Annotated in this window: 50 protein-coding genes and 1 riboswitch (1 of these 51 running past the window's edge); of the genes, 23 read left to right on the forward strand and 27 right to left on the reverse strand. The window is 72.4% G+C overall.

Translation table 11 applies throughout. The features are described from left to right. The first annotated feature begins 3 nt into the window (after positions 1-3). Complete coding sequence (locus CP975_RS05080) at positions 4-1,125, forward strand: aromatic ring-hydroxylating oxygenase subunit alpha (protein WP_055529218.1); 1,122 nt, start codon at positions 4-6, stop codon at positions 1,123-1,125. Between the two features lie 9 nt (positions 1,126-1,134). Here CP975_RS05080 and CP975_RS05085 read toward each other — a convergent pair whose 3' ends face one another. From CP975_RS05085 to CP975_RS05100, 4 genes are all read right to left on the reverse strand, one after another. Next, entirely contained in the window at positions 1,135-5,754 is a 4,620-nt protein-coding gene (locus CP975_RS05085; RefSeq protein ID WP_055529220.1) for a coiled-coil domain-containing protein, read from the reverse strand. Between the two features lie 66 nt (positions 5,755-5,820). Further along, a complete protein-coding gene (locus CP975_RS05090) occupies positions 5,821-6,714 on the reverse strand; it encodes a hypothetical protein (protein ID WP_150476614.1) in 894 nt (297 codons plus the stop codon). Between the two features lie 151 nt (positions 6,715-6,865). Continuing rightward, the gene (locus CP975_RS05095) at positions 6,866-8,392 is read right to left on the reverse strand and encodes a hypothetical protein (protein ID WP_055528033.1); all 1,527 of its coding nucleotides are present in this window, start codon (positions 8,390-8,392) and stop codon (positions 6,866-6,868) included. A gap of 104 nt (positions 8,393-8,496) precedes the next feature. Beyond that, positions 8,497-9,207 (reverse strand): GntR family transcriptional regulator, encoded by a 711-nt coding sequence (locus CP975_RS05100; RefSeq protein ID WP_055528031.1) that lies wholly within the window; start codon positions 9,205-9,207, stop codon positions 8,497-8,499. A 195-nt stretch (positions 9,208-9,402) separates the two neighbouring features. On the opposite strand from CP975_RS05100, the gene CP975_RS05105 reads away from it, so the two are divergent. The 5 genes from CP975_RS05105 to CP975_RS05125 all read left to right on the forward strand — a co-directional run bounded on the left by CP975_RS05105 (position 9,403) and on the right by CP975_RS05125 (position 13,918). Next, positions 9,403-10,704 (forward strand): MFS transporter, encoded by a 1,302-nt coding sequence (locus tag CP975_RS05105; protein WP_055528029.1) that lies wholly within the window; start codon positions 9,403-9,405, stop codon positions 10,702-10,704. 26 nt (positions 10,705-10,730) lie between these two features. After that, positions 10,731-11,534 carry a putative hydro-lyase gene (locus CP975_RS05110; protein ID WP_055528027.1) on the forward strand — a complete coding sequence of 268 codons (804 nt, stop codon included), beginning with the start codon at positions 10,731-10,733 and terminating at the stop codon, positions 11,532-11,534. Between the two features lie 94 nt (positions 11,535-11,628). Next, the gene (locus tag CP975_RS05115; RefSeq protein WP_055528035.1) at positions 11,629-12,393 is read left to right on the forward strand and encodes a LamB/YcsF family protein; all 765 of its coding nucleotides are present in this window, start codon (positions 11,629-11,631) and stop codon (positions 12,391-12,393) included. After that, on the forward strand, positions 12,390-13,052 hold the full coding sequence (locus CP975_RS05120; RefSeq protein WP_055528018.1) for a 5-oxoprolinase subunit B family protein: 663 nt from the start codon (positions 12,390-12,392) through the stop codon (positions 13,050-13,052). Before CP975_RS05115 ends, CP975_RS05120 begins: the two co-directional genes overlap by 4 nt. After that, positions 13,049-13,918: a 5-oxoprolinase subunit C family protein gene (locus tag CP975_RS05125; RefSeq protein WP_150476616.1), complete on the forward strand. Its 870-nt coding sequence runs from the start codon at positions 13,049-13,051 to the stop codon at positions 13,916-13,918. The genes CP975_RS05120 and CP975_RS05125 overlap by 4 nt, the downstream gene beginning before the upstream one ends. Positions 13,919-13,998: 80 nt before the next feature. Here CP975_RS05125 and CP975_RS05130 read toward each other — a convergent pair whose 3' ends face one another. Beyond that, complete coding sequence (locus CP975_RS05130; protein WP_055534271.1) at positions 13,999-15,423, reverse strand: HEAT repeat domain-containing protein; 1,425 nt, start codon at positions 15,421-15,423, stop codon at positions 13,999-14,001. Between the two features lie 300 nt (positions 15,424-15,723). Continuing rightward, positions 15,724-16,116 carry an ankyrin repeat domain-containing protein gene (locus CP975_RS36555; protein WP_055534272.1) on the reverse strand — a complete coding sequence of 131 codons (393 nt, stop codon included), beginning with the start codon at positions 16,114-16,116 and terminating at the stop codon, positions 15,724-15,726. Between the two features lie 275 nt (positions 16,117-16,391). Between CP975_RS36555 and CP975_RS05140 the strand changes: the two genes are divergently transcribed. Continuing rightward, on the forward strand, positions 16,392-16,586 hold the full coding sequence (locus CP975_RS05140; protein ID WP_030789254.1) for a hypothetical protein: 195 nt from the start codon (positions 16,392-16,394) through the stop codon (positions 16,584-16,586). A gap of 36 nt (positions 16,587-16,622) precedes the next feature. Next, positions 16,623-18,242 carry an ATP-binding protein gene (locus CP975_RS05145; RefSeq protein WP_055534273.1) on the forward strand — a complete coding sequence of 540 codons (1,620 nt, stop codon included), beginning with the start codon at positions 16,623-16,625 and terminating at the stop codon, positions 18,240-18,242. Positions 18,243-18,282: 40 nt separating this feature from the next. On the opposite strand, the gene CP975_RS05150 is transcribed toward CP975_RS05145, so the two are convergent. Then, positions 18,283-19,782 (reverse strand): SCO1417 family PLP biosynthesis transcription factor, encoded by a 1,500-nt coding sequence (locus CP975_RS05150; RefSeq protein ID WP_055534275.1) that lies wholly within the window; start codon positions 19,780-19,782, stop codon positions 18,283-18,285. 64 nt (positions 19,783-19,846) lie between these two features. On the opposite strand from CP975_RS05150, the gene yczE reads away from it, so the two are divergent. The 4 genes from yczE (at position 19,847) to CP975_RS05170 (ending at position 23,327) form a co-directional block, all read left to right on the forward strand. Then, complete coding sequence (gene yczE, locus CP975_RS05155; protein ID WP_055534283.1) at positions 19,847-20,539, forward strand: membrane protein YczE; 693 nt, start codon at positions 19,847-19,849, stop codon at positions 20,537-20,539. Then, entirely contained in the window at positions 20,536-21,303 is a 768-nt protein-coding gene (locus CP975_RS05160) for a glycerophosphodiester phosphodiesterase family protein (RefSeq protein ID WP_055534285.1), read from the forward strand. The genes yczE and CP975_RS05160 overlap by 4 nt, the downstream gene beginning before the upstream one ends. Positions 21,304-21,348: 45 nt before the next feature. Then, a complete protein-coding gene (locus CP975_RS05165) occupies positions 21,349-22,695 on the forward strand; it encodes an MFS transporter (protein WP_055534286.1) in 1,347 nt (448 codons plus the stop codon). Positions 22,696-22,952: 257 nt separating this feature from the next. Further along, positions 22,953-23,327 (forward strand): RNA polymerase-binding protein RbpA, encoded by a 375-nt coding sequence (locus CP975_RS05170; protein WP_030360404.1) that lies wholly within the window; start codon positions 22,953-22,955, stop codon positions 23,325-23,327. Positions 23,328-23,437: 110 nt separating this feature from the next. On the opposite strand, the gene fxsA is transcribed toward CP975_RS05170, so the two are convergent. The 4 genes from fxsA to CP975_RS05190 form a co-directional block, all read right to left on the reverse strand. After that, positions 23,438-24,013: an FxsA family membrane protein gene (fxsA, locus tag CP975_RS05175; protein WP_055534294.1), complete on the reverse strand. Its 576-nt coding sequence runs from the start codon at positions 24,011-24,013 to the stop codon at positions 23,438-23,440. A 106-nt stretch (positions 24,014-24,119) separates the two neighbouring features. Further along, positions 24,120-24,911 (reverse strand): polyprenol monophosphomannose synthase, encoded by a 792-nt coding sequence (locus tag CP975_RS05180; RefSeq protein WP_055534296.1) that lies wholly within the window; start codon positions 24,909-24,911, stop codon positions 24,120-24,122. A 491-nt stretch (positions 24,912-25,402) separates the two neighbouring features. Continuing rightward, positions 25,403-27,052: an amidohydrolase gene (locus CP975_RS05185; protein ID WP_055534298.1), complete on the reverse strand. Its 1,650-nt coding sequence runs from the start codon at positions 27,050-27,052 to the stop codon at positions 25,403-25,405. 42 nt (positions 27,053-27,094) lie between these two features. Further along, entirely contained in the window at positions 27,095-27,535 is a 441-nt protein-coding gene (locus CP975_RS05190) for an Lrp/AsnC family transcriptional regulator (protein ID WP_030789227.1), read from the reverse strand. Between the two features lie 211 nt (positions 27,536-27,746). On the opposite strand from CP975_RS05190, the gene CP975_RS05195 reads away from it, so the two are divergent. Beyond that, the gene (locus CP975_RS05195) at positions 27,747-28,175 is read left to right on the forward strand and encodes a hypothetical protein (protein ID WP_055534301.1); all 429 of its coding nucleotides are present in this window, start codon (positions 27,747-27,749) and stop codon (positions 28,173-28,175) included. A gap of 1 nt (position 28,176) precedes the next feature. Here CP975_RS05195 and CP975_RS05200 read toward each other — a convergent pair whose 3' ends face one another. Both CP975_RS05200 and CP975_RS05205 read right to left on the reverse strand, forming a co-directional pair. Then, positions 28,177-29,277 carry a phosphotransferase family protein gene (locus CP975_RS05200; RefSeq protein ID WP_055534307.1) on the reverse strand — a complete coding sequence of 367 codons (1,101 nt, stop codon included), beginning with the start codon at positions 29,275-29,277 and terminating at the stop codon, positions 28,177-28,179. 24 nt (positions 29,278-29,301) lie between these two features. After that, positions 29,302-30,429 (reverse strand): Rv3169 family protein, encoded by a 1,128-nt coding sequence (locus CP975_RS05205; protein WP_150476617.1) that lies wholly within the window; start codon positions 30,427-30,429, stop codon positions 29,302-29,304. Positions 30,430-30,939: 510 nt separating this feature from the next. On the opposite strand from CP975_RS05205, the gene CP975_RS36560 reads away from it, so the two are divergent. Then, positions 30,940-31,212 carry a hypothetical protein gene (locus CP975_RS36560; protein ID WP_425474308.1) on the forward strand — a complete coding sequence of 91 codons (273 nt, stop codon included), beginning with the start codon at positions 30,940-30,942 and terminating at the stop codon, positions 31,210-31,212. Here CP975_RS36560 and CP975_RS05215 read toward each other — a convergent pair. Next, on the reverse strand, positions 31,175-32,347 hold the full coding sequence (locus tag CP975_RS05215; RefSeq protein ID WP_055536464.1) for an acyl-CoA dehydrogenase family protein: 1,173 nt from the start codon (positions 32,345-32,347) through the stop codon (positions 31,175-31,177). The genes CP975_RS36560 and CP975_RS05215 overlap by 38 nt on opposite strands. A gap of 359 nt (positions 32,348-32,706) precedes the next feature. Between CP975_RS05215 and CP975_RS05220 the strand changes: the two genes are divergently transcribed. After that, the gene (locus CP975_RS05220; protein ID WP_055536225.1) at positions 32,707-33,966 is read left to right on the forward strand and encodes a glycoside hydrolase family 18 protein; all 1,260 of its coding nucleotides are present in this window, start codon (positions 32,707-32,709) and stop codon (positions 33,964-33,966) included. Between the two features lie 65 nt (positions 33,967-34,031). On the opposite strand, the gene CP975_RS05225 is transcribed toward CP975_RS05220, so the two are convergent. Then, complete coding sequence (locus CP975_RS05225) at positions 34,032-34,655, reverse strand: TetR/AcrR family transcriptional regulator (protein WP_055536224.1); 624 nt, start codon at positions 34,653-34,655, stop codon at positions 34,032-34,034. A 206-nt stretch (positions 34,656-34,861) separates the two neighbouring features. Between CP975_RS05225 and CP975_RS05230 the strand changes: the two genes are divergently transcribed. From CP975_RS05230 to CP975_RS05240, 3 genes are read left to right on the forward strand one after another with little or no spacing between them, the layout of a single operon-like run. Further along, entirely contained in the window at positions 34,862-35,410 is a 549-nt protein-coding gene (locus CP975_RS05230) for a DUF6230 family protein (protein WP_220450198.1), read from the forward strand. After that, positions 35,401-36,390 (forward strand): DUF6114 domain-containing protein, encoded by a 990-nt coding sequence (locus CP975_RS05235; protein WP_425474227.1) that lies wholly within the window; start codon positions 35,401-35,403, stop codon positions 36,388-36,390. Before CP975_RS05230 ends, CP975_RS05235 begins: the two co-directional genes overlap by 10 nt. A gap of 10 nt (positions 36,391-36,400) precedes the next feature. After that, on the forward strand, positions 36,401-37,348 hold the full coding sequence (locus CP975_RS05240) for a hypothetical protein (protein ID WP_246201405.1): 948 nt from the start codon (positions 36,401-36,403) through the stop codon (positions 37,346-37,348). Here CP975_RS05240 and CP975_RS05245 read toward each other — a convergent pair. Continuing rightward, positions 37,326-37,472, reverse strand: coding sequence for an SCO1431 family membrane protein (locus tag CP975_RS05245; protein ID WP_106977062.1), 147 nt, complete (start codon positions 37,470-37,472; stop codon positions 37,326-37,328). The two genes, CP975_RS05240 and CP975_RS05245, sit on opposite strands and share 23 nt — an antisense overlap. Positions 37,473-37,650: 178 nt before the next feature. Between CP975_RS05245 and CP975_RS05250 the strand changes: the two genes are divergently transcribed. After that, entirely contained in the window at positions 37,651-39,129 is a 1,479-nt protein-coding gene (locus tag CP975_RS05250; protein WP_199783243.1) for a M1 family metallopeptidase, read from the forward strand. Positions 39,130-39,215: 86 nt separating this feature from the next. On the opposite strand, the gene CP975_RS05255 is transcribed toward CP975_RS05250, so the two are convergent. Beyond that, on the reverse strand, positions 39,216-40,571 hold the full coding sequence (locus CP975_RS05255) for a peptidase C39 family protein (RefSeq protein ID WP_246201406.1): 1,356 nt from the start codon (positions 40,569-40,571) through the stop codon (positions 39,216-39,218). Positions 40,572-40,847: 276 nt separating this feature from the next. Between CP975_RS05255 and CP975_RS05260 the strand changes: the two genes are divergently transcribed. Further along, positions 40,848-41,507, forward strand: coding sequence for a uridine kinase family protein (locus CP975_RS05260; protein WP_055536221.1), 660 nt, complete (start codon positions 40,848-40,850; stop codon positions 41,505-41,507). A gap of 446 nt (positions 41,508-41,953) precedes the next feature. After that, entirely contained in the window at positions 41,954-43,873 is a 1,920-nt protein-coding gene (locus CP975_RS05265; protein ID WP_055536220.1) for an AAA family ATPase, read from the forward strand. Positions 43,874-43,913: 40 nt separating this feature from the next. On the opposite strand, the gene CP975_RS05270 is transcribed toward CP975_RS05265, so the two are convergent. The 10 genes from CP975_RS05270 to ribD form a co-directional block, all read right to left on the reverse strand. Then, positions 43,914-45,023, reverse strand: coding sequence for a hemolysin family protein (locus tag CP975_RS05270; RefSeq protein ID WP_055536219.1), 1,110 nt, complete (start codon positions 45,021-45,023; stop codon positions 43,914-43,916). Beyond that, positions 45,020-46,363, reverse strand: coding sequence for a hemolysin family protein (locus CP975_RS05275; RefSeq protein ID WP_055536218.1), 1,344 nt, complete (start codon positions 46,361-46,363; stop codon positions 45,020-45,022). The genes CP975_RS05270 and CP975_RS05275 overlap by 4 nt, the downstream gene beginning before the upstream one ends. A 204-nt stretch (positions 46,364-46,567) precedes the next feature. Further along, the gene (locus CP975_RS05280) at positions 46,568-47,008 is read right to left on the reverse strand and encodes a PH domain-containing protein (protein WP_150476619.1); all 441 of its coding nucleotides are present in this window, start codon (positions 47,006-47,008) and stop codon (positions 46,568-46,570) included. Between the two features lie 21 nt (positions 47,009-47,029). Further along, positions 47,030-47,878, reverse strand: a complete 849-nt coding sequence (gene hisG, locus CP975_RS05285; RefSeq protein ID WP_055526585.1) for an ATP phosphoribosyltransferase — start codon at positions 47,876-47,878, stop codon at positions 47,030-47,032. A 63-nt stretch (positions 47,879-47,941) separates the two neighbouring features. Then, the gene (locus tag CP975_RS05290; protein WP_020117406.1) at positions 47,942-48,214 is read right to left on the reverse strand and encodes a phosphoribosyl-ATP diphosphatase; all 273 of its coding nucleotides are present in this window, start codon (positions 48,212-48,214) and stop codon (positions 47,942-47,944) included. Between the two features lie 35 nt (positions 48,215-48,249). Then, positions 48,250-48,735, reverse strand: coding sequence for a 6,7-dimethyl-8-ribityllumazine synthase (gene ribH / locus CP975_RS05295; RefSeq protein WP_055526588.1), 486 nt, complete (start codon positions 48,733-48,735; stop codon positions 48,250-48,252). Between the two features lie 36 nt (positions 48,736-48,771). Further along, complete coding sequence (locus CP975_RS05300) at positions 48,772-50,115, reverse strand: bifunctional 3,4-dihydroxy-2-butanone-4-phosphate synthase/GTP cyclohydrolase II (RefSeq protein ID WP_150476620.1); 1,344 nt, start codon at positions 50,113-50,115, stop codon at positions 48,772-48,774. Further along, complete coding sequence (locus tag CP975_RS05305) at positions 50,112-50,711, reverse strand: nicotinamide mononucleotide transporter family protein (protein WP_055526686.1); 600 nt, start codon at positions 50,709-50,711, stop codon at positions 50,112-50,114. Before CP975_RS05305 ends, CP975_RS05300 begins: the two co-directional genes overlap by 4 nt. Positions 50,712-50,755: 44 nt before the next feature. Further along, on the reverse strand, positions 50,756-51,382 hold the full coding sequence (locus tag CP975_RS05310; protein ID WP_055526590.1) for a riboflavin synthase: 627 nt from the start codon (positions 51,380-51,382) through the stop codon (positions 50,756-50,758). A gap of 1 nt (position 51,383) precedes the next feature. Further along, a complete protein-coding gene (gene ribD / locus CP975_RS05315; protein WP_055526688.1) occupies positions 51,384-52,478 on the reverse strand; it encodes a bifunctional diaminohydroxyphosphoribosylaminopyrimidine deaminase/5-amino-6-(5-phosphoribosylamino)uracil reductase RibD in 1,095 nt (364 codons plus the stop codon). A 234-nt stretch (positions 52,479-52,712) separates the two neighbouring features. Beyond that, a riboswitch (FMN riboswitch) is annotated at positions 52,713-52,843 on the reverse strand. Between the two features lie 331 nt (positions 52,844-53,174). Between ribD and CP975_RS05320 the strand changes: the two genes are divergently transcribed. After that, positions 53,175-55,445 carry a chitinase C-terminal domain-containing protein gene (locus tag CP975_RS05320; RefSeq protein ID WP_150477796.1) on the forward strand — a complete coding sequence of 757 codons (2,271 nt, stop codon included), beginning with the start codon at positions 53,175-53,177 and terminating at the stop codon, positions 55,443-55,445. A 189-nt stretch (positions 55,446-55,634) separates the two neighbouring features. Next, a protein-coding gene (locus CP975_RS05325) for an SDR family oxidoreductase (protein ID WP_055526595.1) crosses the window boundary here: on the forward strand, positions 55,635-56,176 show its 5' portion. 205 nt of this gene lie beyond the right edge of the window; 542 of the gene's 747 nt are visible here — the first part of the coding sequence; the start codon lies at positions 55,635-55,637; its stop codon lies beyond the right edge, outside the window.

Raw genomic sequence — 56,176 nt, forward strand, 5'->3', positions numbered from 1 at the left:
ACCGTGACGACGACCCCCTTGCCCCCCAGTCTCATCGCCACCCTCCCCGGCCGCTACTACACCGACCCGGAACTCTTCCGGCGGGAACAGGAGCGCGTCTTCGAGGCCCTCTGGTTCTGCGCGGTCCGCAGCGCCGACCTCGACAAGCCGGGCGCCTTCCGCACGGTCCAGGTCGGCCGGGAGAGCGTCCTGGTCACCCGCTCGCGCACCGGGGCGCCGCGCGCCTTCCTCAACGTCTGCCGGCACCGCGGCGCCCGCCTGTGCACCGAGGAGTCCGGGCAGGTCCGCCGCGCCCTCCAATGCCCGTACCACGCCTGGACGTACGACCTCGACGGCAAGCTGATCGCCGCGCCCGACCTGATGAAGATGCCGGACGTCGACCGCTCCGCCTACGGCCTGGTCGAGGTGGCCCTGCGGGAGTGGCTCGGCTACACCTGGGTGTGTCTGGCGGACGAACCGCCCTCCTTCGAAGAGACCGTCATCGGCGCCGCGGCCGAACGTCTGGGTGACGCGGCGTCCATCGAGCGCTACGGCACCGAGCGGCTGGCACTCGGCAAACGCGTCACGTACGACGTACGCGCCAACTGGAAGCTGATCGTCGAGAACTTCATGGAGTGCTACCACTGCGCGACCATTCATCCCGAACTGACCGACGTCCTGCCGGAGTTCGCGGGCGGATTCGCCGCGCAGTACTACGTCGGGCACGGCGCGGCGTTCGGCGAGGAGGTCGGCGGCTTCACGGTCGACGGCAGCGCGGGCTTCGGCCGCCTCCCCGAGGTCGGGGACCACCAGGACCGCCGCTATTACGCGGTCACCGTGAAACCGACCGTGTTCCTCAACCTCGTCCCCGACCACGTGATCCTGCACCGCATGTTCCCGCTGGCCGAGGACCGCACGGTCGTCGAGTGCGACTGGCTGTACGCACCCGACGTCGTCGCGTCCGGCGCCGACCTGTCGAAGTCCGTGGAGCTCTTCCACCGGGTCAACGCCCAGGACTTCGCGGCCTGCGAGCGCACCCAGCCCGCGATGGCGTCACGTGCCTACCGCGAGGGCGGGGTGCTGGTGCCGACCGAGCACCACATCGGGATCTTCCACGAGTGGCTGAGGAGACAACTCGATTCGTAGCAACGCCCCTTACGCCGTGGCGGCCGGGCGCTTGTACATCCGCGTCGCCGTGATCTCCCCGTGCACCGTCTCGCCGTCGGGGTCGTCGGGGTCGCGCTGCGGCAGGCCAGGGCGCAGGTGCTCCTCGACGCTGATGTACTTCAGGCCCGCTCGCAGGTCCGCGTCATTGCGCAAGCGGATGACCAGCGGGAACTCCGCGAGCGCCGTGGTGTCGAACAGGCCGGTCGTGTAGAGCAGCTGCACACCGAGCGCGTCGGAGACGGCCCGCTGGAGCTCCAGGAGGTACGTGGCGTTGGCGCGGCCGATGGGGTTGTCGAGGAAGAGCGTGCCCGCGTGGCGGTGCTTGTCGCGGCCCCGGTCGTTGCTGCGCAGGGCGGCCATCGTGCAGTACAGGGCGATGGCCGCGGTGAGCAGCTGGCCGCCGGAGAAGACGTCGCCCATCTGTCCGACGGGCACCCGCTCGGCGCGCAGCACGGCGTCCGGCTTCAGGATCTCGACGGCGACACCGCGCGGCTCCAGGGCGGCCTGGACACCGCGCAGCAGCAGGGACATGCCGTCGCGCCGCATGTCCGAGTTCTTCTTCACGGCCGCGCGCGTGGCCTCGTCGATGACCTCGCCGAGGCGCTCGACGAGGGTGGCCTGGTCGGGCTCCTCGAAGCGGACCCGCAGGAACTCCTGGCCCGACCACTCCCCGAGCCCCTCGGGCAGGCGGGACAGCCGCTGGGCGGACCTGAGCGTCGCGAGGGCGGACTCGACCAGGCCGCGCAGGCGGTCGACGATGCTGTCGCGGTTGCGCTCCAGCTGCTCCAGCTCGTCGGTCAGCACCCGCAGCCGGGGCGCGAAGGCGTCGGCCCACTTCTTGGCGTGCTCGGGCAGCGCGGAGGCGGGCAGCTCGCGGATCTGCTGGCGAGCGGGGGTGCGGACCTGCTCGTACCGCGTGGAGTTCGCGTGGCGTACGAGGATGTCGCTCGCCTCGCGGACGGCGGACTCCGCCGTCGACAGGTCGGCGGCGCAGCCCCGCAGCGAACGCCGGGTCTCGGCGGCTGCCTGGCGGGCCTCTTCGAGGGTTCCGGGATAGGCCTCGGGGTCCTCCTCGGGCTCCTCGTGGTGTTCGCGCAGGAGGTCCCGCAGGAGGGCGGCCGTCTCGTCGAAGCCGCCCGCGGCGTCCTCCGTGGCGCGGTGGGCCTGGAGCAGCGCGGCGTGGGCCTCCTTGGCACGGCCCAGCGCCTCGGTGTGCGCGGCCAGTTCGCCGGTGGCGGTGCGCAGCAGCGCCTGGGCCTGCTCGGCGTCGGCGGGCACCAGCTCGTCGGGCAGCTCGGTGTGTGCCTCACCGTCCTCGGGGGCGTGCCGCTCGGCCTCGCCACGCAGCCGGCCCAGCTGCTCGCTCGCGGCGGCGGCGCGGGCCTCGATGAGCTGGACCTGCGCCTCCGCGCGTGCGGCGGCGGCCTGGCGGGAGGGGCCGTCGGAACCGTCGGTGCCTTCGAGGAGCAGGGCCGCGCGGGTACGGACCTTGTTGCTGAGGCGGTCGAGCTCGGCGAGGGCGGCGCTCTCGTCGCTCTCCGCGCGGGCCTGTTCGGCCCGCAGGTCGGCGCCGACGCCCACCTTCTCGTAGAGCTGCGATGCCGCGCGGTAGGCCTCGCGGAGGGCGGGCAGCGACGTCTTGGGAGGCTCCGCGTCCTGCGGTACGTCCTCGGGGGCGCCGGCGATCTCGGCGCGCTCGGCGCGCAGCGCGCGGGCGGTGCGGCGGGCGTCGTCGGCGGCGCGCTGGGCGGCGCGGCGGTCCTCGTCGGCAGCACGGGCGCGGTCCAGGCAGGTCTGGGCACGGGCCTCGTACTCGACGGCGTCGTCGGCCAGTTCGCGCAGCTTGGCCTGCCAGCCGGCCCGCTCACGGAGCCGGAAGGCGAGGCCCGCGAGGGCGTCGGCGGCACGGCGGGCGCGCTGCGCGGCCTCTTGGCGCTCGTCCCGCACGCGTGCCGCCTCCGCGGCGGCCTCGTCGGCCTCGGCGCGCGCGGTGCGGGCCTCGGCCAGCTCCGCTTCGGCTTCCTCGGCGAAGGCGCGGGCCTCCCGCGCGGCGGTGGCGAGTTCGGCGAGGCGCCCGCTCGGGCAGCCGGTCCGCCAGGAGGCGAGACGCGCGGCCAGCTCGCGGTCCTTGGCGAGCCGGACGGCGAGCGCGCGGATCTCCTCGTCCCGCTGGGCGGCCCGCGCGCGCAGCGCCTGCCGCTCCTCGTCGGCGGCGTGCTCGTCGTGCATGGCCGGGTTCGGCGGTACGAGAAACACGCCGCTGTCCGTGGCCTGCTCGCCCGGTGTGGGGGCGAGGAGGGCGGCGGCGGTGCCTACGGCGACGGCCGAGCGGGGCAGCAGGGCGGCGTCCGCGAGGGCTTCGCGGGCGCGGGCGTGGGTGTCGGGGTCGGTGATGACCACGCCGTCGACCAGCTCGGGCCTGGCGGCGAGCACGCGCGCGTGGTCGGCGGGGTCGACGGCCTGGGCGAGGTAGCGCCAGCCGGGCAGGGCGGGGATGCCGTGCTCGCCGAGGAACTCGACGGTGGCGAGGACGTCCGGGCCGGGCGGCAGCAGTCCGCCGTCACCCAGTGCCCCGAGGATGCGGGAGTCGTCGGCGGCCGCGGTGCGCAGGTCGAAGAGCTGCCGCTCGGCGGAGGCGACGCCCTCGTCGAGCAGTGCCCGCAGGTCGTCGGCCGAGCGGTCCAACGCCTCTACGGAGAGGGTGTTCTCCGTGAGGGCCTCGGCTCCCTGGCGGGGCTGTGGCACGCCGCTGCCGCCGTTCTTGGCGGGCAGGCTGAGGAGTTCGGCGAGCCGCTCGTCCCCGGCGATGGACTCGGCGGCGCGGCGCTCCGCGTCGTGGGCGGCCTCGGCGGCGGTCGCGGCGTCCGAGGCGCGGGCGGCGGTCAGCTCGGCACGGGCCTCGGCGGCGGCCGTCTCCTTGGCGTGGTCCGCGGCCCGGCGGGCGGCCTCGCGCGCGGTGTCCCACGCGGCGACGGTGGTCTTCTCGGCGTCACTCGCGGCGAGGGCGGCACGGGCGGGGTCGGCGTCGGGGGCGGTGTCGTCGAGCCAGCCCGCGCGGACGGCCTCCGCGGTCTCCTGCTCGACCTCGGTGAGGCGCTGCTTCAGGTGCCCCGCCTCGCTGCGGGCCCGCTGGGCCTCGGTGGCGGCGGCGGTGGCGTCGCGGTGCGCGGTCTCGCCGGTCTCCTGGAGGGCGGCGGAGCGCTCCTCCTCTTCGTTGGCGAGGTTCTCGGCGCCTTCGGCGGCCGTGTGCAGGGCGCGGACGAGGTCGGACGCGGCCTGCGCGCGGGCGGCGAGCGCGGGCGCGGCGTCGCGCTCGGCCTCGCGGATCGCGGCGGCCACGCGCGCGGAGCGGTCGGCTGCCGCGCGGTGGCGCAGCACGGCCTCGGCGGCCTGCCAGGCGGCGTGCAGCGTACGGGCGTCGGCAAGCTCGCGGCGCTGGGCCGCGGCGGCCTTCTCGGCGACGGTGAGCGCCAAGGAGGCGTGGCGGTAGGCCAGTTCGGCGGAGATCAGGGCGCTCTTGCCGCGGGCCTGCTCGGCCTGGGTGACGGTGTGGGCTGCGGCGGTGACCTGCTCGGCCAGCGTGGCGGCGCGGCCCCGCTCCTCTACGGCGCGCGCGGAGAGGCGGCGGGCCAGGGTGCGGGTCCTGCGCTCGGCGGCCGCGTGGACGTCACGCGCGCGTGAGCGGGTCTCGGCGGCGTCGACGATGCGTCCGAGCAGGTCGACGGAGCCCGCGGTGAAGTCCCGCTCGGCCATCAGCTCGGACCGTCGGCCCAGCTTGTTGCCGAAGCCGTGGACGAGGTCGGCGAGGCCGTCCGTGTCGCGCGTGTCGGTGACGGCGCGCAGCAGCAGGTCGGTGAAGTCGGAGTCCTTCTTGACGGCGAAGAGGCCGGCGGCCTCGCCCTCGTCGGCGTTCATCTCCCGCTGGTAGCGGAAGAGTTCGGGGTCGAGGCCGAGGTCGCCGAGGTGTTCGTTCCAGCGGTCGTGGATCTCTTCCCAGTGCACTTCGAGGTGGGGGTACGCCTTGCCGGCCTCGGTCAGTGCGTCGCGGAAGCCCTTCATGGTGCGCCGCCGGCCCTGCGCGCCCGAGGCGCCCTCCGCGGGGGGGCGTACGGCGGTGGACTCGGCGACCGGCAGCGAGTCCAGGCTCATGCCGGGTCCGGGCCGGAAGGAGTACCAGGCCTCGGCGAACTTCCGCGGGTCGTTCGAGACCTGCCGCCCCCGCCACTCGCTGACCTTGCCGGCGACCACGCACTCGCCGGTGAGGGTGTGCTGCCACTCCAGGGCGACGTGCCCGCAGTCGTCGGCGAGCAGGAACTTGCGCAGCACGCCGGAGCTGGCGCCGCCGAGGGTGTTCCGGTGGCCCGGCAGCATCACCGAGAAGATCAGCTTGAGCAGGACGGACTTGCCGCCGCCGTTCTCCAGGAAGAGCACGCCCGCGGGGGCGGGGCGGCGCGGCGGTCCTGTCGGCTCGTCCTCGAAGAACTCCGCCTGGGTGGGCGCGGGGTCGGGCACCTCGGCGCCCACGCCGCGCAGGTCGAGCACGGTGTCGGCGTAGCGCGCACCGGCCGGACCGATGGAGTAGAGGCGGATCCGGGACAGCTCGTACATGGCGGCGGACTCTCGTCGTAAGTCGTGGGGAACGGCGGGGAGGTGGGGGGGGCGGGGTCTGCGGAGTCAGGAGTGGAAGGGCAGCCCCGCGTCGGCGGCCAGCTCCAGGTCGTCGGTGTCTTCGGGGGGCAGCAGCGTCGCCGAGCCGTCCGTGACCGGGACGACGCCGAGTTCGAGGAGTTCGGCCATGGCCGCGCTGCCCGCCATGTCGCGGACCTGGAGCTGGTAGCGCGCGGTGGTGCGGTACGTGCCTCCGGAGTCGTCGCCCGTGCGCTGGAGGAAACCGGAGTCGGTGAGGAAGGCGACGGCCTTGCCGACGATGCCGGTGGTCGAACCGGCGAGGCGGCGGGCGTCCTTGGTGGCTCCGGTCGAGCTGCGCCGCGCCCAGATCCGCCAGGCGGCCTCCAGGCCGGGGGCGTCGGTGGCCGGGTCGGTGTTCTCGCCCTGTTCCTCGGCGCGCTCCTCCAGGCGGTGGCAGGCCTGGCGCACGAAGGCGTCGACGCCGTTGACCGTGACGCGGCCGATGTATCCGTCGTCGGCGAGGTCCTCGGGGCGCGGGAAGGCCATGGCGGCGACGGCGAGGTGGGCGAGGCCGTGCAGGAAGCGGTCGGTGGAGTCGGTCGCGGCGCGGCGGGCGTAGTCGCCCATGCGGACGGCGAAGACGGAGTCCTCGGCGGCGGTCACGGCCATGCCCGCGCGCGGGGACACCTCCAGGACGACGAGTCCGAGTCCGGTGGCGACGGCGTCGGCGAGCCGCGCGAAGGGCGGGTCCTCGCGGTAGCGGCGGAGCAGTTCGCCGTACTCCTGGTCGCGGGCGGGCTGGAGCTTGGGCTGGAGGCCGAAGGAGACGAGCCGAGCGGCGTCGGCGGCGTCCGCCGGGGTGACGGGTGCGGGGGCGGCGGGCGCCGTGACGGGGTCCGGCTCGCCCCACGCGGCGTGCTCTGCGGGGTGGTCGGTCACGGCGTGTGCTCCTTGCGGCGGTGAATCGGTCGTACGGCTCCGGGGGTGCCCGGCGGCGTGGCGTGCGGTCTCGTCGTGGCGTGCGGTCTCGCTGTGATGTGCGGTCTCGTCGTGATGTGCCGGCGCGTCGCGGCGTGCTGTCCCGTGGCCATCAGGCGGCCTCCTTGCGGTCGGCGGCCATGCCGACCGCGTCCAGGAGGGCGGTGCCGACGATGAGGTCGGCGCCGCCGAACTCCTCGTCGTCCAGCTCGGTGCCGTCGTCCACGGCGAAGAGGAGCTTCTCCTCGCCCTGGCGGTAAGCGGTGCCGACCGGCGGGCTGGCCGCGTGGACGGCCAGCAGGATGACCAGGTACGGCAGTTCGCGGTCCCGCAGGCGGGCCTCGGCGAGCAGTCCCGAGAGGCGGCGCGGCGCGTCGGCGGGCAGGTCGAGCAGTTCCATCGCGCTCGCGAGCTGTTCCTCGCTGAAGCGGCTGTCGTCCGGGGTGGCGATCAGGTCCGGCTCGGGCATCTCCGCGCCGAGGTGCTCTCGCTCCATGGGAGGGGTGAGCAGTATGTCGACGAGGTCGCCGACCCGTACGGACACGGGGGTGCGCAGGCCGGTTCCCCGCGCGAAGAAGGCGTCCGTGACGCGGATCGCCTGCTCGGCGGGGAGCGGCAGGACCGGCGCGACGAGCTGGCCGTAGAGGTCGAGTCCCGCGCGCGCGGTGGGCGTCGCGAAGGCCTGCCTGTCCTGCTCGGCGCGGAACAGCGGGCCCGCTTCGAGGAGGCGGGACTGGAGCTGGGTGTGGCGGCGGATGCAGTCCTTGACGATGTCGACCAGCTCGGCGGCGCGGCGCTTCTGCTCGGGGTCCTCGGACTCGTCGCGGGCCTTGCGGATGTTGGTCAGGATGGCGTTCTCGTGGCGGTAGCGGTCGGCGACGTGGTCGAGCGCCTCCGCGATCATGTCGGGGACGGCTTGGAGCCAGTCCACCGCGCGGACGTTGCGCCGGGTCGCGTCGAGGGCTTTGCGCAGCGTTTCCGAGTACTGCACGGTCCGGTAGCGGGCCTGCTCGGCGGCGAGCTGGGCGTCGGCGAGCCTGCCGCGGCTGATCAGCACCTCCAGCTTCACCTCGGCGGCGATCTGGGCGCTGGTGACGTCGGTGTCGAGGGCGCCCACCAGGACGTTCACGGCCTCGTCGGTCGTGCGCAGGTAGACGCTGCCGCCGTACCCGGAGACCTCTTCGAGGAGCTTGAAGTCGTAGTCCCTGCGGACGTACGTCCCGTCGGGCGCGAAGGTGCCGTACACCGCGCGGAACCCGCGGTCGACGCTGCCGACGTTGATCAGGTTCTCCAGGACCCAGCGGGCGACGCGCTCGTGCTCGGCGGCGGGCCGGGCCGGGGCCTGCGCGGCGACGCGCGGGAGCAGCCTGGCGACGATCTGCTCGTGGTCGGCGCCGGTGTCGAAGTCCATGTTGAGCGTGACGAGGTCGATGGCGGACAGGGCCACCTCGGCCATCGCGTACACCGAGTACTCGCCCGCGAGGTTGGCCTTGCGCACGTCGAGGTCGTGCAGCGGGGCCGTGCAGGCCAGGGCGCGCAGGCGGCGCGCCAGGCCCTCGTCGGCGGCCGGGCCCAGAGCGGGCCTCGGCCCCGCGCTGAGCTGGGGCGGAGCGGTGTCCGTGGTGGCAGGCGAAGTCACGGTGCACAGACTAGGTCCTCGGTCTGACAACGGTCGAAACGGCGCAGAAGCGACCGGCCCGGCCGGGACGGGGACTGGCCCGCGCCTGTGCGGCAGCGGCCGGCTCAGCCGTCCGCGCCCACGCGTCGCCGGTACACCTCGACCAGGTTGGCGAGGGAGTCCTCCAGGTAGGCGGCGAGGAGGCGTTCGGCCTGGGCGGCGCGGCCCTCGCGCAGGGTGTCCAGGATCCGCTGGTTGCGTTCGAGGTACGGCTCGTGGAGGCGGCGCGGGTCGGCCACGATGTGGAAGGCCAGGCGCAGTTCGGCGAAGACGCTGCGCATCAGCTCGTCGGTGCGGGCGCTGCCGGCGAGGGCGACGAGTTCCCGGTGGAAGTGGATGTTGGCGGTGGAGACGCCTTTCCAGTCCTTCCCGGCGGCGGCCCGCACGCCGTCCTCGACGGCGCCCGCCACCGCGTCGAGGGCGAACGGCGGCTCGTCGAGTGCGAGGCCGCGCACGACGGCGCACTCCACGAGGCGGCGCGTGCGGTAGATGTCCTCGACGTCCTCGACCGTGAGGACCCGCACGAAGACGCCGCGGTTGAGCTGGTGGACGAGGAGCCGCTCGTGCGTGAGCAGCCGGAAGGCCTCCCGGAGCGTGTTGCGTGAGACCCCGAGCGCCCCGCCGATGCTGTCCTCGGACAGGCGTGTGCCGGGCGGGAAGTAGCCCTCGGCGATGCGGCTCCTGAGGATGTCCGAGACCCTCTCCGCCGTACTGGTGCGCCCGAGAAGCACACGGTCGTCGGCCAGTCCGCTCACTTCAGCCATCCCCTCAGCCATGCCCGGATTCAATCGCAGTCGCAAGAACGAAACAACATGGGTATTGAGGGATCGTTCAACGATCCTCTACCTTGTCGGCACGGCGGTCCCCCACGGCCCCGCACGGCACCGCCCCCGAACCGCCCCGCACCGCTCCAGAACCGCACCGCCCCGCACCGCTCCAGCACCCGACCGTCCCTCTCCTGCGAGGTGCCCATGAGCACGACCCCACCGCCCCCGGCCGCACCGGCCGGCCTACAGCCCGACAAGGGTGAACAGCCCGACGACAGCGGAGCGTTCGGCTGGCTGCGGGCGCTCGGCCCGCGCGGCCGCCGCGCCTTCGCCGGGGCCTTCGGGGGCTACGCCCTCGACTCCTACGACTACTTCACGCTGCCGCTGAGCATGGTGGCCCTCTCCGCGTACTTCGGTCTCAACAGCGGGCAGACCGGCCTCTTCACCACCGTCACCCTGGTCGTCTCCGCTGTGGGCGGCGCCGTCGCGGGCGTGGTCGCCGACCGGATCGGACGCGTCAAGGCGCTGATGATCACGGTGGTCACGTACGCGGTCTTCACCGTCGCCTGCGGCTTCGCGCCCAACTACGAGACGCTGCTGGTCTTCCGCGCCCTCCAGGGCCTCGGCTTCGGCGGGGAGTGGGCGGTCGGCGCGATCCTCGTCGCCGAGTACGCCACCGCCAAGAACCGCGGCCGTACGCTCGGCGCGATCCAGAGCTCCTGGGCCGTGGGCTGGGGCCTCGCCGCGATCGTCTACACCGTGGTGTTCCAGTTCCTGGACGACGATCTCGCCTGGCGCGTGATGTTCTGGACCGGCGCGCTGCCCGCTCTCCTGGTGATCTATGTGCGGCGCAATGTGCACGACGCCCCGGAGGCGGCCGCGGAGCGCCGAAAGAGCGCCTACAAAGGGTCGTTCACGGCCATCTTCAAACCGGGGCTGCTGCGCGTCACCTGCTTCGCGGTGCTCCTGTCCACGGGCGTACAGGGCGGCTACTACACCCTGGCCACCTGGGTGCCGACCTATCTCAAGACCGAGCGCGGCCTGACCGTCGTCAACACCGGCGGCTACCTCATCTTCCTGATCTCCGGCGCCTTCATCGGCTATCTGACCGGTGGCTACCTCACCGACAAGCTCGGCCGGAAGCGGAACATCACGCTCTTCGCGTTCCTCTCCGCGGCCAGCATCCTCGCGTACACGAACATCCCTGAAGGGGCCAACGGCCTTCTCCTCGTGCTCGGTTTCCCGCTGGGCTTCTGCATGTCGGCGATCTTCAGCGGCTTCGGTTCCTTCCTCAGCGAGCTGTACCCGACGGCCGTACGCGGCACGGGCCAGGGCTTCACGTACAACACCGGGCGGGCGGTCGGCGCGGTGTTTCCCACCATGGTCGGCTTCCTCGCCGACAGCTGGGGCGTGGGCGGAGCGCTGATCTTCGGAGCGCTCGGGTACGGCCTCGCCGTCATCGCGCTGTTCGGCCTCCCGGAGACGCGGGGGAGGGAGCTGCTGTGAACGGGCACGCGGGGGAGGCGGCTGCTGTGAACGGGCACGCGCGCGTGGGTGCCCCGGTGATCCGTACCGCCAAGGAGGCCCGTGCGGCGTTCCGGGCGGGCGAGACGGGTCCGACCGCGGGCTGGGCGGCGGGCTTCACCCAGGCCAACCTCATCTCCGTCCCCGCCGACTGGGCGTACGAGATGCTGCTGTTCTGCCAGCGGAACCCGAAGCCCTGTCCGGTGCTCGACGTCACGGACGCGGGCTCCTACGTCACACCGCTGGCCCCGGGCGCCGATCTGCGGACGGATCTGCCGCGCTACCGCGTATGGGAGCACGGGGAGTTGGCGGGCGAGCCCACGGACGTCGTCGACCGCTGGCGGGACGACCTGGTGTCGTTCCTCATCGGGTGCAGCTTCACCTTCGAGTGGGCGCTCGCCGACGCCGGGGTACCGCTGCGCCATATCGAGCAGGGCCGCAACGTCCCGATGTATGTGACCGCGCGCCCCTGCCGCCCGGCCGGGCGGCTGCACGGCCCCATGGTGGTGTCGATGCGGCCGGTCCCGCCCCGTTCTCTCGCCGACGCCATCAGGGAGAGCGCCCTGATGCCGTCGGTGCACGGCAGTCCGGTGCACTGCGGTGAACCCTCGGGGCTCGGCATCGAGGATCTGGGCCGGCCCGACTTCGGCGATCCGGTGGCCGCCGAACCGGACGACATCCCGGTGTTCTGGGCGTGCGGGGTGACGCCGCGGGCCGCGGTGATGGCGTCGAGGCCGCCCTTCGCGATCACGCACGCGCCGGGCCGCATGTTCCTCACCGACGCCCGCGACGAGCAGTACCGCGTGGCGTGACCACCGAGAACCGCGGCGCCACCGGGACCAGAAGTACGTGGCCGCCGAGAAGGACGAGCACCACGTGGCCGCCGAGAAACAGGAGACTCCGCAGATGAGCACCGCCTCCATCGATCTCAACGCCGACCTCGGCGAGGGCTTCGGCCGCTGGCACCTCACCGACGACGAGCAGCTGCTGTCCGTCGTCACCAGCGCCAATGTGGCCTGCGGCTTCCACGCGGGGGACGCGGTCACCATGCGCAGGGTGTGCGACCTGGCCGCCGAGCGCGGGGTGCGGATCGGCGCGCAGGTCTCCTACCGCGACCTGGCGGGCTTCGGGCGGCGCGCGATGGACGTGCCGCCCGAGGAGCTGGCGGCCGAGGTGGCCTACCAGATCGGCGCCCTGGAGGTCTTCGCGCGCGCGGCGGGCACCCGCGTGTCGTACGTGAAGCCGCACGGCGCGCTGTACAACCGGGTCGTCCACGACGAGGGCCAGGCCCGCGCGGTCGTCGAGGGCGTCCTGCTCGCGGGCGCCTCGCTGCCTCTCCTCGGGCTGCCCGGTTCGCGCCTCCTGGAGACGGCGGACGAGGCGGGGCTCCCTGTCGTCACCGAGGCGTTCGCGGACCGCGCCTACAGCGAAGAGGGCACGTTGGTGCCGCGGGGCAGCGAGGGAGCCGTCGTCACGGATGCGGACGCCGTCGTCGAACGGTCCCTCGGGATGGCCCGCTCGGGCGTCGTCACGTCCCGCGGGGGCCGCGAGATCGCGGTCCGCGCGCGGTCGCTGTGCCTGCACGGCGACACGCCGGGGGCGGTGGGGCTGGCCCGGCGGGTCCGGGCCCGCCTGGAGTCGGCGGGCGTGCGCGTGGAGGCCTTCGCGTGAGGGCGCTGCCGATGGGCGAGCGGGCCCTGCTCGTCGAACTCGCCGACGGCATCGAGGCCCAGGCGCTCCACGCGGAGCTGCTGCGCCGCCGCGCGGCGGGGTCGCTGCGGGTACGGGAGATCGTCCCCGCTGCCCGCACCGTGCTCCTGGACGGCCTCGACGAGCCCGCCCGGGTCCGCGCCGAGCTGCCCGGCTGGGAGGTCCTGCCGCTGCCCGAGCGGGCGGGGGCCGTCCTGGAGATCCCGGTCCGGTACGACGGGCCGGACCTGGCGGACGTCGCCGCGCACTGGGGCGTGAGCGTGCCCGAGGTGGCGCGGATCCACGCGGCGGCCGAATTCCGCGTCGCCTTCTGCGGGTTCGCGCCGGGCTTCGGATATCTGACAGGGCTGCCCGAACGCTACGGGGTGCCGCGCCGGGCCACGCCCCGCACCTCCGTCCCCGAGGGCAGTGTCGCCCTGGCGGGCCCGTACACGGGCATCTATCCGCGTACCTCGCCCGGCGGCTGGCAGCTGATCGGCTCGACGGACGCCGTGCTGTGGGACCACGCGCGCGTGCCGGCCGCGCTGCTCTCCCCCGGCGTACGCGTCCGCTTCGTGCCGCACGGTACGCCCGTGAACCCCACGGAGGCCGCGCCGGGCCTCGCACCGGAGGGCCGATGACCGACCGTGCCGTCGCCGTCGTGCGGGCCGGGGCGCTGACGACCGTCCAGGACCTCGGGCGTCCCGGTCACGCCCATCTCGGGGTGCCCCGTTCCGGTGCCCTGGACCAGCCCGCGGCCCGCCTCGTCAACCGGCTGGTCGGCAACGCGCCCGGCGCGGCCGTCCTGGAGACCACCCTCAACGGCTGCGCCGTGCGCCCCCGCCGTCCCGTGACCATCGCGGTCGGCGGAGCCCCCTGCCCGGTGACCGTGGACGGCCGCCCCGCCCCCTGGGGAGCGCCGGTGCGTGTCCCGGCGGGAGCGCTCGTGGACATCGGGGCGGCTGTCTCCGGAGTACGCGGCTACCTCGCCGTCGACGGTGGGGTGGCCGTCGACCCGGTGCTCGGCAGCCGCTCCACCGACCTGCTCTCCGGCCTCGGCCCGCCCCCGCTCGCGGACGGGGCCGTGCTGCCGCTCGGCACCCCGAGCGGCCCGCACGCGCGCGTGGACACCGTCCCGCAGCCCGCCCCGCCCGGGGAGCTGGTGCTGCGGGTGACGCTCGGGCCGCGCGCCGACTGGTTCACGGGGGCGGCGCTGGAGACGCTGACCACGCGCGCGTACCGGGTGTCCTCGGCGAGCAACCGCATCGGTCTGCGTACCGAGGGCCCCGCCCTGGAGCGGGCGCTCACCGGCGAACTGCCCAGCGAGGGAATGGTGCTGGGTGCCGTACAAGTGCCGCCGGACGGCAGGCCGGTCGTCTTCCTCGCCGATCACCCGACCACCGGCGGCTACCCGGTGGTGGCGGTGGTCAGGGAAGCGGACCTGGCCGCGGCGGCCCAGGCACCACCGGGCACGCCGGTGCGCTTCGTCCGGGCGGGCCGCGCGTGACGCTCACCGCGCTCACCCGGCACCGGCTCCGCCTCCCGAGACCGGCTCCCACCGGACTCCGAGCCTCACCCGGCGCCGGGTCACACGGCGGGCGCGTCCGCGTCGGGTCCGATCCTGCTGCGTACCGCCGTCTGCACCTCGTCCTCCTCGGCGGGGTCCGCGGCGAGCCTCCGAAGGCGGTTGACCACGCGGGCGTCGCCGGTCTCGGCGTGCCGTGCGGCGACCCCGCGGGTGGTCTCCTCGCAGTCCCACAGGCACTCGACGGCGAAGCCCGAGGCGAAGGTCGGGTCGGTGGCGGCGAGGGCACGGGCGGCACGGCCGCGCAGGTGGGACGAGGCGGTCTCCCGGTAGACGTGCCGCAGGACGGGGGCCGCGCAGGCGATGCCGAGGCGTCCCGCGCCGTCGACGAGGGTCCACAGCGTCGGCGCGTCGGGCCCCTCGCCGCGGACCGCCTCACGCAGTGCGGCGAGGACGAGCTTGCTGTCCTGGGCGCCGCCCCGGCAGGCGAGCACACGTCCCGCGGCGGCGCCGAGGGCGTCGGGACGGTAGGCCCAGCGCCGGGCCCGCTCGACGGCGGCGACACTGCCCATCCGTTCGAACGCCTCCGTCGCCGCGTCGACCACGACAGCGGAGTGGTCCTCCACCGCGTACTCGATGAGGTCGAAGACGGCGGGGTCGTGGGCGTCGGCGAGATAGCGCAGGGCGGTGGCGCGCGCCCCGTCGGAGCCGTTGCGGGCGGCCTCGACGATCTCGGGCCGGTCCTCGGGGCCCGCGACGGCGCCCAGGCAGCGTGCGGCGGGCACGTGCAGCACGGCGCCGCGTTCAAGGCCCTCCTGCGCCCAGTCGAAGACGGCCTGGACGCTCCATCCGGGGCGGGGTCCCGCGGGACGCATCTGGCGCTGCCAGCGGTCGAAGGAGCCCTGTTCCCGCGCGGCTCGCACGCGGGCGCCGACACCGGCGCGGGGGTCTTCCTCCCACAGCCGCCAGGGCCGTGGTTCGTAGGCGTCGCGGACGGCGGCGGCCAGCTCGGCCTCGCCCTCCGCGTCGGCGGGGAATCTGGCGAGCACGGGGACGGCGAGCGCGCGCAGCCCCGCGTCGTCGTCGCGCAGGGCCAGCTCGTCGAGGGCCCACGCCCAGTTCGCGCCGAACGCCGCGTACCTGCGCAGGAGTTCGAGGGCGTCGTGCCTGCCGTAGGAGGCGAGGTGCCCGAGGACGGCGAGGGCGAGCCCGGTGCGCGAGTCGTCCGTGTCCAGGACGTCCTCGGCATCGAAGAGGTGCCGCTCGATCTCGCCGAGCCCGCCGTGCAGGTCGAGGTAGAGCCGGGCGTAGTACAGCGAGCGGTTCTCCACCTGCCAGTCGTGGCGGGGATCGTTGAGCACACAGAGGTCGAGGGCGGCGAGCGCCTCGGACCGTGGTGCCGTGAGTGCGTGCAGCGTGCCGTCGCCGCGGCCCCGCTGAAGCAGGCCGAGCAGCGTACCGCTGGGCGCTATGACCGGATCGAACATGGGAAACAGCCTCACATCAAGCGTCGACGCAACCGGGAATCACGCATTACCTGGCCGCGCGCCAACACGTCGGGCCGCCCGCCGTCTTTTGCTTGTCGAAGACCATCTTCCTCTGCCTCTCGTCCGTGGCCCCAAGGGATCCCGGACGGAGGTCCGGGGGCGGGCCGCTCACGGCCCACGCGGTGCGGCAAGACCTGCCCCACCGTCGCGTCCGTGAATCACGTCGTCATGATGACCCGGCGGTGACACCCGCCGCGACCACATTTCCAGCGCCCCCGTAGCTGCTGGACGGGTACCCGCTCAGGCGGCCCCGAACAGCTCCAGCAACTCCGTCTTCTGGAACATCCGGGCGGTGTCCACCGCCGACGGCGTCCCGGCGGCCGGATCGGCCCCGCCGTCCAGGAGGGCCCGGATCACCGCGTCCGCGCCCTTGAAGACGGCTCCGGCGAGCGGTGTCTGCCCCCGGTCGTTGGCGCGGTTCGCGTCGCCGCCGCGCTCCAGGAGGGCCCGGACCGCGTCGGCGTGCCCGTGGTAGGCCGCCAGCATCACGAGCGAGTCACCGCTGTCGTTGGTGAGGTTGGCCGGGACCCCCGCGTCGACGTATGCCGCGAGCGCCGCGGCGTCGCCCTGGCGGGCCAGATCGAAGATCTTGGTCGCCAGCTCCACGACCTCGGGGTCGGGGGCTTCGCTCATGGGGGCGTCCGCCTTTCTGGGATGCGCTGCGCGTGCAGCCGTACGAGTGAATCGACAGGGTACTGCCCCGGCGGACACATGACCGTGCCCGCCCGAGGCAAAGATCACGGCGGGCACGGAAGACGCCCCGACCTGCTCCCCGACGCCCCGAAGGGGCTCTGCCATTCGAGGGAAATTCAGAGAATTTCACTCATTTGCACCTTTTGTCGTATGGATACATGCTGTGAACCTGGAAGAACTCATGGTGACTGTCCCCACAAACCAGGAGAACCGTCATGGTCCTTTCCATCTCGGGCGTCGTACTGCTCGGAATCATCGTCTTCCTCTTCTTCCGCAAGGACGGCCTCAAGGCCTCCCACGCGGTGGTCTGCGCGCTCTTCGGCTTCTTCATGGCGGGCACCGCCATCGCCCCGAGCATCAAGGCCGGCAGCGCGAGCCTCGCGAGCCTCCTCGGCGGGATCAAGTTCTGACCCCCCTGCCTTCGTACGCACCTCCAGGAGACTGACGTGGCCAGGCGCCCACTCCCCCGCATCCTGAGTAACGGCACCGCGTCCATCGCGCGGAGCCGGGAGCTGGCACGGTCGGCCGCCGACAGCGCCACCGACGTTCTCCACCCGCTGATCACGATTTCTCGTGGACTGCGCCGGCTGGCTGCCGCCGGGCGGCGCAAGTGGGCGGGCACGCCCAAGGACAAGCGTGGGCCGCTGCTGTTCCTGGTCGCCTCCGTGGTCCTGGTCGTCGCCCTCGTCCCCTACGGGCCGATGCTCGCCCTCATCTCCCTGATGGCGGCCGCCGGGTGGACGGGCCGCGAGCGCACCGCCCCGGCGCCGAGCGGCCCCGACGAGGCCCAGGCACAGCGGTTGCAGACCCTCTACGAAGCGCTCGTCCCGTACTTCTCGGCCCCCGAGGACCCCGCCCCGCTCTACGCCCACGGCGGCGCGTGGGACAAGGCCTTCACCACCTACGAGTTCGACGAGACCGGGCGGATCTCCCGTCTGGTGGTGCAGTACCCCGCGTACTTCACGGACGGCGAGGCCGAGTCCCGCGCGCGGATCGAACAGCTGCTGCACGCGAAGTCGGGCCGCGGACGCGAATACCACTTCGCGTGGGACGAGGAGGGCAACGAACTCACCGTCACCGTCCTGCCCGCGCTCCCCACCGACATCGCCGCCCAGCGTTTCGTCACCGCCCCCGGGGAGACGGTCCTCGGCTTCACCGACGAGACCGGCGTGCAGCGCACCCTGCCGGTGACCGACGGCGAGGAGCGCCGCGACGTACCCCCCGTCGTCTGGCGCACCGGCGTCCGCTCCACGGAACCCCACCTGCTGATCGCGGGCCGGCCGGGCAGCGGCACGACGACGCTGCTGCGCTCCATCGCCCTCCAGGCGCTCCAGTACGGCGACGTACTCATCGTCGAGGGCAGCGGCGCCGGCGACTACGCGTGCCTGACCGGCCGCGAAGGGGTCCTGGCCATCGAGTGCGGGCTCGCCGGGGCGCTCGCGAGCCTGGAATGGGCCGCGCACGAGACCGAGCGCAGGCTCATCGCCGCCAACCGGGCCCGGCAGGCGGGCCATCCGCCGCCGGAGGACACCAAGCGCCCCCTGTGGATCCTCCTGGACCGGCCGAGCGCGCTCGGCCACCTCGCCGCCGCCGACGGGCGCAACGACCCCCAGTCGCTGCTCCACGTCCCACTGCGGCACGGCAGGGCGGCGAACGTGACAGTGGCCGTCGCGGATCAGCTGGACTGCCTGGACTTCTTGAGCGACGCCGTACGCCAGCACACGCGCGCGCGTGTGGTCCTCGGGCCCGCCACGCCCGACCAGCTGGAGGAGGTCCTCGGTACGCCGCCCCATACGACGCCCACCGCGGAGGTCCCGCCCGGCCGGGGCTACGCGCGGCTCGGCACGGGTCCGGTGCACCGCCTCCAGGTTCCTGCCACGCCCGATCCCTACGACGACGCCACCAGTGAGTCGCACCGCAGGGCGGTCCTGGAACTGCTGCCGGAGTACAGCACCCCGGCGGACACGCTCCCCGTCGAGGAACCGGAGGAGGCCGAAGTGGCCGAAGTGGCCGAAGAGGTCCCCCGAGAGGTCACCGGGGCGCAGCCGGTCCCCGCGGAGAGCTGAACCGCCACCCGGGCCCGGACTCGACCTCGGGCCACGAAGCTCAGGCCACGAAGGGATGCGTGATCTCCGCCCCCGTGCCGGCGCCCGTCTCCACCAGGCGGGCGGCGGCGGCCAGACGCACCGCCGCCTCCTCGGCCACCGCGCCGCCCACGGTGAACGGCAGCCGCACATACCCCTCGAAGGCCCCGTCGACACCGAAGCGCGGCCCTGACGGAACCCGCACTCCCACGCGCTCGCCCACCTCGGCGAGCCGCGACCCCGACAACCCGCCGGTGCGCACCCACAGCGTCAGACCACCGCGCGGCACCTCGAACTCCCATTCGGGCAGCTCGCGGCGTACGGCGGCGACCAGCGCGTCGCGGTTCTCCCTGGCCTGCTCCCTGCGGATGTCCACGGCGGCCTCCCAGCCTCCGGTGTTCAGCAGCCAGTTCACGGCGAGCTGTTCGAGGACGGGGGTGCCCAGATCGGCGTACGCGCGTGCCGCGACGAGGCTGCGGATCACGTCCGGGGCGGCCCGCACCCAGCCGATGCGCATGCCCGCCCAGAACGCCTTGCTCGCCGAACCGACGGTGATGACGGTGGAGCCCGCGGGGTCGAACCCGCAGACGGGGCGCGGCATGTCGAGGTCCGGGGCGAGGCCCAGCTCGCTCATCGTCTCGTCGACGACGAGGACCGTGCCCGCCGAGCGGGCCGCCTCGACCAGTTGCCTTCGCTGGTCCTCCCCCGCGAGCGCGCCCGTGGGGTTGTGGAAGTCCGCGACCACGTACGCGAGCCGGGGCGCCGCGTCCCGCAGGACCTGCCGCCAGCGGTCCATGTCCCAGCCCTGAAGCCCCTCGGCCATGGCGACGGGGACCAGCCGGGCGCCCGCCTCGCGCATCAGCTGGAGGATGTTGGCGTACGAGGGGGACTCGACGGCGATGCGCTCGCCGCGCCCCGCGAAGAGGTGGCAGATCGCGTCGATGGCGCCCATCGCGCCGGTGGTGACCATGATCTGCTCGGGCATGGTCGGGATCCCGCGCGCGGTGTAGCGCTCGGCGAGCATCTCGCGCAGCGCGGGCAGGCCCGCGGGGTAGTCGCCGTGCGTGTGCGCGTAGGGCGGGAGCGCTTCGAGGGCGCCCTGGACGGAGCGGGTGAGCCAGGGCTCGGGCGCGGGCAGCGCGGCACAGCCCAGGTCGATCATGGAACCGAGCGCCTCCGGGGGCAGCGGTTCGAGCCCGCGCGCGGGGAGGGGGTTTCCGGCGGGGACTGCGGTCCAGCTGCCCGCTCCCCTGCGGGACTCCAGGAAGCCCTCGGCGCGCAACGCCTCGTAGGCGGCCGCCACGGTGGTGCGGCTGACGGCGAGCGCCACCGCCAGTTCGCGTTCGGCGGGCAGTCTCGCGGCGACCGGGACGCGGCCCTCCAGGACGAGCAGTCTGATGCCGTCGGCGAGGGCGCGGTAGGCGGGCGGGCGGCGGGCGCCCGTGCCGGTGGGGCGCGCCTGCTGGGAGGCGAGGAGCCGGGCGAGCTGAGTCGAGCCCATCGCCGAAGTCCACTGAGCCATGATTCCCAGTCCACCTTCCCCGAATTGGCCATGGTTGCGCTCTGCTTCCAAGCCACAGGGTGACATGCGTCGGGCCACTACCACCAGCAGGGGGCACCACTTGTCCGGGACGAAGCCACATCTCGCACGACGGCTGGCGCGGTTGTACGCCGGTCTGACGCTGTACGGCGCCAGCTCCGCGCTGATCGTGGCCGCGGGGCTCGGCTCCGAGCCGTGGAACGTGCTCCACCAAGGCCTGTCCGCACTGACGGGCCTGTCCATCGGCATCGTCTCGATCATCGTCGGCGCGGCCGTCCTGCTGCTGTGGATTCCCCTGCGCCAGCGCCCGGGGCTCGGCACCGTCTCGAACGTCTTCGTCTGCGGGCTGGCGATGGACGCCACCCTGGCGCTGCTGCCGGACGCGGACTCACTCGCCGTCCGCGTCCCTCTGCTGCTGGCCGGTGTGGTCCTCAACGGCGCGGCGACCGGCCTGTACATCGCCGCCTCGTTCGGCCCCGGGCCGCGCGACGGCCTGATGACCGGCCTGCACGGGCGCACCGGCCGCTCGATCCGCCTGACGCGCACGCTCGTCGAGGTGACGGTCGTCGCCACCGGCTTCGCGCTCGGCGGCACGGCGGGCTTCGGCACCGTCCTGTACGCGCTCGCCATCGGCCCGCTCGCCCAGTTCTTCCTGCGTCACCTCGCCCTCCCCGCGTCCGCCGCGGAGCAGGTCGCGGCCTCCGGCGGTCCTCCGGAGCGCGCGATACTTCAGCGGTGACCACGCGCGTACGCCACCCCTACCTCGATCACCCGGGTCCGCTCGCCCTCGCCCACCGCGGGGGCGCGGCGGACGGCCTGGAGAACACCGCAGCGGCCTTCCGGCGCGCCGTCGGCCTCGGCTACCGATACATCGAGACCGATGTGCACGCCACGGCCGACGGCCGACTCGTCGCCTTCCACGACGCGACGCTGGACCGCGTGACGGACGCGGCGGGACGCATCGCCGACCTCCCTTGGAGCGAGGTGCGCCACGCGCGCGTGGCAGGCAGTGAGCCGGTGCCCCTCTTCGAAGAGCTGCTGGAGACCTTCCCCGAGGTGCGCTGGAACGTGGACGTGAAGGCGGAGTCCGCGCTTCTGCCGCTCCTGGACCTGATCCGCCGCACCGGCTCCTGGGACCGGATCTGCGTCGGCTCGTTCTCCGAGGCGCGCGTGGCGAGGGCCCAGCGCATCGCGGGCCCCCGCCTCGCCACCTCCCTCGGCACCCGCGGCGTGGCAGCCCTGCGTCTTTGGTCGTACGGCGTCCCGGCGGCGCCGCGCCCTTCGGCGGTCTGCGCGCAGGTACCCGAGACGCACGGCGGGATCCGGGTGGTCGACCACCGCTTCGTGCGCGCCGCCCACGCGCGCGGGCTCCAGGTCCACGTGTGGACCGTCAACGACGCCGAGCGGATGGCCGCCCTTTTGGACCTGGGCGTGGATGGCGTAGTTTCCGATCACATCGAGACGCTGCGCGAGGTGCTGACGGACCGGGGGAGCTGGGTCTGACCGCCCGAGGGCGGCTTCGCACCACGGGGAACAGCGAGGTCACGGGTGGGCACCGACACCCCGCGCACGGCGGCCGGCGAGGCCGCCGAACGGCGGCGCGAGCAACGAGGCTGGTACTTCTACGACTGGGCGTGCTCGGTCTACTCGACGAGCGTCCTGACCGTATTCCTGGGGCCCTACCTCACGGAGATCGCCAAGGCGGCGGCCGACCCGGAGGGGTATGTGCACCCGCTGGGCATCCCGGTCCGCGCGGGGTCGTTCTTCGCGTACACGGTGTCCGCCTCCGTGCTCGTGTCGGTCTTCGTGATGCCGCTGGCGGCCGCGGCCGCCGACCGTACGGGCCGCAAGAAGCCCCTGCTCGCCGTGGCCGCGTACCTGGGGGCGGCCGCGACCGCGGGCATGTTCTTCCTGGACGGCGAGCGCTATCTCCTCGGCGGTCTCCTGCTGGTCGTCGCCAATGCCTCGCTCGCCGTCTCGATGGTGCTCTACAACTCCTATCTGCCGCAGATCGCCCCTCCGGAGGAGCGCGACGCGGTCTCCTCGCGCGGCTGGGCCTTCGGTTACGCCTCGGGGGCCCTGGTCCTGGTGGCGAACCTCGTGCTGTTCCTCGCCCACGACTCCTTCGGCGTCTCCGAGTCGACGGCGGTCCGCATCTGCCTGGCGTCGGCCGGTGTGTGGTGGGGCGCCTTCACCCTCGTACCCCTGAAGCGGCTGCGCGACCGGCGGACCGCGCACTCCGCGGGCGGCGGGCGGGGCGGCCTGCGGCAGCTGGCGGCGACGGTGCGCGACATGCGCCGCCACCCCCACACGCTCGCCTTCCTGCTGGCCTACCTCGTCTACAACGACGGGGTCCAGACGGTGATCTCGCAGGCGTCCGTGTACGGCTCCGAGGAGCTGGGGCTCGAACAGTCCACGCTGATCGTCGCGGTGCTGCTGGTGCAGCTGCTCGCGGTGGCCGGGGCCCTCGGGATGGGCAGGCTGGCCCGGACGTACGGCGCCAAGCGCACCATCCTCGGCTCCCTCGTCGCCTGGACGGTGACGATCGGGGCGGGCTACTTCCTGCCCGCGGGGGCGCCCGCGTGGTTCTTCGTCCTCGCGGCGGGAATCGGCCTGGTCCTCGGCGGCACCCAGGCCCTGTCCCGCTCGCTCTTCTCGCACCTGGTGCCGCGCGGCAAGGAGGCGGAGTACTTCTCCGCGTACGAGATCAGCGACCGCGGCATGGCCTGGCTCGGACCGCTGATCTTCGGCCTCACCTACCAGCTGACGGGGAGCTACCGGGACGCGATCGTCTCCCTCGTGGCCTTCTTCCTGCTCGGATTCGCGCTGCTCGCGAGGGTGCCGGTGAGGCGTGCGGTACGCGACGCGGGCAATCCCGTACCCGACCGGATTTAGCAACTGAGGGCAAAGGCCGGTAGTGTACGCGTTTGGCCTGCCAGGCGGACCGTTACTGCGAGCTGAAGTTTCAGAAACGCTGGGTGACATCTACTGTCAGATGTGACAAACCGGGCGCTGGTGGGTACTACAAGTGGGCGGCATACGACGGCGACGCATGACCCTGAACGGGAATCTTTACCGCCGACCGGACGTTGACCGGATGACGACGACAGCGACACCTGTCCTGTGGGCGACAAGCCCGGGAGGCACGATTCATGAGTGAGCGAGCTCTTCGCGGCACGCGTCTCGTGGTGACAAGCTACGAGACCGACCGCGGCATCGACCTGGCTCCGCGCCAGGCCGTGGAGTACGCATGCCAGAACGGACATCGTTTCGAGATGCCGTTCTCGGTCGAGGCGGAGATCCCGCCGGAGTGGGAGTGCAAGGTCTGCGGGGCCCAGGCACTCCTGGTAGACGGCGACGGACCTGAGGAGAAGAAGGGCAAGCCGGCGCGTACGCACTGGGACATGCTCATGGAGCGCCGTACTCGAGAGGAACTCGAAGAGGTCCTGGAGGAGCGCCTTGCGGTCCTTCGGTCCGGCGCCATGAACATCGCGGTGCATCCGCGGGACAGCCGCAAGTCCGCCTGACGACGGACCCGGCACACAACCGCACAGCACAAGTACGAGGGCCGGGGCCACTGCTCAGCAGTGGCCCCGGCCCTCGTGCGCGTGCGTGCGTGCGGGAGGCTCGTGCGCCGTCAGCGCGGCAGCTGCGGGTCGTCCGGGCGCGGGCCGCGCGCCGGCGGCTCGTCCCTGATGACCTCGCCCTGGACGACCTTGCCGTCGGGGCGGTGCATGCGCGCCTGCTGGAAGGCGTCGCCGAGGCCGCCGGGGGACGCCTCGCGCACCTTGCGCTCGAACGTCCGCTCCGCATACCGCCCGAGGGCCTTCTGGACCGGCGGGATCAGCAGGATCAGGCCCAGGGCGTCCGAGACGAGCCCGGGCAGGATGATCAGCAGGCCGCCCAGCATCGTCAGGGCCCCGCCGCCGCCCGCGGCCTCCGGCTCGGGCGCCACTCCGCTCTGCTGCTGTTGCACGGCCTCGCTGAGCTTGCGGAACGCCCTGCGCCCCGCCCGCTTGATCACCGCGGAGCCGAGCACGAGGCCGCCCACCAGGAGCAGCAGGACCACGAACCCGCTCGTGGCACCCGCCACGACGGTGAGCAGCCAGATCTCCAGGACGAGCCACGCGGCGATGCCGAGCGGCAGGAACCTCAGGGGTCCCGAGCGTCTGGTCTTGGTGGGGCGGATGGGAGGCGGTGCGCCGGTCGTCATGCTCCCAGTGTGCCTGGGTCCGTCTCAGGCCGGGATAAGGGGGATGATCAACAAGGCCGGGTCCGGGGCCGCTCAGGACGGCGTGCGGCCCCGCGGCCGGGTCCGCTCAGGGCTGCTTGCGGCCGATGACCCGGCCGACGCGCTCCCCGACGCCCCAGGCGGTGACCCGCCACAGCGCCTCGACGACGATGTTCTGGCTCATCTTGCTGTCCCCGAGCTCCCGCTCGACGAACGTGATGGGCACCTCGACCACGTGGTAGCCCGCCTTGATCGCGCGGCGCGCGAGGTCGACCTGGAAGCAGTAGCCCTGCGACTCGACCTCGGCGAGGCCGAGGCCCTCCAGGGTCTCGCGGCGGAAGGCGCGGTAGCCGCCCGTCACGTCGCGGATGGGCACGTCCAGCAGGAGGCGCGAGTAGGTGCTGCCGCCGCGGGAGATGAACTCGCGGTGCTTGGGCCAGTTCACGACCCGGCCGCCGGGCACCCAGCGCGAGCCGAGCACGAGGTCGGCGCCCTTCAGCGCGGTCAGCAGCCGGGGCAGCTCCTCGGGCTGGTGGGAGCCGTCGGCGTCCATCTCGATGAGCACGCCGTAGTCGTTGTCGAGCCCCCAGCGGAAGCCCGCGAGGTAGGCGGCGCCGAGGCCCTCCTTGCCCTTGCGGTGCAGTACGTGGACCTGGTCGTCCTCGGCCGCCAGCTCGTCGGCGAGCTTGCCGGTGCCGTCGGGGCTGTTGTCGTCGGCGATCAGGACGTGCGCGTCCGGCACGGAAGCCCGCACCCGGCCGACGATGGCCTGGATGTTCTCCGCCTCGTCGTAGGTCGGAATGATCACCAAGGCCGTGCCGAGCGAGCCGAACTGTCTCCCCTGGTCCCCTGCTTCGGAGACTCGACCGCCGTCGTTCACTACTGCCCCTTCGTTCGTACGCAGAGGACCACCATAGTGGCCGCGGCCTGCGCCGCAGCGGCGGCTCGGGGGTCGGCAGGTCCAGGACTGCGGATCGGGGCCCGGCGCCCTTCGGGCCGGCCCGGGACCCGCTGGCTGCGGATCGACCGAAAGCCGTTGTCTACTGAGCGTCCGGGCCCGACCCGGGTCACACCAGCCGACCGGCTGATACGTTCCCTCGCCTCCGCGTCGCGGACGCTGGATCTGGCTCCCAGCGGAGGTGCGCCGGTGCGGCACACCACCCATGACCCAGCGGCGTTCGACGACTGCGTGGAGGTTCGCCGGTCGGACGTCCTGTGGTGGACCCGGCCGAACCTACCGGCCCACGGCGGCTCTCTGTCAATAGCCTTGTGAGCTGCGGTGTTGATAAATACCGCCAGGTCAGTGCCGAGGATTCGCAGGTCGTACGGAGCCCCGGCGGGCCGCGATCGGCGCCGCGCACCGCCGGGACATCACTCGTCCGGCCCCACATGGACCGGCCGACCGGCCACCACGGTGCGCAGACAGACGGGGAGTTCGGCCCCCGGCGACAGGTCGGGCAGGCCGGGCGTGCCCGAGCGCGGGTCGGTCGACCAGCGGGCCACGCGGTCGTCCGGGGCCTGCACCACCAGATTGGCGGTGCGCCACACGGCGTAGTCCGCGGGCGCGCCCGGCACCAGGACGCCCGCGTCGTCGCGGCCGACGGCCCGCCAGCCGCCCCGGGTGTGGGCCGTGAACGCGGCGCGCACGGAGACGCGGTGCTCGGGCGTGCGGTGGAAGGCGGCGGCGCGGACCGTGCCCCAGGGGTCGAGGGGCGTGACGGGGCTGTCGGAGCCGAAGGCGAGGGGGACGCCGGTGCGCAGGAGGGCCGCGAACGGATTGAGGGTGCGGGCCCGCTCGGCGCCGAGGCGCTCGGCGTACATGCCGTGGTCGCCGCCCCACAGGGCGTCGAAGGCGGGCTGGACGGACGCGGTGAGGCCGAACTCGGCGAATCCCGCGATGGTCTCGGGGGTGAGCATCTCGGCGTGCTCCACGCGGTGCCTGGCGGCCCTGACGCGGGCCAGGCCGACCTTCTCCGCGGCCAGCCGCAGTCCATCGACCACGGAACCCACCGCGGCGTCCCCGATGGCGTGGAAGCCCGCCTGGAGGCCCGCCTCGGTGCATGCCACGACGTGGGCGGCGACGTCGGCGGCGTCCAGGTAGGCCGTGCCGGTGTGGGCGCCGTCGGCGTACGGCTCGTGCAGGCAGGCGGTGTGCGAGCCGAGGGCTCCGTCCACGAAGAGGTCACCGGCGGCGCCGGCCGCGCCCAACTCCCGGGCGCGCGCCACGCCTTCGGGGCCGTGCTCGGCCCAGTAGCCGACGACGCGGGGCCCGGCCTCCTCGGCGGCGAGCCGCAGCAGCCCGGTGAAGTCGTCCTCGTCGGAGATCTCCGGGCCCGCGCACTCGTGGACGGAGCCGATGCCGAGCGAGGCGGCGCGCTTCAGGGCGGCTCGCTGGGCCTCGGCGCGCTGGGCGGGCGTGACCGCTGCCAGGGCGGCGGCGCGCACTCCGTGGTGGGCGTCGGCGGTCAGCGGGGCGTCCGGGTGGAAGCCGGTGCGCTCGGTGATGCCGGGCACGAGGTCGAGCAGAGCGGTGGTGGCGACAGCCGAGTGGACGTCGATGCGGGAGAGGTAGAGCGGCCGGCCGCCGGTGGCCTCGTCCAGCTCCGCGCGCGTGGGCGGGCGGCCGCCGGGCCAGCGGGCGGCGTCCCAGCCGTGGCCGAGCAGAACGGGGTCGTGCGGTCGCGCGGCGGCGTGTTCGCGTACGGACACGAGCGCCTCGTCCAGCGAACGAGCCCCCGACAGGTCGAGTCCCGTCAGGGCGAGGCCGGTGGCCGTGGTGTGCACGTGGGCGTCCGTGAACGCCGGGGTGACCAGGGCACCTTCGAGGTCGACGACCTCGTCGACGCCGTCCGCGAAGGCGTCCGCGGCGCCTTCGGAGCCGACCCAGGCGACATGGCCGCGCTCGACGACCATCGCGGTGGCGAACGGGTCGGCGGGGCTGTGGACGTCGCCGCCGCGCAGCAGCACGGTGCGGTGGTTCTGGGGGTCCCGGACGTCGTCGGGGGCGGTGCTCTGGCTCATGGGTCCAGTCTCGCCCCTGCGGGCGCGCGCCTCGCGCGCGGGTCACACCTGGGGCGGGCGCGCCTCGTACGGAGTGGAGAGCACCACGGTCGTCCGCGTGGAGACCCCGGCGAGGGCGCGCAGACGGCTCAGCAGGTGTTCCAGTTCCAGCGGAGTGGCGACGCGGACCTTGAGGATGTAGTTCTCGTCGCCCGCGACGCTGTGGCACGCCTCGATCTCCGGGACGCCCGCGAGGCGTTCGGCGATGTCGTCGGGCGCGCTGGGGTCGAACGGCTTCACCGAGATGAAGGCCGTGAGCGGCAGCCCGACGGCCTCCGGGTCCACGACCGCGGCGTAGCCGCGGATGACTCCCCGCTGCTCCAGGCGGCGTACCCGCTGGTGCACGGCCGATGTGGACAGGCCCGTGGCCTTGCCCAGGTCGGTGTAGCTCATCCGCCCGTCCTTGACGAGCAGCTGCACGATCTGTCGGTCCAGCTCCTCCATGCGCCGAACCTACAGGGCTCTTGATCCCTGCGGATACCCGAGCGCCCGCCGGGTTCGCCCGGCGGGGCAACTCCCGTCGGCATGTGACGAACGCCACACCTCGTTGACCCTGTCCGACGGGATGCCACGATTACCCCTACGACGGGACGGGAAGTGCTTGCTGTGGTCGAGGCCGCAGTGCCTTGTCGGCCCACCCAAGGGGGAGAGTCCCATGCAGAATCTGAAGCGCCCCGGCAGGCCCACTCGCGCCAAGCAGCAGCAGGCCGCCGAGCCCGAGCCGGAGGGCGTCGAACCGGCTGACGCCCTTCTCGACGCGTACGACACCTTCGAGATGTACCGCGTGAACTGCCCCGACTGCGGGCAGCCGATCGCGCTCCTGGCCGACGAGGACGTCCTGCCCGAGCACGCCCTGTGCCCCACTCCGTGGAACCCGTTCGGGCTCACGGTCTGTGCCGGTACGGGCCGTGCGGCCGAGGACGCCACACCCGTCGACGACACGATGGAGGCTCAGGAGCAGGACACCGCCCTGCTGTTGACGCTCCCTCAGGGCCTCGACTGGCGGAAACAGCCGTTCTCGCACGTGGGCGGACCGGGCTCGCAGCCCTTCCGCGTACCGCGGCAGCAGCGGCCCGCCGCCTGAGTCACCAGTAGCTGCCCTGCACCATGGCGGCGAGGCTGTCGTGGTGCAGGATCAGCGCGTCCGCGTCCCCGGCCGCTCCGGGTGCCGCGGCCTCGCCGAAGTGGACCTGGCGGTAGGCGACGCGCAGCATGACGATCGCGTGCCGCAGCGCCGCGTACAGCGTGTAGAAGTCCATGGCGCGCGGGGTGTGCCCGGTGAGCCTGGCATAGGCCGCCTCGATACGGTCGCGGCGCAGGAAGTCCGGCAGCCCTGGTTGGCCGAAACTCACCGTCAGATCCTGAAAGAAGCGGTGGAGGTAGACCATCCAGCCGAGGTCGACCTCGCGGGGCGCGAGGGCCGCCATCTCCCAGTCGAGGACGGCCGCGGGCTCGAAGCCGGCGTAGACGATGTTCCCGATGCGCGCGTCGCCCCAGTTGAGGACGGGCGCGCCCTCGGTGTGCGGCCACAGCTCTTCGAGGCGGTCGAAGGCGCTCTCGATGAGGGGTGAGCGGGGCAGCCCCCTCACCACCCATGTGTAGTAGGCGTGTTGGGCCGTGACATGGCGGCGCAGCGGGCTCCCCTCGCCGGGCAGTGCGAGGAATCGCGCCTCATGCAGCGGGACTTGGTCGTGCAGCCGGGCGACGAGCCGGACCGAGGCCTCCTCCAGGTGCGCGCGTTCGGTGTCGGTGGCGGCGTGCAGCCAGTTTCCCTCGTACGTGTAGGGCATGACGTCCGGCGGGACGCGGCCCTCGACCCGCTCCATGACGAAGAAGGGCGCGCCGAGCGGTCGGGGGTCCTCTTCCAGCCACAGGACGCGCGGCACCGGCAGGTCGGTGCGCTCGGCGACGAGCCGCATCGTGCGGTACTGACGCGGCATGTCGTAGACGGGGAAGATCGTGTACGCCGCCGGGTCGGCCGCCAGCCGCAACGCGCAGGAGCGCAGGGGCGGTTCGGGGTGCCGGACGGTGAAGAGCAGGGTCTCGCTGGACATGCCGTTGGACTCGGGGACGGTCACGTCGACCGCTTCGGCGCCGGGCAGGCGGGTGTCGAGCCAGGCGGTGAGGCGGCGGGCCAGCTCTTCCGGTTCGCGCGTGGTCGTGCGGGGGCGGGGTGCCGATGCCATGTCCGTGCTCCTTCGCCGGGCCCCTTAGGGCGCCACGGAGTCGAATCCGGTGAAGCCGCTCGGGTCGTGGCGGCCGAAGCTGCCGTGCTCGAAAATGCCGTACCCCGTCTGTCCGTCGAGGGTGAAGCGGGCGGCGTGGTCGATGACTCCGTAGGCGGCCAGGGGGTGTGCGGCGGGGTCCGAGAGGTCGTAGGTGCGGCGGTCGGTCCAGTCGCGGCCGCGCCAGGTGCCGTGCTGCCAGTCGTCGGCGGGCGGATATCCGGCGCCCACGGCCAGGGGCAGCGAGGCGAGGACCTCCGCGCCCAGTTCGAGGGGCTTGTGGCCGTCGGGGCCGATGAGGTGGATGACGGCGCGCTCCGGGTGCCGGGTGCCGGGCCGGTAGGTGATGTCGGCACGGGGCCAGCCGAGTTGGCGGTCGCGCAGGCCGGGGCGGACGAGGGTGGCGTCGTTGAGGGTGCGGTATCCGTCCGCGTCCTCCTGGGCGACGACCATCAGGAAGCGGTCGTCGAAACGCACGGGGCACCAGATCCAGTGGAAGCCCTCGGTGGCGAACTCCTCCTCCAGGCGTCCGCGTTCCTCGCCCGGGATGGGCCGCACGCCCCAGCTTCGGTCGCGGGTCGCGGTCCACTCCCCCGCCGCCACGGGAATCTCCTCGCCGCCCGCGCGGATCACTCCACAGGGGCGGCCCGCCTGGACGAAACGGCGACCTTCGAGGGTGAGCCGGGCACCGCGGCGCTGGGTGTGGTGCGGTTCCCAGAGGGCGGGGAAGTCGGCGGTCCAGGTCAGGTCGTACGAAAGGGACGCCGGGTCGTCCGGGTCGGCGGCGCACTCCAGGCGCAGGCGGCGCAGCGGCTGGTCGACGGTGATGCGCAGCGGGCCGACGGAGAGGTCCGTCCGGTCGTCGCCGAGGGCGTCACCGGCGCGTACGGCGTGGAGCGTGTCGCCGATGCGGAGGGTGGCGTACGCGTCGATAACACCGGTGTTCGGATAGACGCCGAGGCCGAGGATGAGCAGGGCGCGGCCCGCGTGGTCGAAGAGGTGGAAGATGCACCGGTCGTAGGCGTTGCGGTCGCCCGTCGCGACGTGCTTCATCGACAGGGCTACCTGGTGCACGGGATACTCGTCGAGCGGTACCGGACGGTCGTCCTCCACGGCAAACCTCCCTCGGCGTGCGGCAGTTCAGGGTGGCGGGAGGCGGCGGGGCCTCCGGCGCTCAGCTGACGGTACGTCAGTTGGCGGGACGGAGCCAGACGCGTGGCGGGCCGCTCTCCCTGACCCCGGGCCGGGCCCGCGATATCGCGCCCCGCGGCGGACCCCGGCTTCGCCCCCGAGGCACGCCGCCGCGCCCCCGGCACGCGCCGCCTCCCCTGCCGCCATGCCCCGGCGTGCGCTGCCTCGACACGCGGATGCCGTGAACTGACGGCCTAATCCGCGCGGCGGTGACCTCGGCGGCGCGGGAGGCGTTGGCCCGGTATGACCCCCACGGACATGGGCCCCACCCACGCCCCCAGCGGCCGCCGACGGCGCACCCTGGTGACGGTGCCCGCCTCCGCAGAATCGGTTCCCCCACGGCCTCAGCAGGCCGATCCGCGCGAGCAGCCCTATCCGCAGCCCTATCCGCAGCCGCACCGGCAGTCCTACCAGCAGCCGCGCCGGCCCTCCGTGTACCAGCCGCCCCAGCAGCAGGCCTACCAGCAGCCTCAGCAGGCGTATCCACCACCACCGCAGACGTACCAGCAGCCCCAGCAGGCCTACCAGCCGCAGCAGCCCCCGCCCCCGGACCCGCCGATCTACCTGGCCCTGATCCGCTCCTGGGCCGACCGGGGCCGGACGCTGCCCGGGCGGCACGACCCGGAGTGGGTCCGCCTCATGGCGCCGCCCGTGCCCCGCGGGCCGTTCAGCGCGTCTCGGGACCCGCGAGGTGACGGGCGATGACCATGCGCTGGATCTGATTGGTGCCCTCGACGATCTGGAGCACCTTGGCCTCGCGCATGAGGCGCTCCACGGGGAAGTCCGCCGTGTAGCCGTAACCGCCGAGGATCTGCACGGCGTCGGTCGTCACCTTCATCGCCGCGTCCGTGCACAGCAGCTTGGCCATGGCCGCCTGCTTGGCGAACGGCCGCCCCGCGTCGCGCAGCCTGGCAGCCGACAAATAGAGCGCCCGGCCGGCCTCGATCTGCGTCGCCATGTCCGCGAGCATGAACCGAAGGCCCTGGAAGTCCGCGATCGGCCGGCCGAACTGCCGCCGTTCGGTGGCGTACGCGAGCGCCTCGTCCAGGGCCGCCTGGGCCACGCCGATGGCGCAGGCCGCGATGCCGAGCCGCCCCGAGTCGAGTGCGGAGAGCGCGATGGCGAAGCCCTGGCCCTCTTCGCCGATGCGGCGGGAGTCCGGGACGCGTACGCCGTCGAAGTGGACCTGGGCGGTGGGCGACCCCTTCATGCCCATCTTCTTCTCGGGCGCCGCGGCGCTCAGCCCCTCGGCGTCGCCCGGCACCAGGAAGGCCGTGACGCCCCGGGCGCCCTCGCCGCCGGTGCGGGCGAGCACGGTGTAGAAGTCGGCGACTCCGCCGTGGGTGATCCAGGCCTTGGTGCCGTCGATGACCCAGTGGTCGCCGTCGCGCACGGCCTTCGTGCGCAGGGACGCGGCGTCCGAGCCGGACGCGGGCTCCGAGAGGCAGTACGCGCCGAGGAGACCGCCGCCCAGCATGGGGGGCAGGTGTTCGGCCTGCTGCTCCTTGGTGCCGTATCCGGCGAGCGCGTGGCAGGACAGGGTGTGGACGCTGACGCCGAGGCCGACGGTCAGGCGCGCGGCGGCGAGCTCCTCGAGGACCTGGAGGTAGACCTCGTAGGGCTGGTCGCCGCCGCCGAACTCGGAGTCGTACACGAGGCCGAGCAGGCCCGCGTCGGAGAGCAGGGTGAAGATCTCGCGCGGGAAGCGCCCGGCCTCCTCTTCCTCGGCCGCCTTCGGGGCGATCTCGCGGTGGACGATGTCCCGGACGAGCGAGAGCAGATCCCTGGCCTCATCCGTGGGCAGCTGACGGTCCACCAGCTGCGGGGCGTGGTCGGGCATGACGCTCTCCTCCCTGTCGGGCTACGGCGGACGCCCGCGCAGGGTGAGGCGGCGACGCCGGAAACGATGCCGAGCCAGGGTCTCCTTCCGGGTCACGGAAGCGGCTGACCAGCGGCTGCGGCGCGTTGAGTATGCCCGATCGGCGGCACCCCGTCACTAGTTAACGACCGCTTACTCGAAAGATGTACCGAGATCGTCACCGGTCGCAGGATTGGTACGAACCATTGACCGTACTGGTCTAGTCCTCCTACTGTTCCCCCGAACGGGTTACCGCGTTCATGCCAAACGCATCTCCCCGGCACCCCCGCAGGTCCACAGCACCCCTTCCCCCTCCCTGTTTCCCCCCACGAGGAGACACGATGCTCAGACCGCACTCCCCCCGCACCGGCCTCCGGGCCGTCATCGCCGTCGCCTGTTGCGCCGCCCTCGGCGCGGGTCTGCTCGCGGGCGCCGGCAGCGCCGCCGCCGAGCAGGCCGCCGCCGAGCAGGACAGGGCCGCCGCCACGAAGGCCGCCGCAGGCTCCAAGGTCGTCGGATACTTCACCGAGTGGGGCGTCTACGACCGGAATTACCACGTCAAGAACATCGAGACGTCCGGCTCCGCCAACAAGCTCACGCACATCAACTACGCCTTCGGCAACGTCCAGGGCGGCAAGTGCGCGATGGGCGACGCCTACGCGGCCACCGACAAGGCCTACACCGCCGAGCAGTCCGTGGACGGCGTGGCCGACACCTGGGACCAGCCCCTGCGCGGCAACTTCAACCAGCTGCGCAAGCTGAAGAAGAAGCACCCGGACCTCAAGGTGCTGTGGTCCTTCGGCGGCTGGACCTGGTCGAGCGGGTTCACCGAAGCCGCGAAGAACCCCGAGGCCTTCGCCAAGTCCTGCTACGACCTGGTCGAGAACTCCAAGTGGGCCGATGTCTTCGACGGCATCGACATCGACTGGGAGTACCCCAACGCCTGCGGTCTGACCTGTGACACCAGCGGGCGTGCGGCGTACAAGAACCTGATGGCCGCGGTCCGTTCGAAGTTCGGCAGCGGCAATCTGGTGACCGCGGCCATCCCGGCGGACGCCTCGGCGGGCGGCAAGATCGACGCCGCCGACTACGCGGGCGCCGCCCAGTACGTCAACTGGTACAACCCCATGACGTACGACTACTTCGGCGCCTGGGACGCGAAGGGCCCGACGGCCCCGCACTCGCCGCTCACCTCCTACAGCGGCATCCCGAAGCCCTCGTACCACTCCGACGCCACCATCAAGAAGCTCAAGGGCCTCGGCATCCCGTCCCAGAAGCTGCTGCTCGGCATCGGCTTCTACGGCCGCGGCTGGACGGGTGTCACGCAGAAGGCGCCCGGAGGCACGGCGACCGGGCCCGCCGCGGGCAAGTACGAGCAGGGCATCGACGACTACAAGGTGCTGAAGGCCAAGTGCCCGGCGAACGGCACGGTCGGCGGCACCGCGTACGCGCACTGCGGCACCAACTGGTGGAGCTATGACACCCCGGCCACCATCGCGGGGAAGATGGACTACAAGAACCAGGCGGGCCTCGGCGGCACGTTCTTCTGGGAGCTGAGCGGCGACACGTCGAACGGTGAGCTGATCAAGGCCATCAACTGACGTCGCGTACGCGGAACTCGGGGCGGGAGTCGGTCGGCTCCCGCCCCTTTTCGCGCAGGAACGCCTCAGGGCCGCGACGGCGCCGGGTACGACGGCTCGAAGTCCTCGATGACGCGCAGCGTGTCCCCGAGCGTGCGCACGAGCAGGTCCCTGACCGTCTCGCGCGGCAGGCCGCGGTGGCCGATCCAGTCGAGCGTGACGCCCTCGACGCTGCACACCCAGCCGAGCAGTGCGGTGCGGGCGAGGCAGGGGATGTCCTTGCGGCCGTATATCCCCTCGGCGATCGTCCCGATCACCGCCTCGCGCACGCCGTCCCGTATCGCCAGCACCTCGGCGTCGAAGCCGACGCCGCCGCTGATGATCGCGCGGTAGGCCGCCTGGTGGTGCTCGGCGTAGCGCAGATAGCCGTCGATGGTGCGCTGTACGCGGTCCACGGGCGGGAGGTCGTCATGGCGCCCGGCGCGCGCGACGAGGTCGGCGACGGAGTCCTCGATGATCGCGAGGTAGTAGCCGCGCTTGGACTTGAAGTAGTAGTAGATCAGCCCTTTGGCGACGCCCGCCTGCTTCGCGATGTCGTCCATCGACAGGGCGTCGTAGGACGTGTCGGCGAACAACTTCCGGCCGATGCTGATGAGTTCGGCGCGCCGTGCCGCGGAGCGGTCGGTGCCGCGCTGTTGACTATTATTCAATTTCGGCCCTAGTCTCCAACTGCCTCGGACTGTCCGCAGTATGGCAGAACCGTGCCGTCGGCCGACTCTGCTGCCGAGGCGCTTCACGCACTCCCCTTACGCACGCTTGACGACGTGGAACGACGTACGGGAGGAAGACAGTGAGCGCAGCACGCGACGCGTTACGCGAGGGCAGAACCTCCTGGAGGAAGACGGCCGTGGTGGCCATGCCGGCGGTGCTCGCCGTCGGCGTGATGGCCTCCGTGATGGCCGAGGGCGCGCTCGCCGCGTCCTTCGCCGTATCGGGCACCAGCTTCCAGGTCTCCTCGGGCAAGCTGACCAGCGAGGGTCTGTCCTCGTACGTCCAGACGGACCGGGACATCGACGGCAAGGGGCACCCGGTGGCGCTCCTCGGCATCGGCGACGCGACCCTGACCGACATCTGCCAGGCCGCCGAGGTCAAGACCCCGCTCGGCAAGGTGGTGTTCAAGCTGACCGCGGGCGGCGACGCGGGGAACGTCACCGCGAGCAACCTCGTCATCGACGGCGAGGACCTCGTCGGCGACGCCCGCTTCGGGACCGCGCAGATCGGCCGGGACGCCTCGACGCTGGACGAGGTGCCCGGGGTCAAGGGCGAGCGGGGCAAGTTCGGGCTCCAGGCCGGGGACATCACCGTCTCCGGGGTGAAGTCGAACGCCTGGTCGGCGACCGGCGGCAACTTCCGGCTCAAGGGCATGCGGGTCGACGTCAGCCTCGGCGGCAAGAAGTGCTTCTGACGGGCGGTGGCAGAGGCGGCGTCAGACCCTTCCGCAAGGACGGCGGCGGCCCGCTCGACCGGCGGCTCCCCTGGCCCGAGCAGCGGCGGGTCGTCCGCAGGTGGCGGCGCACGCGGCCGTTCTGGGGCGGGCTGCTGCTGATCCTCGGCGGCGCCGAGCTGCTGCTCGTGCCGCTCTCGCCGCTGACGGTCCTCGTGAGCCTCGGGCTCGGCGGGATCGCGGCGGTCGGCATCGGGATCGCGCTGGTCGTGGCGGGGCTCTTCCTGTGGTTCCTGCCGCACACCCGCCACTATGTGAGCCTCAACGCCCTGATCCTCTCGGTGCTCTCGTTCGCGGCCACGAACCTCGGCGGCTTCCTCGTCGGCATGCTCCTCGGGATCGCGGGCAGCGCCATGGGCTTCGGCTGGACGCCCGTGCCCGAGGACGCCGAGGAGGACCCTGCGCGGCCGAAGGTACGGGACGGGCAGGGCACGCGGACGCTCGCCGTGCTGCTGCCCGTGGTGATCGTCGCGGGGATCGTGAACGGGAGCCCCGCGAAGGCGTCACCGCTCGCCGCCCCCGCCGAGCCGGTCGTGGCGGCCGGGACCCCGCCGACGATCACCACCACGCTCTTCGCCCCGCAGGGCTTCATCGTGGCGGGCGTCACGGAGGTCCCGACCGCGGAAGGACCGCTGAAGGTGATGGTCCTGCGGATGAAGGCCGCCTCCCTCACCGACTACGAGCTGAGGACACGGGACGGAGGAGACGAACTCGCCCTGGGGGCCGACACGTTGGACCTGAGCGGATCGGTCACGCTCTATCTGACCAAGTTCAAGGGGTGCATCGAGGGGCTCCTGTGTCTGACCTTCACGCCCGACAAGCTGCCGGTGCCGCCCCTCGTGCCGCCGTTCGTCTTCATGACGGACGTGAGCGCCGAACAGGCCCTGGTCAGCTCGGACTCGATCGTGGCGGGCGGTCTGTCGCTGAAGGCCTCGGCATGAGGGGGCCCGCGTGATCCAGATCCAGGCAGCCCTGTTCTGGGCGTACGCGATCGGCGCGACGTTCGCGCTCTCCGCGGGGCGGCAGTTGCAGGTGTGGGAGCGGATCAACGCGGGCGAGGGGCCGCGCACGCGCAGCCGGGCCGCCAACCCGTATCTGGCGCTGACCGCGCTCTTCGCCGCCGTCCTGATGGTGCCGACGGGACTCTTCCTGCTGTGGCAGAACCCGGCCTGGGCGACCATGCACGTCGCGGACGGCCACGAGGGCGTGTGGGCGGGGTTCGTGCTCCTCTACGCGGGCGGGATACCGGTCGCCGCGATCCTCGGGTTCCTCGTGGCGCAGTCGCTGGTCCTCGTGGGGGCGGGCTATTGGGCGTACCTCCAGAGCGTGGGCGGGTACTTCCTGCTCTTCGGGACGCTGATCCACGGCTGGGACGGCCGGGGGTACGAGCGTTTCCTCTCCCAGGGCGCCGAGGACCTCGCCGGCTGGCGCGGGGACAGCGTCGTCAATCACGTACTGGACTTCGTGACGTCGGGGACGTTCCTGGCGCTGCTGCTCTTCGGGGCCGCCGTGATCGGCACCATGCTGATGACCGAGATCGGCTGGCTCATGGAGGGCTGGTCGCTGCCGGGTGCCGACGAGGAGCGCGGGGTGCCGAGGATCCTCGGCATCGCGATCGCGGCCGCGGGGGTCTACGGCCTGCCGTTCGTGGGCGCCCTCTTCGCGAGCGTGCTGGTGCGCCTGGCCGGCGGGTGGCTCGGCCTGCCGCTGTTCGCGGTGGTGGCGGGACTCACGCTGCTGCACGGGCGCTCGCCGGTGCGCCGGCTGTACGGCCTGGTCGGCGTCCCGCACCGGCACTGGCGGGCGGGCCCCGACGACGGGGGCGACGAGGGCGGTACGGGCGGCGACGGCGGCGCGGGTGGTTATGCGAGCGGGGTCACAGCAGACCGGCCTGGGTGACGAGCATCGCGAGGACGACGACCAGGGTCCAGCCCGCGAGGTGTTCCAGGAGCTTCGGCTCGTCTTCCTTGGGGCCGCCGGTACGGGCCCGCACGCGGACGGCGGTGGCAGAGGTCGCGGTCATGTCTTCTCGCTGACGTTCGTCTGGCAGTGGCATCCCCCCACTGAGAACCCCTCCACCATGCCAGCCGGACGCGGCCTTGTGGGAGAGAGCTTGGTCACCCCGCAACTCGGACGGAGAGCCGTGCGTCTAGGACGGGACACCACGTACGTCCGCGCAGCATCCGACCGAGAGGTTCCCGATGAGCACGAACCGGACGACCCGCCGCCGAGCGCGGCTCGCCCTCGCGGCCACGATCACCGCGGCGGCCGCCCTCACCGCACCGGCCTCACAGGCCGCGCAGGCCCCCACCGGGAAGCCCTCACCTGGCGCTTCCGGCCTCGGCGACCCGATGTTCCCGCTGGACGGGAACGGCGGATACCGGGTGGACCGCTACTACCTGGACTTCGACTGGCAGGCGCCGAGGACGCCGTTCGAGGCGACGACGACCATCAGAGCCACCTCCACGCAGGCGCTGTCCCGCTTCAATCTGGACTTCGCGGGCAACACCCTGCACACCGTGACGGTGAACGGCTCGAAGGCGGGCGCGTCCCGCGAGGGCGACGAGCTGACCGTGACGCCCAAGTCCCCCCTGCATGCGGGACGTTCCTTCACGGTCAAGGTCACCTACACCGCCGACCCGGCCCAGACCCGGCACCGCGACGACGCGATCGAGGACTACGGCTGGATACCCACGCCCGACGGCACCGTGGTCTACCCCCAGCCGAACGGCGCCCGGCTGATCTTCCCGGCCAACGACCACCCGAGCCTGCGCGCGCCGATCACGTTCCGCATCACCACGCCGAAGGACCGTACGGCCGTCGCCAACGGCAAGCTGGTCTCGCGCACCTCGGCCCCCGGCGACCGGGTGCGCTGGACCTACGACTCCGAGCAGCCGCTCTCCACCCAGCTGGTGCAGCTGGCCGTCGGCGACTTCCGGCTGGTCGACAGCGAGGGGCCCGGCGGTCTGCCGCTGCGGGACGTCGTCCCGAGCGCACTGGTCGAGCCGACGGCGGAGTACCGGGGGCTCACCCCCGGCCATCTGAAGTGGCTGGAGGAGAAGCTCGGCCCGTACCCCTTCAACCGCTACGGCATCCTCGTCGGCGACACCGACCTGGGGGTGGCCCTGGAGACCCAGACGCTCTCCCTCGTCCCCAAGGCCGACCTGCTCGGCACGAAGGTGGACGCCGAGCGGAACATGGTGCACGAGCTGGCCCACCAGTGGTTCGGCGACAGCGTGGCCCTGGAGAGCTGGTCCGACCTGTGGGTGAGCGAGGGCCACGCCCGGTTCTACGAGCGGCTGTACTCCGAGGCCCACGGCGGCGACAGCTTCGAGGCCGCGATGAGGGCCGCGTACGCGGCACATGACCAGTGGCGCAAGGACTTCGGCGCCCCCGCCGAGCCGACCGAGCCGAACCTCTTCAAGCGCATGCGGTACGACGGCTCGGCGCTCGTCCTGTACGCGCTGCGCGAGCGGGTCGGCGAGGAGACGTTCCAGAGGATCGAGCGGGCCTGGGTGAGCGGCTTCAAGGGGAGCACGGCCGGCACCCAGGACTTCATCGACCTGGCGTCGAAGGTCGCGGGCGAGGATCTGGAGGGCTTCCTGCGCCCGTGGCTGTACGGCTCGAAGACCCCGCCGATGCCCGGACACCCGGACTGGGTGGTGAATCCGGTGACGTGACCCTCGCCGGGGATGCGGGCAGCACGGCCCGCATCCCCCAAGCCGGTCACTGGACGCGGGTCACCGGACGCGGCGCTGGACCCGGGTCACCGGACGCCGACCGCCGCCAGCGCCCGCCTCTGCGCGGTGGACAGCTTGGTGGGGAAGTACAGATAGCAGACGCCGCCGGTGCCGGAGACGACCTTGCCGGTGGCGTTGTAGCGCTTGGTGCGCAGCCAGATGTTCTCCCACTCGCGCCGCTTGTAGACGCGGCGCACCGCCGGGTTGCTCGGCGAGGCCGGGTCGTTGGCGATCACGTCGCCGGCCGCGGTGAAGCCGATGACCGTCATCAGATGGCCCGCCGTGCCGTACCCGGCGCCCGTCAGCTCCTCCTTGAGGAACGACTGGGACGTTATGGCCGGGATGCCCGCGGCGATCAGCGACTCCAGCTCGGTCAGCGAGGCGAGGCGGGTCACGACGCCCTGGAGATCCCGGTACGTGGCCGCGTACGCCGCGTTGAAGGGCCAGTTGCCGCAGCCGTTGTACTGGTAGTCGAACGTGAAGCGGGCCGCGTGGCACACCTGCGGGTCGGCGTAGGAGGGATCCACCCAGGCCAGGTCCTCGGGCGTCGGCTTCCGCCCCCAGTACTCGATGATCATCTGCGAGGAGGTGGGGCTGCACCAGGCCTCGCCGCCGTTGTCGTACTCCGGGTACTGGCCGATGTGGATCTCCTGCGAGTAGCGCGGGACCTCCAGTTCCCTGGCGAGGCCCGGGTCCGAGGCGGGGACCGTGAAGCGGTCGGGCACCGCGGACACCATCGCGCCGAGCCGCCACACCGTGGGCGTCACGGTGGTGCCCGGCCTGCGGTACAGCGTCAGGCGCAGCTGGTACGCGGTGACGCGCGGGCCCGAGACTGCGTCGTCCAGGGAGAGCGTGTCCGTCCAGACCGTCGACTTGCCGTCGGTCTGGTCGTCGACGGAGGTCCGCCGGATGTCGGTCTCCTTGTCGTCGCCCGAGGCCCAGCGGCCCATCACGTACCAGGGGCTCCGCGTGCCGTCCGCGTAGGTGGCGCACAGCTCGACCTGGAGCCAGGTGCCGGCCGGGGTGCGCGCGTTCCAGGAGGCGATGAGTTCCGTCGCGGGGACGGTGGAGCTGTGCGTGGGCGAGGTCCACCGGGCGTACTCCCAGGTGGCGGTCCTGCCGGTGTGCGGGTCGGTGTAGTCGGTGCGGCCCACGGGCTTCGCGACGCGCAGGCCGGGGCGGGCCGCGGAGACGACGGCGGTGCCCTCGGCGGTACCGGTGCGCCAGTCCGCGTACGAGGTCCAGAAGCGGTTGTCCACGAAGCGGTCCGCGCGCGGCGTGCGGCGGGGGACGGACGGGCTTCCCGCGGCCAGGGAGGGGCCCGTGGTCGCCGCGAGAGCCGCCACCGCGGCGGCCGTACCGAGCACGGTTCTGCGGGACATGCCGTCTGCTCTGCCTGCTCTCTCTGCTCGCTCTGCTCTGTCGGAACGGTCGGGTCGGTCAGCTCGGTCCATCAGGGGGACCCCCAGTCGACGTGGTTTCCGGCGTGATCCGGAAAGGGTCGGGACGGATGCGCGGAAGTGGGCCAACTATGGCCGGTCCCGGCCGACTTCTGCCAGCGCTTCGGACACCGCCGCGCGCGTCAATATTGGCCTCAACCACTGGCATGACCAGCGTCGGCGCGCGGAACACCTGCTTCCGCGGTCGTACGCTTGCCGATGATGACCCCTGACCCGCGCGCCCCGCACACCCCGCTCCCCCGCCTCGCCGGCGCCCTGCGCCGGCTGCCGCCCTCCTGCGGCCCCGTCCGGCTGATCGCCGTGGACGGGCACGCGGGCTCGGGGAAGTCGACGTTCGCGCGGCGCCTGGCCGAGGCGCTGGGCGGCGCGCCGGTCCTGCGGCTCGACGACATCGCGAGCCACGAGGAGCTGTTCGACTGGACGGAGCGGCTGGGACGGCAGATCGTCGGCCCGCTCTCCCGCGGGGAGACGGCGCGCTATGCCACGTACGACTGGACCGAGCGCCGCTTCGGCCCGGCCGAGGAGAGCCTGCCGCCCGCGCCCGTGGTGATCGTCGAAGGGGTCGGCGCGGGCCGCCGCGCGCTGCGGGCGCGCCTCGCGGCCGTGCTGTGGATGGACGTGCCGCGCGAGGAGGCATGGCGGCGGGGGCGCCATCGGGACGGGGCGGTCCAGAGGGATTTCTGGGACGGGTGGGAGCCGGCGGAACTGCGGCACTTCGCCGAGGACCCCTCGCGGCCCTTCGCCGACCTTCTGGTGCGACAGTGCCCAGAGGGGTACGAGGTGCTGCCGGGGCCCAGTGGGACACCAGTCGGGACCCAGATCGTCACGCAGGGTGATGGGTCGTCGGCGGTCCGCTGAACCTCCGGAAAGCGCCTTCCACTTGACCCGGCGAGTTTTCAAGAGTGCCCCAACTCCGCTTGACCCAGGGGCCTTACAGGACTTACGTTCTGAATGTGCGGCCTTTCGAGGCCGCCCGCAGACGCGAAGCCCCCGGTTGTTCCCCCGTGATCGGGGGCTTCGTTCTGCCCTCAGAGTCCGATTTCCGGCCGCCGTTGACCGCCATTCGCTCACCCTCGGTCACCATCGGGCCCGTTCCTCGATGCTCCATTTCCGGCCGATCCGCCGGTGCGGCACCCTACGGCCGACCGCTCCCCCGCAGGTACGATGCCTAACGGTGCGCCTTTTTCGGACGGCTGCTCTGCGCGCCGGAACAACTCCCGTCCACAGCACGGCGGTTCAGCGCAGTGGCCGACGGGCACCGGCCCGGTGGTACGCAAACGGGGGCACGGTTTGTGGGGGACGTGATGGACTTCGACGCGGTGGGCTCACCCGCCCCGGCCGACCTCGCCTGGCTGAGGGGCGTCGACGCCTACACGATGGGCGCCTACCCGCAGGCGGAGGAGGAGTTCCGCACGGCGGTACGGCTGGATCCGGGGATGGCCGACGGCTGGCTCGGGCTGCACGCGCTGCGCGTCGAGACGACGACGGCGCTGCTGCGGATGTTCCAGCACCGGGACCGGTTCGGGGACCAGCGCATACGGCACGCGCGCGCCCTCAACTCCTGGTATTGGCTGGGCTGGTGGGTGCAGCCCGTCCTGGAGAGCACCCGCGATCTGCTGCTCGCGCACGCCTCGCACTGGCTGGACGGCCGCCACGTCCCCGAACTCGACCGGGCGCTCGCGGGCCTGCCGCCCGTCGACGCCGATCCGCAGGTGCGCTTCCTGCACGCCTGCCGCTCCTACCTGGTCAAGGACTGGGAGCAGCTCGTGCGGCACACGGACCCGCTGATCGACGACCCGATGCTCGGCATCGAGGCCGGCCTCTTCGGCGGCATGGCCCGCGTGCGCCTGGAGATGTACGGGCAGGCCGAGCCGCTGCTGTCCGCCGCCCTGATGCGCTGCCGCAGCGAGCAGCCCCAGCGCAAGGAGCTGCGCTACTGGCTGGCCCGCGCGCACGAGGGCACCGGACGCTCGGCGGCCGCCCTGCCGCTGTACCGGGCGGTGCACCGGGTCGACTCCTCGTTCATGGACACCTCGGCGCGGCTCGCTGCGATCGCCGAGGGCGACGGCTACGACGAAGCGGCCGACCTGGCCGCCGCGATCAGCATGGCGGGCGGGGGCCAGGACGCGCTGGAGGGGCCCGACGGCATCGACGTGCTCTTCGGCACCGAGGGCCGCGACGTGAAGGTCACCGACCCCGAACCGCCACCGGGCGGCGGCCCTCCGGGGCCCGGCGCACCGCAGGGGCAGAAGGGCACAGCGGGCCGCTCCGAGGCCGACGCCGTCCGCGAGAAGGCGATCATCCCGGTCAAGCCGGGCCGCGCGCAGCTGCCACCGGGCCCCACCGACCCCGCGCTCCTGGAGGCCGCGCTCTCCGAGCTGGAGTGCATGGTGGGCCTGGAGCCGGTGAAACGCCAAGTCAAGGCGCTCTCCGCACAGTTGAACATGGCACGCCTGCGGGCCGCGCAAGGCCTTCCCGTGCAGCCGCCGAAACGACACTTCGTCTTCTCGGGCCCCTCGGGCACCGGCAAGACCACCGTGGCCCGCATCCTCGGCCGGGTCTTCTACGCGCTCGGGCTGCTCGGCGGCGACCACCTCGTCGAGGCGCAGCGCGCCGATCTCGTCGGTGAGTACCTGGGCCAGACGGCCGTGAAGGCCAATGAGCTGATCGACTCGGCGATCGGCGGTGTCCTCTTCGTCGACGAGGCATACTCCCTGTCCAACTCCGGCTACGGCAAGGGCGACGCGTACGGGGACGAGGCCCTCCAGGTCCTCCTCAAGCGCGCCGAGGACAACCGCGACCATCTCGTCGTGATCCTCGCGGGCTACCCCGAGGGCATGGACCGGCTGCTCGCCGCCAACCCCGGGCTGTCCTCGCGCTTCACGACCCGCGTCGACTTCCCCTCGTACCGCCCCCTCGAACTGACCGCGATCGGCGAGGTGCTGGCCGCCGACAACGGCGACGTGTGGGATGAGGAGGCTCTGGAGGAGCTGCGTTCCATCAGCGGGCACGTCGTCGACCAGGCCTGGATCGACGAGCTGGGCAACGGCCGCTTCCTGCGCACGCTCTACGAGAAGAGCTGCGCCTACCGCGATCTGCGGCTGTCCGGCTACCCCGGCGAGCCGGGGCGCGACGACCTGTCGACGCTGCGGCTGCCGGATCTGATGCAGGCGTACGGAGAGGTGCTCTCGGGGCGGGGGCCGCGGGACGCGCCGGAGTTCTGACGCGGGCTCCGAGCCCGGTCCCGCTCCCGCGGCCCGCCCGTCATCCGACGAGGGCGTCGTCCAGGCTGCCGTTCAGGCTCTGACGGGCGCTCGTCGCTCGCTCGGCCTCCTGGGCCCTGCGCGGTACCGCGACGCGGTGCGCCGGGTCGCGGACCTCGCCCACGAGGAGTTCGAGGACGTCCTCCAGGGCGACCAGGCCGAGCACCTTCCCCGACGCGTCGGCGACCTGCGCCAGGTGCGTCGCGGCGCGGCGCATCACGGTCAGCGCGTCGTCCAGCGGCAGTTCCGCCCGCAGCGTGGTCATCGGCCGCCACACCTGCTGCGGCACGGCGCGGTCGGTCTCCTCCAGATCCAGGACGTCCTTCACGTGGAGGTAGCCCATGAAGGCGCCGTTCTCCGCGCGGACCGGGAAGCGGGAGTAGCCGGTGCGTCCGGTCAGTTCGACGATCTGGCCCGGGGTGACCGAGGCGGCCACTGTCACCAGCGCGGCGCGGTCCAGGAGCACGTCCGTGACCGGGCGCGAGCCCAGCTCCAGGGCGTCCTCCAGGCGCTCCTGCTCCTCGGGGCCGAGCAGCCCCGCCTGGCCGGAGTCCTCGACGAGGCGGTTGAGCTGCTCGCTGGTGAAGACCGCCTCGACCTCGTCCTTGGGCTCGACCCGAAAGAGTTTCAGGACGACCCGCGCGCACGCCCCGAGCGCGACCGTCACCGGCCGGCACAGCCGGGCGAAGGCGACCAGGCCCGGACTGAACCAGAGCGCCGTCTTCTCGGGGGCCGCCATCGCGAGGTTCTTCGGAAGCATCTCGCCGACGACGAGGTGCAGGAAGACGACGACGGCGAGCGCGATCACATAACCGAGGGGGTGGATCATGCCCTCGGGGAGGTGGACCGCGTGGAACACCGGCTCCAGGAGGTGCGCGACGGTCGGCTCGGCGACGGCGCCGAGCGTCAACGAGCAGACGGTGATGCCGAACTGGGCGGCTGCCATCATCTGCGGCAGGTGTTCGAGGCCGTAGAGGACCTGGCGGGCCCGCTTGGTCTCCAGGGGCTCGATCTGGCTGCGGCGCACCGACACGAGCGCGAACTCGGCGCCGACGAAGAAGCCGTTGGCGAGCACCAGCAGGAGAGCGAAGAGGAGTTGGAGCAGGCTCATCGGAGTGCCTCCGCGGCGGCTACGGGGGCCGGGGCGTCCGCCGTCATGGCGATCCTGACCCGTTCGGCGCGGTTGTGCCCGACCTGGCGCACCGAGAGGCGCCAGCCCGGGAGTTCGGCCCGGTCGCCGGGGGCCGGGATGCGGCCGAGGAGATCGGCGACGAGGCCCGCGACGGTTTCGTAGGGCCCCTCGGGTACGTCGAGTCCTATGCGGCGGAGGCTGTCGACGCGGCAGCCGCCGTCGGCGTCCCACGCGGGCCTGCCGTCCTCGGGCGGCGCCGCGCACAGCTCGGGCACGTCCAGCAGGTCGTGCTCGTCGCGCACTTCGCCGACGAGTTCCTCGACGATGTCCTCCAGGGTGACGACCCCCGCCGTGCCGCCGTACTCGTCGACGACGACGGCGATCGGCTGCTCGCTGCGCAGCCGCCCCAGGAGGGGCTGCACGGGGAGCGTCTGGGGGACCAGGAGCGGGGACTGCGCGATGCGGCCGACGGGGGTGCGCAGCCGGTCGTGGGCGGGCACGGCGAGGGCGTCCTTGAGATGGACCATGCCGACGATCTCGTCGATCCGCTCGCGGTAGACCGGGAAGCGGGACAGGCCGGTGGCGCGGGTCAGGTTCACCACGTCCTCGGCGGTCGCCGACGACTGGAGCGCGCTGACCTTCACGCGCGGCGTCATGACGTGCTGCGCGGTCAGCTCGCCGAGGGAGAGGGTGCGCACGAACAGCTCGGCGGTGTGCTGCTCCAGGGCGCCGGCCTGGGCCGAGTGCCGGGCCAGGGAGACCAGTTCGCCGGGGGTGCGGGCCGAGGCCAGCTCCTCGGCTGGCTCGACGCCGAGGGCGCGCACCAGGCGGTTGGCCACCGCGTTCAGGAGGGCGATCACGGGCCGGAAGAGCCGCGAGAAGGCGTGCTGCGGGCCCGCGACGAACCGCGCGACCTGGAGCGGCCTGGACACCGCCCAGTTCTTGGGGACCAGTTCGCCGATGACCATCTGCACGGCGGACGCGAGCAGCATGCCGACCACGACGGAGACACCGCCGACGGCGCCTTCGGGGACGCCGATCGCCGTGAACGGGCCCGCGAGCAGGTGCGCGAGGGCCGGTTCGGCGAGCATGCCGACGACGAGCGAGGTGATGGTGATGCCGAGTTGGGTGCCGGAAAGCTGGAAGGACAGCTCCTTGAGGGCACTGACGACCGTGCGGGCGCGGCGGTCGCCGTCGGCCGCGGCCTTCTCCGCGTCGGGCCGCTCGACGGTGACGAGGCCGAACTCGGCCGCCACGAAGAAGCCGTTGGCGAGAATCAGCAGGAATGCCGCCGCGAGGAGCAGGAGGGGGACTGTCATGCCGCCGCCTCCCAGGTCGTACGGGTCCCGGAATGCCGGGAGGGGGCGGCGCAGGTACTACAGGACGATCCGTCCATCGCCGGAGGGAGTCACTCCTCGGATAGCAGGGGCCCCCGGGGGCCGGGCGGGCCCGTCAGGGGCGGGGGCACACCTTGCGTGCCCCGCCACCAGATTAATCAGAACGTCAAGGCGCTGCGTGGAACGTCAGTCCCCGAGCGGCGTGCGGGCGTCGACGAGCGCGCGCAGTGCCTGGGAGTCGGCGACGGCCTGCTGCCTGGCGATGCCCGGCTGGATGCCCAGGGCGGGCAGGCTGGTGCCGTCGCTGAGGTTCAGGAACACCCACGGGTCGCCGGGGCGGAGGGTGACCTGGACGATCTCGGCCCAGGCCAGACGCCGGCTGGTCGCGATGTTGACGACGGTCACGCCGGACTCCTCGGCGACGACCTTGGGCCTGCTGAGCAGCATGAGGACGCCGAAGAGCAGCGCGCCGGTGAAGACGAAGCTGGTCCGCTCCCCCGGGCTGAGCTTGGGCAGCATCAGGGCGATCACCGTGAGGACCACGAACATCGCGGCGCCCGCGGTGAGCATGACGACCCGGGTCCGCTGGGGGCGGAAGGTGACGGGCAGGGCGGGAAGGTCAGACATGAGGTGCGGGCTCCGGCCGGTTCAGAGACGGCAGGCGTGGATGGCGGTGGTCAGGATGGCCCGCGCGCCGAGGGCGTACAGGTCGTCCATGACGCGCTGCGCCTCCTTGGCGGGAACCATGGAGCGCACGGCCACCCAGCCTTCGTTGTGCAGCGGGGAGATCGTCGGCGATTCGAGGCCCGGGGTGAGGGCGACGGCCCGCTCCAGGTGCTCGGCGCGGCAGTCGTAGTCCATCATCACGTACGACCTGGCGACCAGGACGCCCTGGAGGCGGCGCAGGAACTGCTGCACCTTCGGGTCGTCGCCGTCGGCGCCGGTGCGCCGGATGACGACCGCCTCGGACTTCATGATCGGCTCGCCGAAGACCTCCAGGCCCGCGTTGCGCAGGGAGGTGCCGGTCTCCACGACGTCCGCGATGACCTGGGCGACGCCGAGTTCGATGGCGGTCTCGACGGCGCCGTCGAGGTGGACCACGGAGGCGTCGACGCCGCTGTTCGCGAGGTGCTTGGCGACGATGCCCTCGTAGGAGGTCGCGACGGTCTTGCCCGCGAGGTCCTCGATGCCGGTGGCCGTGCCCGGCTTGGCGGCGAAGCGGAAGGTGGAGCGTGCGAAGCCGAGCGGCAGGATCACCTCGGCGTCGGCACCGGAGTCGACCAGCAGGTCCTGGCCGGTGATGCCGATGTCGAGCCGGCCGGCCGAGACGTAGATCGCGATGTCCTTGGGGCGCAGGTAGAAGAACTCGACCTCGTTCTCGGGGTCGACGAGGACGAGTTCCTTGGACTCCTTGCGCTGCTGGTATCCGGCCTCATGGAGCATCGCCGACGCAGGTCCGGACAGTGAACCCTTGTTGGGGACGGCGATGCGCAGCATGAGGTCGGATTCCTTTGCGTGAAGTGCGTGAAGGGGGGTGAGCCGGCTTGGCTGACGTACGGCTCAGAGGTGGGCGTACACGTCGTCGAGGGAGATGCCGCGGGCGACCATCATCACCTGCACGTGGTACAGGAGCTGCGAGATCTCCTCGGCGGCGGCTTCCTTGCCCTCGTACTCGGCGGCCATCCAGACTTCGGCGGCCTCCTCGACGACCTTCTTGCCGATGGCATGGACGCCCTTGCCGACCAGCTCGGCGGTGCGGGAGGTCGCTGGGTCGCCGTTGGCGGCCTTGTGCTGGAGCTCGGTGAAGAGCTCCTCGAAAGTCTTATTGGACATGATGCCGTTCACTCTACGCGGCCGGGCGGCGCCGCTCAGCGCCAGGGTTCGGAGACGGTACGGAGCGTGGTCGCGGTGGCCACGGCCGCGGTGACCGCTTCGTGCCCCTTGTCCTCGCTGGAGCCCTCGATGCCGGCGCGGTCCAGGGCCTGCTCCTCGGTGTCGCAGGTCAGCACGCCGAAGCCGACCGGCACCCCGGTGTCCACGGAGACCTGGGTGAGGCCCTGGGTGACGCCCTGGCACACGTAGTCGAAGTGCGGGGTGCCGCCGCGGATCACGACGCCGAGCGCCACGATCGCGTCGTAGCCGCGGCCCGCGAGGACCTTGGCGACGACCGGCAGCTCGAAGCTGCCCGGCACGCGCAGGACGGTCGGCTCGCTGATGCCCAGCTCGCCCAGGGCGCGCAGGGCGCCGTCGACGAGGCCGTCCATGACCTTCTCGTGCCACTGCGCGGCGATCACCGCGACCCGCAGGTCGCCGCAGTTCTTCACGCTCAGTTCGGGTGCGCCCTTGCCGCTCACGCGCTTCTCCTTCGGTCCGTTGACAGGGGTGGGTGCTTACTGGTTGCCGCAGGCGGAGACGCCGGGGGCGTCGAGCCAGGGCAGGTCGTGGCCCATCCGGTCCCGCTTGGTTCGCAGGTAGCGGAGGTTGTGCTCGCCCGCCTGGACGGGCATGGGCTCGCGTGCGCTGACCCGCAGGCCGTGCCGCAGGACCGCGTCGACCTTGTCGGGGTTGTTGGTCATCAGCCGGACGCTGCGGACGCCGAGGTCGTCCAGGATCCGGGCGCCCGCGCCGTAGTCCCGCGCGTCGGCGGGCAGGCCCAGCTCCAGGTTGGCGTCGAGGGTGTCGCTGCCGCGCTCCTGGAGTTCGTACGCGCGCAGCTTGGAGAGCAGGCCGATGCCGCGCCCCTCGTGGCCGCGGAGGTAGACGACGACGCCACGCCCCTCCTCGGTGATGCGCCGCATGGACTCCTCCAGCTGCGGGCCGCAGTCGCAGCGCAGCGAGTGGAAGACGTCACCGGTCAGGCACTCCGAGTGGAGCCGGGCCAGGACCTCTTCGCCCGCGCCGATGTCACCGTGGACGAGGGCGACGTGCTCGACGCCGTCGACGGTCGAGCGGTAGCCGTACGCGGTGAAGTCGCCGAAGGCCGTGGGCAGCCGCACCTCGGCCTCGCGGCGGACGGTGGGCTCCGCGGAGCGGCGGTAGGCGATCAGGTCCTCGATGGAGATGATCGTCAGGCCGTGCTTGCGGGCGAAGGGGATCAGTTCCGGCAGGCGGAGCATCTTGCCGTCCTCACCGGCGATCTCCACGATGGCGCCGGCCGGGCGCAGACCCGCGAGGCGGGCGAGGTCGACGGCGGCCTCGGTGTGGCCGTTGCGGGCGAGCACGCCGCCGGTGCGGGCGCGCAGCGGGAAGATGTGCCCGGGCCGCACGAAGTCGTCGGCCGTGGCCGCGCCGCCCGCGAGGAGCTGGAGGGTGGTGGCGCGGTCGGCGGCGGAGATGCCGGTGCTCACGCCGTGCGCGGCACAGGCGTCGACGGAGACGGTGAAGGCCGTGCTCATCGACTCGGTGTTGTGCTCGACCATCTGCGGGAGCCGCAGCCGGTCGAGCTCGTCGGCCTCCATGGGCGCGCAGATCAGGCCGCGGCACTCGCTCATCATGAAGGCGACGATCTCGGGGGTGGCCTTCTCGGCGGCGATGACGAGGTCGCCCTCGTTCTCGCGGTCCTCGTCGTCGACGACCACGACGGGGCGGCCGGCCGCGATGTCGCGGACGGCCTGCTCGACGGGGTCGAGGGAGAGGTCCTCGGCGTTGTCGGTGCTGTACCAGAGCCGGGGGCCCGAGGGGGCGGCGGACAGCGCCTCGTTCAGGGCGGTGGCGGGAGACGGGTGGGCAGTCATGCCGGGGCTCCTTCCATGACGGGCTGAGAGGCCGCCGCGCGGGAGCGCAGCCACCAGTCGCGCATGCCCCACAGGACGAGGGCGAGGTAGACGACGTACACGAGGCCGGAGAAGGCGAGGCCGCTGCTGAAGGCGAGCGGTACGCCGACCACGTCGACGAGCAGCCAGGCGAACCAGAACTCGACGAGGCCACGGGCCTGGGCGACCATCGCGGCGAGGGTGCCGACGAAGATGTAGGCGTCCGGCCAGGGGTTCCAGGACAGCGAGGGGACGGCGGTGAACAGGGCGCCGACGGCGAGGGTGCCGACGGCGGTGCCCGCGAGCAGGATCCACCGCTCCTTCCAGCTCGCGAACCGGATGGCGATGGAGCCGTCCTGCGCCTGCTGCCTGCCGCGCGTCCACTGCCGCCAGCCCCACAGCGCGACGCCGATGACGAGGAGCTGCTTGCCGACGCCGCCGGACAGCTGCGCGGAGGCGTACGCGGCGACGAGGATGACGCCGGACAGGAACTGGGCGGGCCAGGTCCATATCGAACGCCGCCAGCCGAGGGCGAGGGCGACGAGGCCGACGGTGTTGCCGATCATGTCGGACCACATGATGTGCTGGTCGAAGGTGGTGAAGGCCTCGGCGTTGAGCCAGTTCACTGGGTGGCCTCCTGAGCCTGGACGGAACCGGTGGCGCGGCCGCCGAGGAGGCGCTCCACGTACTTGGCGATGATGTCGACCTCGAGGTTGACCGGGTCGCCGGGCTGCTTGATGCCGAGCGTGGTCAGCGCGAGCGTGGTGGGGATCAGGCTGATGGTGAAGTAGTCGGGGCCCGCGTCGACGACGGTCAGGCTGACGCCGTCGACGGTGATGGAGCCCTTCTCCACGACGTAGCGGGAGAGGCCTGCGGGGAGGGAGACCTTGACGATCTCCCAGTTCTCTGAGGGCTCGCGCGCGACGACGGTGCCGACGGCGTCCACATGCCCCTGCACGATGTGTCCGCCGAGGCGCGCGCCGACCGAGGTGGGGCGCTCCAGGTTGACGCGGGAGCCGACCGTGAGCGCACCGAGGCTGGAGCGGTTCAGGGTCTCGGCCATCACGTCGGCGGTGAACTCGTCGCCCTCGTGCTCCACGACCGTCAGACAGACGCCGTTGACGGCGATGGAGTCGCCGTGCCCCACGCCCTCGGTGACCACGGGGCCGCGCAGGCGGAACCGGGACGCGTCGGGGAGGTTCTCGACGGCGGTGATCTCGCCCAGCTCTTCGACGATTCCGGTGAACACTTCAGTGCTCCTTCGCTACGAGGGTCGCGGTGACGCGCAGATCGGGTCCGATGCGGACGGTCTCGCTCACGTCGAGCCGCAACGCTTCGGTGATGGTCGTGATTCCGCCACCGGTCAGGGCGGCGGGGCCCGCGCCCAGCAGGGCGGGGGCGAGGTAGGCGATGACGCGGTCGACGGCGTCGGCGGCGACGAAGGCCCCGGCCAGCGTCGGGCCGCCTTCGAGGAGGACGGAGCGCACCCCGCGCGCGTGGAGCACATCGAGCAGGGTTGGAATGTCCAACCCTCCCTCGGCGCGCGGGAGTCGGACGATCTCTGCGGCTTGGGCTCGCGCTTCGGCTCCCGCGTCGACTGCGGCTTCGTACGCGGGCGTGACGCCGTCCGCGAGCGCGATCAGCGTCGGCGCCGCGGCGTCCAGGACGCGGGCGCCGGGCGCGACGGCGGTTCCGTTCGTGTCGACGACGACCCGCAACGGCTGGACGGCACCCTCGATGCCCCGCACGGCGAGGTGCGGGTCGTCGGCGCGCTGGGTGCCGGAGCCGACGACGACGGCGTCGCACTCGGCGCGGAGCCTGTGGACGTCGGCGCGGGACTCGGCGGAGGTGATCCAGCGGCTCGTGCCGTCGGCGGCGGCGATCCGGCCGTCGAGCGTGGCGGCGTACTTCCAGGTGACGTGGGGGCGGCCGAGCCGTACGGAGGTCAGCCAGGCGGCGTTCCCCTCGGCCGCCGCCGCCTCCAGCAGGCCCGCTTCGACGGAGATCCCGGCCGTGCGGAGGGTCTGCGCGCCGCCGGTCGCGGTGGGGTTCGGGTCGCCGACCGCGTAGACGACACGGGCGATGCCGGCGTCGATGAGGGCCTGTGCGCACGGGCCGGTGCGGCCGGTGTGGTTGCAGGGTTCCAGAGTGACGAGGGCGGTGCCGCCGCGCGCCTTGTCGCCCGCCGCGCGCAGGGCGTTGACCTCGGCGTGCGGGCCGCCGGCGCGCTGGTGCCAGCCCTCGCCGACGACCTCGCCGGACGCGTCGAGCACGACACAGCCGACGACGGGGTTGGGGCTCGTGGCTCCGAGACCGAGCGCGGCCAGCGTGATGGCGCGCCGCATGGCGGCTGCTTCGGCTACGGCGGTGGCCACCGGGTCCTCCTGCCTCTTCGGGCACGGACTCCGGGGCTGTCGATGGCGACGACACGTACGGGCAACGACACCTGGAGACACGTCGACGCCGAATGAGACCTGTCCCCGGGAAAGCCCGAGAACCACTCCTGGCCGAAACCAGGAACCACTCCTGACCTGAGCCAGGAACAAGCCAAGACGGCGGCGTGCAGAGATGCCCGCCCGCCGCGCACTGCCTCCCATCCGGACTTTCACCGTCGGTCCAGGAATTTCACCTGGTCAACCGGCCGCTGGAGGCGGCCGGGTCGCGGACTGTAACCGCCGGTTCGGAATTACACCGACCCCGGAGTGCGCTGCTTCTGGTACGAGGCCAGTCTGCCACGCCGGATCGACGGCCATGCGGGCGATCTCCTGTGGGCTGGCTCACAGCGTCATCGTTCAATCATCTCTTCAACAACTTGGTCCAGACCTATTGACCGACTGGTCTAGTCCTCTTAATCTCTGCGTCACCTCGGAGGAACCGGAGCCGGACGGTGTGCGCACGCCGGGCCCCGGAACGATTCACATCTGTGCCAGCTGTGTTGTGTTCCGCCCCGTCCGCGTCCCACCCCGCCCCTGGAGGCTCCCTTGCCGTCCCTTAGCCGCGCGAGAACCACTCTGTTCGCGACCGGCGCCGCCGTCGCCGGAATGCTGCTCAGCATGGTCTCCCCAGGCGCCTCGCACGCCGCCGACAACGCGTCCTGCCGCCCCGACGGTCTCTACCGCACGCCCGGGGTCGACGTTCCCTACTGTTCGGTCTACGACAGCGAGGGCCGCGAGAAGATGGGCGCCGACCACCAGCGGCGCGTCATCGGCTACTTCACCGGCTGGCGCACCGGAAAGAACGGCGAGCCCGCCTACCTCGCTTCCGACATCCCGTGGGAGAAGGTCACCCACGTCAACTACGCCTTCGCGCACATCGACAAGGGCAACAAGCTCTCCGTGGGCTCCGACGGCGAGAAGAACGCCGCCACCGGGATGACCTGGCCGGGCGTCAAGGGCGCCGAGATGGATCCCGCGCTGCCCTACAAGGGCCACTTCAACCTGCTCAACAAGTTCAAGAAGAAGCACCCGGACGTCAAAACGCTGGTCTCCGTGGGCGGTTGGGCCGAGACGGGCGGCTACTTCGACGACGACGGCAAGCGGGTCGGCTCCGGCGGTTTCTACTCGATGGCGACCAACGCCGACGGCTCGGTGAACCAGGCGGGCATCGACACCTTCGCGGACTCGGCGGTCACCTTCATAAAAAAGTACGGCTTCAACGGCGTCGACATCGACTACGAGTACCCGACCTCGATGAAGGACGCGGGCCACCCGGCCGACTTCCCGGTCTCCAACGCCCGGCGCGGCGGCCTGGTCAAGGGCTACGCGGCCCTGATGAAGACCCTGCGCGAGAAGCTCGACAAGGCGGGTGCGGCCGACGGCAGGCACTACATGCTCACCGTGGCGGCGCCCTCGTCCGGCTATCTGCTGCGCGGCATGGAGACCTTCCAGGTCCAGAGGTACCTGGACTACGTCAACATCATGTCGTACGACCTGCACGGCGCCTGGAACGAGTACGTCGGTCCGAACGCCTCGCTCTTCGACGACGGCAAGGACGCCGAACTGGCCGCGGCGGGCGTCTACGGAAGCCAGCAGTACGGCGGCATCGGCTATCTGAACACCGACTGGGCGTACCACTACTTCCGCGGTTCCATGCCCGCCGGGCGCATCAACATCGGCCTGCCGTATTACACGCGCGGCCACAAGAACGTGCAGGGCGGCACGGACGGGCTGTGGGGGAAGGCCGCGGCGGCCACCTGTCCGGCCGGTTCCGGGCTGACCAAGTGCGGTGACGGCGCGGTCGGCATCGACAACCTCTGGCACGACAAGGACGACAACGGCAAGGAGTCCCCGGCGGGCTCCAACCCGATGTGGCACGCCAAGAACCTGGAGAAGGGCGTCGTCGGCGACTACGTCACCAAGTACGGCTTCCCCGCGGACACCAAGCTGACCGGCACCTACGCCCGCAAGTACAGCTCCTCGCTGGTCGCGCCGTGGCTGTGGAACGCCGACAAGAAGGTCTTCCTGTCCACGGAGGACGAGGAGTCGGTGGCGAAGAAGGCCGACTACGTGGTCGACCGGGGCATCGGCGGCACGATGGTCTGGGAGATGGCGGGCGACTACCGCTGGAACGCGGCCAAGGGCCAGTACGAGATCGGCGACACGCTCACCTCGCTGATGTACGACAAGTTCAAGACCGCCAAGCCGTACGGCGCGAAGGTGTCGAACAAGGAGCTGCCCGCCAAGGCCGTCGACATCGGCGTGGAGTTCGGTGACTTCAAGCTCGGCGACTCCAACTACCCGATCACGCCCAAGGTGAAGATCACCAACAGGACGAAGGCGGCGCTGCCGGGCGGCACGGAGTTCCAGTTCGACTACTCCACCTCGGCCCCGGGCAACGCCTCCGACCAGTCCGGTTTCGGCACGAAGGTCATCAGCAGCGACCACACCGGCAGCAATGTGGGCGGTCTGAAGGGCGACTTCCACCGGGTCTCGCTGAAGCTGCCCGCCTGGCAGTCGCTGGCGCCGGGCGCCTCCGTGGATCTCTCCTTCAACTACTACCTGCCGGTGTCGACCCCGTCGAACTGGACGGTGAACATCAGCGGTACGACGTACGCGCTCGCCGGTGACCTGGCGCGCGGCACCACGGTCGTCGAGCCGGGCACGGGCACCGGTCCGACGGACCCGCCGGAGCCGACGGACCCGCCGACACCGGGCAAGTGCACGGCGCCCGCCTGGAGTTCGGCCACCGAGTACGGCAGCGGGTCGACCGTGTCCCACAAGTCGCACACCTACAAGGCCAAGTGGTGGACGAAGGGCGACGAGCCCGGCGCCGGCGGCCAGTGGGGCGTGTGGCAGGACCTCGGCGCCTGCTGACGCTTGCTCCTGTGCGCTCACCGATAGCTCACGCCCAGGGGATGCGGCGGCATCCTCTGGGCGTGACCGCGTCACTCGTCCTCGTGGCGGGCTCGACGGACCGGTGTCACGTCTGCGGGCGACCGATCCGTCTCTTGCGGTGACGGACACGATCATGGTGTTTTCGACCGCACTACGAAGGAGCCTGTGATGACGACGATGTTGGTGACCGGCGGCACCGGGACCCTCGGCCGCCTCGTGACCGAGCGGCTGAGGGCTGACGGCCACGAGGTGCGGGTGCTCAGCCGCCACAGCCGGCCGTACGCCGTGGATCTGCGCGAGGGGACCGGCCTGGACGCGGCGGTGGCGGGCGTGGACGTGATCGTGCACTGCGCGAGTACGCCGCGCGGCGGGGACGAGCGGGCCGCCCGGAACCTGATCCGGGCGGCGCGGAAGGCCGGCGTCGCCCATCTGGTCTACATCTCGATCGTCGGCGTCGACCGGGTGCCACTCGGCTACTACAAGGCGAAGCTCGCCGTGGAGCGGCTGATCGAGGAGTCGGGGCTCGGCTGGACGATCCTGCGGACCACGCAGTTCCACGATCTGGTCCTGCGCGTCCTGGAGGGCTCGGCGAAGCTCCCCGTCATGCTGCTGCCCGCAGGGGTCGACGACCAGCCGATCGAGGTCGCCGAAGTGGCGGAGCGGCTGGCCGAGCTGGCGGCGGCGCCGCCGGCGGGACGCGTCGACGACAT

It is taken from the genome of Streptomyces alboniger, assembly GCF_008704395.1.
Taxonomy (GTDB): Bacteria; Actinomycetota; Actinomycetes; order Streptomycetales; family Streptomycetaceae; genus Streptomyces; species Streptomyces alboniger.

What these genes read in the sequence shown, in the direction of transcription:
- CP975_RS05085 (WP_055529220.1), bottom strand. Translation starts at nt 5,754, where the DNA reads ATGTACGAGCTGTCCCGGATCCGCCTCTACTCCATCGGTCCGGCCGGT.
- CP975_RS05100 (WP_055528031.1), bottom strand. Translation starts at nt 9,207, where the DNA reads ATGGCTGAGGGGATGGCTGAAGTGAGCGGACTGGCCGACGACCGTGTG.
- CP975_RS05105 (WP_055528029.1), top strand. Translation starts at nt 9,403, where the DNA reads ATGAGCACGACCCCACCGCCCCCGGCCGCACCGGCCGGCCTACAGCCC.
- CP975_RS05115 (WP_055528035.1), top strand. Translation starts at nt 11,629, where the DNA reads ATGAGCACCGCCTCCATCGATCTCAACGCCGACCTCGGCGAGGGCTTC.
- CP975_RS05125 (WP_150476616.1), top strand. Translation starts at nt 13,049, where the DNA reads ATGACCGACCGTGCCGTCGCCGTCGTGCGGGCCGGGGCGCTGACGACC.
- CP975_RS05130 (WP_055534271.1), bottom strand. Translation starts at nt 15,423, where the DNA reads ATGTTCGATCCGGTCATAGCGCCCAGCGGTACGCTGCTCGGCCTGCTT.
- CP975_RS36555 (WP_055534272.1), bottom strand. Translation starts at nt 16,116, where the DNA reads ATGAGCGAAGCCCCCGACCCCGAGGTCGTGGAGCTGGCGACCAAGATC.
- CP975_RS05140 (WP_030789254.1), top strand. Translation starts at nt 16,392, where the DNA reads ATGGTCCTTTCCATCTCGGGCGTCGTACTGCTCGGAATCATCGTCTTC.
- CP975_RS05150 (WP_055534275.1), bottom strand. Translation starts at nt 19,782, where the DNA reads ATGGCTCAGTGGACTTCGGCGATGGGCTCGACTCAGCTCGCCCGGCTC.
- yczE (WP_055534283.1), top strand. Translation starts at nt 19,847, where the DNA reads ATGCGTCGGGCCACTACCACCAGCAGGGGGCACCACTTGTCCGGGACG.
- CP975_RS05170 (WP_030360404.1), top strand. Translation starts at nt 22,953, where the DNA reads ATGAGTGAGCGAGCTCTTCGCGGCACGCGTCTCGTGGTGACAAGCTAC.
- fxsA (WP_055534294.1), bottom strand. Translation starts at nt 24,013, where the DNA reads ATGACGACCGGCGCACCGCCTCCCATCCGCCCCACCAAGACCAGACGC.
- CP975_RS05185 (WP_055534298.1), bottom strand. Translation starts at nt 27,052, where the DNA reads ATGAGCCAGAGCACCGCCCCCGACGACGTCCGGGACCCCCAGAACCAC.
- CP975_RS05190 (WP_030789227.1), bottom strand. Translation starts at nt 27,535, where the DNA reads ATGGAGGAGCTGGACCGACAGATCGTGCAGCTGCTCGTCAAGGACGGG.
- CP975_RS05195 (WP_055534301.1), top strand. Translation starts at nt 27,747, where the DNA reads ATGCAGAATCTGAAGCGCCCCGGCAGGCCCACTCGCGCCAAGCAGCAG.
- CP975_RS05200 (WP_055534307.1), bottom strand. Translation starts at nt 29,277, where the DNA reads ATGGCATCGGCACCCCGCCCCCGCACGACCACGCGCGAACCGGAAGAG.
- CP975_RS05215 (WP_055536464.1), bottom strand. Translation starts at nt 32,347, where the DNA reads ATGCCCGACCACGCCCCGCAGCTGGTGGACCGTCAGCTGCCCACGGAT.
- CP975_RS05220 (WP_055536225.1), top strand. Translation starts at nt 32,707, where the DNA reads ATGCTCAGACCGCACTCCCCCCGCACCGGCCTCCGGGCCGTCATCGCC.
- CP975_RS05230 (WP_220450198.1), top strand. Translation starts at nt 34,862, where the DNA reads ATGCCGGCGGTGCTCGCCGTCGGCGTGATGGCCTCCGTGATGGCCGAG.
- CP975_RS05245 (WP_106977062.1), bottom strand. Translation starts at nt 37,472, where the DNA reads ATGACCGCGACCTCTGCCACCGCCGTCCGCGTGCGGGCCCGTACCGGC.
- CP975_RS05250 (WP_199783243.1), top strand. Translation starts at nt 37,651, where the DNA reads ATGAGCACGAACCGGACGACCCGCCGCCGAGCGCGGCTCGCCCTCGCG.
- CP975_RS05255 (WP_246201406.1), bottom strand. Translation starts at nt 40,571, where the DNA reads ATGTCCCGCAGAACCGTGCTCGGTACGGCCGCCGCGGTGGCGGCTCTC.
- CP975_RS05260 (WP_055536221.1), top strand. Translation starts at nt 40,848, where the DNA reads ATGATGACCCCTGACCCGCGCGCCCCGCACACCCCGCTCCCCCGCCTC.
- CP975_RS05265 (WP_055536220.1), top strand. Translation starts at nt 41,954, where the DNA reads ATGGACTTCGACGCGGTGGGCTCACCCGCCCCGGCCGACCTCGCCTGG.
- CP975_RS05270 (WP_055536219.1), bottom strand. Translation starts at nt 45,023, where the DNA reads ATGAGCCTGCTCCAACTCCTCTTCGCTCTCCTGCTGGTGCTCGCCAAC.
- CP975_RS05275 (WP_055536218.1), bottom strand. Translation starts at nt 46,363, where the DNA reads ATGACAGTCCCCCTCCTGCTCCTCGCGGCGGCATTCCTGCTGATTCTC.
- CP975_RS05280 (WP_150476619.1), bottom strand. Translation starts at nt 47,008, where the DNA reads ATGTCTGACCTTCCCGCCCTGCCCGTCACCTTCCGCCCCCAGCGGACC.
- hisG (WP_055526585.1), bottom strand. Translation starts at nt 47,878, where the DNA reads ATGCTGCGCATCGCCGTCCCCAACAAGGGTTCACTGTCCGGACCTGCG.
- CP975_RS05290 (WP_020117406.1), bottom strand. Translation starts at nt 48,214, where the DNA reads ATGTCCAATAAGACTTTCGAGGAGCTCTTCACCGAGCTCCAGCACAAG.
- CP975_RS05300 (WP_150476620.1), bottom strand. Translation starts at nt 50,115, where the DNA reads ATGACTGCCCACCCGTCTCCCGCCACCGCCCTGAACGAGGCGCTGTCC.
- CP975_RS05305 (WP_055526686.1), bottom strand. Translation starts at nt 50,711, where the DNA reads ATGTGGTCCGACATGATCGGCAACACCGTCGGCCTCGTCGCCCTCGCC.
- ribD (WP_055526688.1), bottom strand. Translation starts at nt 52,478, where the DNA reads ATGCGGCGCGCCATCACGCTGGCCGCGCTCGGTCTCGGAGCCACGAGC.
- CP975_RS05320 (WP_150477796.1), top strand. Translation starts at nt 53,175, where the DNA reads ATGCTGCTCAGCATGGTCTCCCCAGGCGCCTCGCACGCCGCCGACAAC.